The organism is Microcoleus sp. N9_B4, from assembly GCF_036701635.1.
Lineage (GTDB): Bacteria > Cyanobacteriota > Cyanobacteriia > Cyanobacteriales > Microcoleaceae > Microcoleus.
Window position 1 is genome coordinate 57,672 of sequence record NZ_JAUBRC010000025.1, and the last position, 47,638, is coordinate 105,309.

Here is a 47,638-nt window from a genome sequence, read left to right on the forward strand (position 1 = left end):
ACAAACATTTCCCGATGATTTTGTTTTTGAAGGTTCTACGACTGAAGTGCGGCGGCAGATTGGCAATGCAGTGCCGCCGGAGGGAATTGCGGCTGTTGTTGAGGCTTTAATTCCGCTATTTAAGGGGGATTATCCGAAAGTTGATTTATATGAAATGAGTAAAAAGTTACAGGGTATGTCTATTCAAGAACGATTAAAATGGGCTGAATAAGAGGTGTCCGAGCAGAGTTGGCAGTTAATTTCAAATGTGGCGGTATATCTGAAGTTTAACATTAGCTGGCTCTGGGTTTAGGATTAAATAAAATAAATCAGGAGGGAATGTCAATGATAAAATTTGATCTAGGTCACTACACCGATTTTAAATTGCCCAGCAACTCAACTATTCCAGAGCAATTACAGCAAACACTTCAGACGGTTTGGGACAGAAAATATGACGATTTATACGAACGAGGTGGAAAGTGCAATGTAGAAGAAGCTTTTGTAGAAGTAATGACAGCCTTTGGAATGCCTAATGATGCAATATCCCATCAGCGATATGTCTACATGGCTTATGGAATAGCATTAGCAGCTAAACCGACGATTAAGCATTACTTTCCTGAAGAACACAAGGCTGATATAGTTCAAGCAATTGTATCTTGTTGGCTGAAGGATGGTTGTGAAATTCCCGAAACTTGGGCAGATACCTTGTTTCCTAATATCAACAAAATTGGAAAATATCAAGCTACTGACGAAGCTTATAATATCTTCTATGGCTTGCTGCAAACACTCAATACCAAAACAGCCTATAATGCCATCTTAGATATTCTGTATGATGCCATTACCGGCGATGCTATTTCTGGTTTTGCTGTGGCCAAACGAGATATGTTTAATTGGTGGTTAATTGAGGTGGTTCCTGCTGCCTATTGTTTAAAGTTGCCATCTACTTTATATTCGGGAAAATGGGAATTTCCGCCGCTGAGTCAGTGCGCTTAAGTGAGGACAAAAGTAATTGGTACAGCTTAATTAGTTAATAATCATGGGAATCCAGTTATTGACAATTACGATCGCACTCATTCATACTATAAGTAGGCGTTGTAGGAGCTAACTTTAATGTCGGAGCTATTCGCAAGAATCACGGTTAATCCTAGACAGTGTGGCGGTCGCCCTTGCATTCGTGGCATGAGAATTCGGGTATCAGACGTACTGGACTTATTTGTGGCTGGTTTGAGTGCGGAACAAATACTAGAAGAAATGCCCGATCTTGAAGCAGACGATCTGAGAGCATCTCTTTTGTATGCTTCGCGCAAACTCAATCATCCGGTATTGGTTGCATGACAATAATTTGGGGTAGATACAGAATCCATCAAAATTACATCCGCGTTAATCAGCGTTAATCAGCAGTTCAAAAAATCTCAACTATTAAATTAGTTAATAATCAATCTAAAATAATCTATCAGGCACCATCAAACCCTTCAAAATTCTCCCCTTTTCCTCCTCCCTCAACCCCTTACACTGCACCAAAACCCCAAACCCCCCCAAACCCATCGGATCGATCAGTTGATGCAAAGCCTCCCGACGCCGTAAAAACGTTGCCACATCCAATACTTCTGCATCATTTGTAGACAAAGAAGCAATGCGATCGCCCAAACCCAACGCCATCAAAAACAAAGCCTGCTGAGTAAACCCTACCACATCCAAACCGCACAATTCACCCTGCCTTTCCAACGCCGTAAAATTAACATGAGCCGTTAAATCCTGCCGCCCCACATTAATATAAGGATTGCTGTGATATCGGTGACGATAATAACACTGTAGCGTCCCCTCCCTGCGCCTCGGATTGTAATAGCGGTGCGCCGGATGGCCGTAATCAATAGTTAACAAATATCCCCGCTGCAACTTTTGAGCAACTGTACTCATCCAGTCCAAAGCCGCCAAATTCACCTCACTGCGATAACCATCCCCATAAACACTCGCCGACAAATCGATGCTTACAAACTCCAAATATTCGGCAATTTTAGGGGTGGAAACTTCGCCAACTACCTCAACAAATTTTATCTCTTCTTGTTCATTTTTTGGGGTATCTGCGACAACGTAAATCTCCCTAACTTGCCCTTCTTGCAGAATGAATTGATGCACGGGTAAAGCATCCACTAACTCGTTACAAAAGAAACAACCGACAATTGAATTATTAACTATATCATCCCAATTGCACCACTTAACACACTTGATATCGGTTAACATTTGCCGCTGTTCCGCTTGGAGTACAGGGGAAACTTCAACAATAATGTATTCTAAAATATGAAATAAATCGGGATGTTGGAGTTGCAGATATTGCAGCACATTTTCGGCAAAATTTCCCCGCCCAGCGCCCATTTCTACGATCGCGAAATTGAAAGGGCGATCGAGCAATTCCCACATTTCCACAAACTGATCCGCCAAAACCTCCGCAAAATCAGCACCCCAATGAGACGACGTGATAAAATCGCCTTGTTTGCCGATCGACTGGCGATCGCTATTATAATAACCGTGCTGCGGATGATATAATGCCAAATCCATATATTCAGCAAAAGTAATACGCTGCTGGGGACTGGCGGCAATTCTTTCGCAGATTAAAGCGCAGAGTTCCGGGTTACTATCGTTAATATCTGATTGCTGGGATGTCATAATTTTATGAGGCACTTAATCAAGCTGAACAAAATCATTCGAGTAGTGCTATAAACTCTTCCCTTGTGAGTTCTGCATCCCGCAGTATCTTGCGGAGTAAACCTCTACCTATGGTTTTGCCAGCATGGACAGGAATCGTTACTACCCGTCCATCTGCATGGATCATTCGCACATGACTGCCCTTTTGTCGAATCGTCTGAAAGCCTGCATTTTCTAAGGCGCTAATAACTGTATTTCCTGTTAAAGCTGGTAGTTTGGGCATTAAATCATTACCCTTTGAATACCTACAAATTCAGGTAATTTTTCATTACCCTCTTCTTCTAAACAAAGTGCAATAACTTCTTTAATATTGGCAATCAACTCATCAATAGTCTCTCCTTGGCTATAACAGGCTTTTAGCTGTGGGACTTCCCCGACATAATAGCCATCTTCATCTCGTTCAATAATGACGTAGAACTCTTGCTTGCTGACATTCATTCTGCAACCTCTTTGTTCTTTAAATTTTACTATATCATTATTAACAGTCAGGGCTTTAGTCATACTCGTTTAATAACTAAAGCCCTTACTGCTAACAGCGGGTCTACCTGTCAACCGAGCCCATAATAATGTCGATACTCCCCAAAATTGCCACCAAATCCGCAATCTTCACGCCGCGCACAATGTGAGGCAAAATCTGCAAGTTATTGAAATCCGCAGCCCGAATCTTCCAGCGCCAAGGAAACACGCTGTCGTCTCCGATAATATAAATCCCCAACTCACCCTTGCCGCTTTCAACGCGGACATAATGTTCGCCCTTGGGAATCTTAAAAGTCGGCGCTACTTTTTTGCCAATAAACTGATAGTCAAAACCATTCCATTCCGATTTTGGCCCGCTTTCTAAGCGCTTGGCTTCCAAATTCTCGTAAGGGCCGCCGGGGAGTCCTTTCAAGGCTTGATAGATAATCTTAACCGACTCGCGCATCTCCCGAATCCGTACTAAATACCGGGCTAAACAATCGCCAGCAGCTTCGGTACAGACTTCCCAGTCGAAGTCGTCATAACATTCGTAATGGTCAACTTTCCGCAAATCCCAATTTACGCCGGAACCGCGCAACATGGGGCCCGAAAGTCCCCAGTTAATCGCTTCGTTGCGAGAAATAGTACCCAGCCCCTCAATCCGGCGGCGGAAGATTGGATTGTTGGTAATTAAACGTTCGTACTCGTCAATTTTTGGAAGGAAGTAATCGCAGAAATCTTGGCACTTATCTACCCAACCGTAAGGCAAATCGGCGGCAACTCCGCCAATGCGGAAATAGTTATTATTAACCATGCGATAACCTGTGGCTGCTTCCCACAAGTCGAGAATTGGTTCGCGATCGCGCATAGTATAGAAAAAAGGAGTTTGCGCGCCCACGTCCGCCAAAAACGGCCCTACCCACATCAAGTGGTTAGCAATTCGGTTCAACTCCAGCATAATTACCCGAATATAACTAGCCCGTCTGGGGACAGCAATATTTGCCAACTTTTCCGGTGCATTCACTGTCACCGCTTCGTTAAACATCCCCGCAGCGTAGTCCCAGCGGCTCACGTAGGGCACGTACATCACGTTGGTGCGGTTTTCGGCAATTTTTTCCATCCCCCGGTGCAGATAGCCCAAAACTGGCTCGCAGTCCACCACATCTTCCCCGTCCAGGGTGACAATTAACCGGAGTACCCCGTGCATTGAAGGGTGGTGCGGCCCCATGTTGAGCACCATCGGTTCGGTTCTAGTCTCAATTCTTGACATAATTAAATGAATTAATGATTACTGACTATTGTTGATTTTTGTTTCGCTGTTATAGATTATGAAGGATATCGAGCTCTCTGAGAAGGAGACCCTTGGATCAGATGTCAGTATTGACACCTATCACGTTCCAGTTTTGGGTCAAGAATTAATTGCGGGTTTGGCTGTGCGTGCAGGCGGACACTATTTGGACGCGACGCTTGGGGGCGGCGGACACACGAGTTTGATTTTAGCGGCGGCGCCAGATGTTACAGTGGTGGCGATCGACCGCGATGAACAAGCCATCCGTTTTTGCCAAGCCCGATTTGCCAACTCGCCCGTTGAGTTTTGGCACGGCAACTTTGCTGAATATCAGTCCCCAGAGGCCGAATTTGATGGTATCATAGCAGACTTGGGCGTCAGCTCTGCTCAGTTCGATACACCGGAACGAGGATTTAGTTTTCGCCACCCAGCTCAACTAGATATGCGTATGAACCAGCAGCAATCTTTGACGGCAGAAGAGATTATCAACCACTGGGAAGAAGTTAAACTAGCAGATATTATTTACAGGTACGGCGAGGAGCGACTGTCGCGGCGCATCGCAAGGCGGATTGTGCAAGGGCGCCCTTTTCAAACTACAACAGAACTTGCAGGGGCGATCGCCTCCAGCTTCCCCCCCAAGCAGCGCAACGGCAGAATCCATCCGGCCACCCGTACTTTCCAAGCTTTAAGGATAGCTGTCAACTCCGAACTCGCTTCTTTAGAAACTTTCCTCAACCAAGCCCCAAGGTGGTTAAAACCCGGTGGGAGAATCGGAATCATTACATTTCACAGTCTGGAAGACCGACCAGTCAAGCACCAACTCAGAGGAACACCCAATTTGCAGGTACTGACAAAAAAGCCGATCGTGCCACAATCCGAAGAAGTCGCTAGAAATCCCCGCTCTCGTTCTGCTAAGCTCAGACTGGCAGAAAGAATAACTTGATTCGGCAGTAGTAATATGCTTGCTGCAAAAAGTTCAGAGATTAGGGAGACTTGCTTGCAGCAATCAAGTACGATTCGGCAAAGATGTAGGGAATAGCGCCAACAACCCACCACTAACCCTCCGGGTACAGTGCGGCTTGAAATACAGTCGGTGTTGACCAGACTTAGGTAGCAATACCTCCGTTAGTAGTAAGTGTTAAAATTCACACCGAGGACAGTGCCCAGCTAGTTAAGAACTCTGCAATCAGAGCATTAATTAGCCGTTTTGAATGCTGGTGTGTTTAGAAAAGTACCGACTGCTAACCAGGTCATTGCTCATATCGCAGCCTGAAAGCTGACTCGGGAATTTTCCCTATTGAAGCGGCCTACCGAGGCGGGTTACAGTATCGAAAGCCTCTCATCTGTGCGAACAGATGGTGCGAAAGGAATGCTCACCTTGAGGTAAAACGGGTTTCTTTAACTCAACTTGACGTAACTGATATGTTGCATATATCCAGCCCCCCTTTTCCTCCCGCCACCTTGCTGATTACAGCTATGGTGGGGGTTTTCAAGGGGGAAGAAAGATGAGTCGGGGAGATGGAAGCAAGCTGAAATTGATGGTAGTCGATGACGAACCCGACAACTTGGATTTATTGTACCGGACGTTTCGACGCGACTTTCAAGTTTACAAAGCAGATAGCGCCCTCAGCGCCCTGGAAGTTCTAGACGAACAGGGCGAGATGGCGGTGATTATATCTGACCAGCGGATGCCAGAAATGAATGGCACCGAGTTTTTGGGGAAAACAGTCGAGCGATTTCCCGATACGATTCGGATTCTGTTAACGGGATACACCGATGTTGAAGATTTGGTTGAGGCCATCAACTCAGGTCAAGTTTTCAAATACATCACCAAACCGTGGAATCCAGAAGAACTCAAATTGGTGATCAATCAAGCCTCAGACACTTACAAATACTACAAGCAGCGCAGCGTTGCATTGCGCCGCGCTTTACGCAAGGAATCTCTGTTCAATGAGGTAATGAGCGTGATTCGCGGGTCGCTAGATTACTCTAGTATGGTACAAACTATTGTTCAAACCGTAGGTCAAACTTTTGAGGCCAACTATTGTATGCTGCGGCCGGTAGAAGCCGATCGACTATTACCGAGTACCTTCCCCTACCAAGCCCAAACCTCTGAAACCAGTAGCTTTTCTTTTGATGAAAATTTGCTGGTGCAAGCCGTAGCCAGCCGCCAAACTCAAGTGAACTCAAGCAGTGGGGAGAATGGTAACTCGGTTGAGATTGCCGTGCCCCTGACTTACCAGCAAGAATTGCTGGCGGTACTGGCTTTGTCCCAGATTGGTGGCACTAACCCTTGGTCGGCAGAAGAGATAGAGTTAATAGAAGGTGTAGCAGCTCAAGCTGCTCTGGCCCTGTCTCAAGCTAAGCTCTACCAGCGCACTCTGGATTTAGCCAAGCAGATGCAAAACGAGTTGGAGGTGGCTCGCCAAATCCAAACAAACTTGTTGCGCCAAAGTTGGCCGGATTTTGAAACTGTCAGGGTGCAAGCTTGCTGTTATCCCGCGCGGGAAGTTGGTGGCGACTTTTTTGAAGTCTACGTCCACTCCCAAGGGGATATTTGGATAGCGGTGGGAGATGTTTCGGGTAAGGGAGTTCCGGCTGCTCTATTTATGGCGAGCGCGATTTCGGTGATGCGTCGGGAACTTTCCCAAGAAGTTTCTCCAGAACCCGATCGAGTTATGCAGAACATGAATAGCAGTATGTCTGACGACCTGATCGGCAACAACCATTTTATTACAATGGTTGTAGCTCGTTACACTCCGTCAACGGGACACCTAGCTTTTGCTAATGCCGGTCACATTTACCCGATTGTTTGGTCTCACTCGGAGGTGAAAGCTCAAGCCGCTAGCGGTAAAACGCCAGTCGAGCCGAATTTCCTGAAAGCTCGTGGCATTCCTTTGGGGATACTACCAGTTTGGAGGGGCAAAGCAGGTACGATCGAATTAAAGTCAGGAGATGTATTTCTGCTGACGAGTGACGGAATTACTGAAGCTAGCGTGACTACTGAAGCGGTCGCAGGGGGTGTACCAACCCGTTCTATGCTACAACAAGAAGGGCTTTGGCAACTTTTGATTCAGGAACCTGGTTCTTTCAACTTGGACAATTTGTTGGCTCACATCCGAGCTGACAATCCCGTTCAGGAAGACGACCAAACCATACTCTCTCTGGAGGTTCTTTGAATCTGTCAGCGACTCCCGACGCGTAGTCGGGGGTGAGAGCCGAAAAAACTTAAGCTCTGCTTGTTGACGGCCCATAGATTAGTCCTGCAAAGGACGGCGCGATCGTCAACAGTAAAAAAACACAGTAAAAAACCTAGCCGGCGATGGCGCAGCTAGTTTCCTGAATCGCTTTCCTGGGGGATTAAATACCTGTAAAGGGTTAAGGTAGAAGGCATTCGTCAGAAAAAACCAACGCTTAAAAGCAAAGGATTGAAACACAGATTTTTTATACCTCGCTGCTTGCAGTCTCGGTATAATTATCAATTGTTAATGGGTTTTAAGCCCCTAACAAAAGTTTTCAACGATACTCTTAACTTCTGCCTTCTACCGACTGACGAATGCCTGATTTTTAAACAGAAAAGGCTAGTATCCCCCGATTAGCGACAAGTATTGAGGCCGAATCCATTCGGCGCGTCGTGTTTCATACCTGGTGTGAAGACACAGGGGTTTTCAAACTTACGGGATTTTTTTATGAATACTGAGCTTCATGTGCCAAGCGACTTGCGGTTTTTAACAATTGTTGAAAATTGGTTGCTGAGCAGTTTGGAAGTAGAGCTAGGAGAGCACGTCGATTGGCCGCGTCAGTCGAATCGTTTGCGCTTGGTGTTAGCAGAAGCCTATTCTAACGTGATCCGCCATGCTCACAAAGATCAACCCAATTTGCCCGTGTTAATTCGCTTGAATTTAAAAAATAGGGATATTGGTTTAGAAATTTGGGATTACGGTAAAGGTTACGAAATGGATACTTACAATCCCCCGAGGCCGGAAGCTAAACAGGAAAGCGGCTACGGCTGGCTGATTATGAGCAGACTTATGGATCGGGTGGACTACACTTTGCAAATAGACGGTCGCAACTGTCTAAAGTTGGAAGCGAGTTTGCCGGAAAAATCTTAATTAGTCGTTAGTCATTAGTCAGGAGTGATTAATGATTGACAATGCACTTTTTGACTCGCTTTGGCTGTCTGTCGCACGGTGCGGTGACAGCCACTTTTTTGTGCAGTAGCGTCAGCCCAAGGCGAGACTGTAAGATTGTAGGGGTAAAGTCCCGATCGCACAAATACCGCAGAAACGGGATTTTTATACCGTGAGTGGCACTTTACCAAAGATTTGGATAGAAAACCCGGTTTCTACCTCATTCTGGCGATAAAGAGCCGATTAACCTGGCGATCGCACGACTTTAGCTATTACGTGCGATCGACAGGTCATATCATGTCCGATCGAGTGGCCGCGATTAAAAGGGCGAGTTTTTGAGATTGTCAATTATTGGCAGATATTTTTCGTGAACCCGCCCCTACCGTATTAGGGGTAATCGATCGGACATAAGGTCAAACCAAAATAGACAATTTAAATTTGAAACAGATTATCAAACATCAAATTTCTTATGTGACCGCATATTTAGCAATTCTTGGGGAGAAGCTAACAGTTTGACCGTGACAGAAAGAATTTGTTGGTCAGAATTGAGCAAGAACAGCCATGCGACATTAACACCAAATGCGGAAGTTTGCACCCGGCCGCTGACCTGAACTTCTACTTTGCCATCTTCTAAAATTTGGCTGACACCTTTCTGGGGTTCTAGCTGCATTCCTCGCGCTTCTTTTTTGAGATAAGTGGCGATCGAAATCTTGCCGATAATTGGATCTTCAAACGGCGCGTGCAGAACCCCATCATCGGCAAATAAATTAGCCGTTGCTTCAAAATCGCCCGCGTTTAAAGTTTCAAAATATCGCAGTACAGTTGGATTTGTAATGCCGACAATCGTTATAGGGCTAGTTAAAATACGTGGAGTTGTTGCGGTCATAAAACAAATGATTTCAGAGGAATAAGTATACTGTAATCATTCTCTTTGTCGTAGCAAATCCCTCAAAAGATATAAGTATATCGAGTAAAATAATTCTCCTAAAAAAGGAGGAACCGGAGAGCGTCGATCGCAGCTTTCAGAGCGATCGACCAAAATCAAGACTACTTTCAAAAAATGCAAGTGTAGCCAAGCTGCAAACCCTGATACTATCAGTCATTTCCCATCCTTCAATTCTTGAATCTAAAATTTAAAATCTAAAATCTAAAATGATAGAAACCCAGACACCTGAAGGCATCTGGGTTTCTGGCCAAGTCTGTTTGACAGACCGAACCCGAATATTCTATTTACGCATCAAATTGAGCAATTCTTTAGGAGATGCCAACAAGTCGATCGCCACAAAGAAAATTTGACCTTGGGGATCGAGCAAAAACCGCCACGCAATGTTCATGCCCACATTCGCGCCGAACCAGGGAGTTTCGACTTTGCCCGTGACTTTCACTTGGCGGTAGCCATCTTCTGCGGGTTCAGATACGCCTTGCTGTGGCATCATTTTCAGTCCGATGCACTCTTCCCGCATATAGTTGAGGATAGCTTCGCGACCAACGATCGGCTTTTGGAAAGGCGGTTGCAGGGCACCTTCTTCAGCAAATAAACCGACGGCTGGGGTGAAGTCGAAGGCGTTCATGTAGTCGATGTAGCTGAGCACTGTCTGCTCGCTGATACCCTCAATTTGGGTTTTCACCCGCTCTTCTGGAGCAGTGGGAGTGCTGCGGGGGGCTGAGCGTTTGGCGTACTCTTGGTTAAAAGCAGGGTCATAGCCCATGTTAACTACGGTATTCCGAAGTACGGTAATTTGCTGACCCGGATCGAGTTTTTTGATGGTTTCGAGAACTGTGGTAGCTTCGGGAGACATTTGATAGCCAGCGGGGATAGGAGCGACAACGCCCTGTTGCATCAACTGTCCCAACTCGTACCAGAAACCGAGTTTGGTATTGACGCGCAAAGAAGTGTAAATCCGACCTATGGTGGTGTCGGCGTTGCTGGCGAGGTCAAACATGGTTTTGCTTTGAGCAGCAGGCGACATTTGCTTGATTTCGCTCAGAATGCCTTCGACAAGCGCCATGCTGGCTACTCCTGGGGCGGCGGCGGTGATGGAAACACCCATTTCGGTGTAGGCATACCAGAGCAGTGCCAGTTGGTCTTCAACGCTGAGTTTGTAGAACGCTTCCGTGGTAGCCGGAACAACGCTAGCAATCTCGGTGTTGGAAAAAATAGATTGAGCTGATTGAATACTAACTGCCATATGTATGCTGTGGGATTCGCTGTCGGTTTTACTTGCGTACTTGAATTAGCGAATCGAATTCTCCCTAAATTAAATTATGTAACATTTTTGACATTTTGGAGTTCAAACTTATAAATATAAAGATTGCCAAAGTATTATCAATACTGGCCCAAAATTACTCTTAAAGTTACTAGACTTATGGCACAAATTGTGCATTGGTTTCTTACGTGATGAAAAAATCAATTAATAGCGATCGCATTAAGCAAAAAGCCCTTGAGTTGGGATTTCACAAAGTGGGGATAGCCTCAAAAGACGCGGATTTTGATCTAGAAAAACAAAGATTGCAGGCTTGGCTGGACAAGGGTTATCAGGCGGATATGGCATGGATGGCAAACCCGAAACGGCAGGATATTCAATTGGTGATGCCAGAGGTGCAGTCATTAATATGTGTCGCCATAAACTACTACACGCCCCACCAACGCCCCGAAAATCCCCTGTGCGAGGGGGGGGTCGAGGCAGGGGTCGAATATGCTAAAATCTCTCGCTACGGTTGGGGGCGGGATTACCACAGAATTTTGCACAAAAAACTGAAGGTTTTGGCAAATTGGGTACGATCGCAAGGCGAGGGAATTGAAGCGCGGTATTATGCTGATACTGGGCCGGTTCAGGATAAAATGTGGGCGCAGCGTGCCGGGATTGGCTGGATTGCCAAAAATGGTAATGTAATTTCGCGCGAATACGGTTCTTGGGTGTTTTTGGGCGAAATCTTGACTAATTTGGAGTTAGCATCGGATGAGTCTCATACGGAACATTGCGGTACTTGTACTCGCTGCATTGAGGCGTGTCCGACGGGAGCAATTACTGAGCCTTTTGTGGTGAATGCCGATCGATGTATAGCCTATCACACGATCGAGAATCGAGCCGAAAAATTGCCCGACGAAATTGCATCTAATTTACAAGGTTGGGTAGCAGGGTGCGACATTTGTCAGGATGTTTGTCCTTGGAATCAGCGATTTGCTAAACCAACTGATGTGGCAGAGTTTGAGCCTTATCCTGAAAATATAGCGCCGACACTTGCAGAATTAGCCGACATTTCCGACGAGGAATGGAACCGCAGATTTACCGCTTCGGCGCTGCGGCGCATTAAACCCGAAATGCTGCGGCGAAATGCGAAAGCCAATCAAATTAACCCTTAAAAGTTGAGATGTTCGCGCTCAGGGTGCTTAGGGGCACATTACCCTATAGATAATAACTCTAGGGTGTGTAAGGATGGTCAAGACCCAATACATTATGCAGTAAGTCATTCCCCCATCTAAAATCTAAAATCTAAAATCTAAAATGGTATGAGCCCCCGTTCCTTATTTGCTATTGTCTAATGACCAAAGTAATTATTTTTGATTTTGACGGTACTTTAGCAGATACAATCGATATTCTTCTAAGCATCAGCAACCGTTTGTCAGTAGAATTAGGCTTTAAGTCGGCGACTAAAGAGCAAATCGCTCAACTGAGCAATTTAACTTCTTGGCAACTCCTTCAGTATTCGGGAATTTCTATCTTCAAATTCCCGCTGTTGATTAGAATGTTGAAAGCAGAGTTACGCAGCGAAATTCCCAACATTCAGTTATTTCCGGGGATTAAAGACGTTTTACTCGATTTAAAAACACTGGGATTTCAACTGGGCATTATCACATCTAATTCCCGAGAAAACGTCTTGGGTTCGCTGGAAAAAAACGGTTTGCAAGACACTTTTACGTTTATTTACTCTGGTTCAACTTTTGGCAAACATAAAGTTATTAATAGATGGCTAAAAACAGAACATATAAATGCTAAAGAAGTCGTTTATGTGGGAGATGAAATTAGAGATATAGAAGCTGCTAGAAAAACCGGAATTAAGGTAATTGCTGTAGCTTGGGGTTTTAATTCTCAGCAGGCTTTGGCTGCACACCATCCCGATTTTTTGATTCAACGCCCCCAGGAATTGATAGAAATTATGAGTAATTTGCGGGAAGTGTAAACTGAAATTGCAAAAAGTAAGACTCGTCGATTGAAATCTATTCTAGACAAACTCTCGTTCCACCCGAGAGGGACTAAAGAATAAAAGGGGTATTAAAGCCTGATTTGTTATCAGCCATAGTCCCTTGTATCATCTCTGCGAATACATTATGTTAATCTCCTTCGCCCCGTTTCAGTGCTGCTAAAACTGCTTGCTGGCTAACTGCTTGGTAGATTTTGCTAAAATGCTGCTTGAGTGCGTCAGATGCAGGGGAGGATTTGCTAGCGGTTCCTTTTCCGTCGGTGGCGAGGGGAATTGGGCCTAAGATATCTAAGACTGTTTCGCTGCTGGGCGGCGGTACAATCACTACTAAAGATGATTCTAGCTGCTGATTGTATTCCCAAAAGCGATCGACCTTCGGCAATTTAGCATTCGCAGTAGGGGAATTTTCACCCTTGTTTAGCTGGGTATTTTCCTCTCCTTCCGTACCCCGTCTTTGACGAAGTGCTGTCAAGATTTGCTCTTTGGTTCTCCCCCGCAGTTGAAACAGTACGAAAGGGTCTTCGCCGAAGCGATCGCCCAATAAGTAGTATACAGCACTGATGTGTTTGCAAGGGTTTTGCGGGTCAGGACAGCTACAGCGCGATCGAATATCAGATAAACTTAACGGAAATAGCGTTTTGCCCGCTGCTGCAAATACATCTTCAATATTGTGTGGCATTTCTCCTGCTAAGAGCTTAGCTGAAAAAACTGCTCTTTGCGACATATTTTCAATCACACAATCCCAATCTTCATCAGTCAATGTATCGAGTCCCAAAGAAACTTGATAGGGTTTTGGATCAGTGCCTTGAACTATGGCAATTACTTCTTGATTGGGAAATTTAATGCTGAGAACTTTACCTTCGCGCGCGTACTGCCAGCCGCGTTCTAACCGCTTTTTGAAGCGGTAGGTATTGATTAAATCTAACCACTGTTGTGTCCACCATTCTCTGTCAATCATAAGCGGAAGGAAGAAGGAAGAAGGAAGAAGGAAGAAGGAAGGAAGAAGGAAGAAGGAAGAAGGAAGTTCGGCAACGGATTCTGTAACGGATGTAACGGATGTCAGGAAGAAGGCTTTAGTTATCTAGGAGAGTCAAAAACCTGGTTTTATACGGAAAAACTGGACTATAACCTTTAATCCTGTTAGAAAACCCGGTTTCTGTGGTCAGAGTGCGTAATTCCTCTGATTTTTGAGAACTAAGGTCCTCACCAGAAACAGAATAAAATTAAGCACATTATTCTTCTTCGTTTTCTATAATAGCATTGCGATCGAGAATTAGTAAATTGCGAAGTTGGTCTGTATCTAGCTCGGTGAGCCAGTTTTCGCCGGCGCTGACCACTTGTTCCGCTAGAGCTTTCTTACTTTCGATCATATCGTGTATTTTCTCCTCTAACGTACCAGTGCAGACAAATTTGTGAACTTGCACATTGCGGGTTTGACCGATGCGAAATACGCGGTCAGTTGCTTGATTTTCTACTGCGGGATTCCACCATCTGTCATAGTGGAAAACGTGGGTTGCTCTGGTTAAGTTCAAACCAGTACCACCAGCTTTTAAGGATAAAATCATAATCGGCGGGCCTTGGGGATCGTGCTGGAAGCGATCGATCATTTCTTCCCGCTGCTGTTGCCTAATTCCGCCGTACAAAAACAAAACTTCTCGCCGTAAATGCTTTTCTAGATGCGGTTTCAGGAGTTTTCCCCATTCGGCAAATTGAGTAAAAATTAAAGCCCGATCGCCCTCAGCGATCACCTCTTCTAACATTTCCACCAACCGCTGCAATTTCCCCGATTCCTGGCTCTTAATCTCCAATTCTTTCGGCTTAGCTTCTGCTTTCACAAGAGCCGGATGGTTGCAAAGTTGCTTGAGTTTTACCAGCAAAGCCAGAATCATTCCCCGGCGCTGAATGCCTTCTGCTGAGTCTAATTCAGCTATTGACTCTTCGACTATTTTCTGATATAATACCGCCTGTTGAGTCGCCAGCCCGCAAAATACAGTCATCTCCTGTTTTTCGGGCAAATCTTGGATGATTTCTTTGTCAGTTTTCAGGCGGCGGAGGATGAAAGGCCGAACGAGCGATCGCAAAGTCTGCAAAGATTCCCTATCTCCGTATTTCTCGATCGGAATTGCAAATCGGCGCTGAAAGAAATTGCGCGGCCCCAAATAACCAGGATTGAGAAACTCCAAAATTGACCACAATTCTTGCAGTCTATTTTCCACCGGAGTTCCCGTCAGCGCAATTCTAAAAGATGCCTCGATTTGCCGCACGGCTTGCGACTGCTTCGCCTCGGAATTTTTAATATTTTGCGCTTCATCTAAAACCAATCCTTGCCACTTAATGCCTTGAATTTCCTTAGCATCACGGAACACTAGCGCATAACTGGTAATTATTAAATCCTTTCGTTTAATTTCAGCCGCAAATGCTTTGCCTTTAGCGCGTTTGTCTCCGTGGTGAACTAATACTTTCAGCGTCGGGCCAAATTTCTTGACTTCGCGTTCCCAGTTGCCCAATACCGATGTCGGACAAACCAGTAATGTTGGCGCTTCTAGAGAATTTTGTTCTTGTAAATGCAGGAGAAAAGTAATTAGCTGAATAGTATTGTGGCACAAGATATTATTGGCAACAAAATTGTGATACTTGCTCACCTCAAAATCATAAACCCACCCGCTGTACTCAAAATCCTCAATTTCCTCTATCCGAGAATAAAAAACTTCTTGGTCTAGAAAAAGTTGTAAGCTTTCTCTGATTGTATCTAGCTGTTGTGTGTCTAAATTTGCATAAGCTTCTAGAGTCTGATTCGTCCACTTTGAAGGCTTTAGCTGACGGTATTCTTGTTCGGCAGACCCATTTAAAATATTTTCCATCCCAGCGACTACCCTTGCCAGACTCCTGTGGGAAAACTCCTGAGAACCGTTGATGTAAACGGGGTTGTGCATTCCAAAATGGCGCAATGGTAATTTTGTAATTTCTACTGCACGAGCGACGATATCGGAAGCAGGAATTCCCTCAACATTGGTGTTGCAAGCCGATTCGCAAATCTGCTCTAATTTACGCTGTTTTTCGGGAGAACCGAAGCCAATTTCCTGCAAAAATATGCGCGCTGAGTTACCGCCGAAAGTGCCAATATAATAGGTGCGAAAAATCCCGCTGCCATTGGTGGCGCATTTCTGTCTGGTGGCGATTCGCAGCCAAATTCCAAAGCGCCGCAGCAGTGTAGAAAGTTGTTGGATGATTAAAGGCGAAGCGGTGCTAATTTCGATATTTCGCGTGTTAAGGAAGACAGAACCTTCAGCATCAAAGTAGTTTTTGAGGAAAAGCCGTATGCTGTCAAGATTGGCTTGCATGATAAATTGCGGGAAGCTTTTCTCGGCTGACAGCTTTCCCCACTCGTAGCCTTTAGTCTCAAGAAAGCTTTGGTACGATCGACTACACACAGCTAAATATGCTGCTCTTTGCTTACCGGGAGTACGAACAGCAGGATTATTTATTTCTATCCCATACTTTTTGCTTAAACGGTGAAGTGTGAAACGCAATTCTTCAAGAACTGCCACATCTTTCTGCGTTATTGTGAGGATTGCCCGATCGCGCTGCTCATATCCCTCAGCAATCTGCCAAGCCAGAAACTTGACCAAATCGGGATCTTCCGGCTTTCCTTCCCAATACAATTTAGCAGGAACGCAAACATAATCTCCAACCTTGAACTCATTTGTCCAGCCATCGCGTCCTAACAATTTGTGGCGGCGGGTAATTGTGATGCTGCTACCATCTTGTAGTTTGATGGTTCGCAACTTTTCTTGCACTTGCTGACGGTAAAGCCGTCGAACAGTCGCCTGTACAATTTTGCCTGTTTCCTGATTTATGGAATTTACCAGTAATTGCTCGTTAGGTTCAGACCAAAACCCCTCACCGTCGAATTCTGTTTTTCCGGCATAAGCTTCCCATATTTTTTCAGCTTTTTGTAAAAAGCCATTGACAAAAAGCAAAGAATGTGGTATAATGCACTTGCCCAATCCCATATCGTCCGCGAGACAAGCACCCAAACCCCAGCGTTCTAAGAATGCTAACCAGCCTGCTCCTAGGGCTTGATAAGGCCGCAATTGTCCTCGGAAACTAGCTGGAGTTGCGATCGCACTTACCGCTTGATTATCGCTCAAAGTATTCAACAATTCCTGAAGTTGACCCGTAGCCTCAAAATTCACCACAGGCAATTTCTCAATCATCTGAGAATCGCCCGACGCTAAACGCAAAGCATCCTCCAAAGAAAGAGTCATTTGCTCTTTGCGACTAGCAAAAAAAGTTTGAGCAGCCCTCACATCCGGCGCGCGCAACTCCACCCACTCACCGTTAATTTCCACCAAAGGCGAATTCAACGCGATCAATCTGTCAAACTCTGCCTTAGAAATGCGCTGTCCGCCGATCGTCAATTCCCACTTAAAATTTAGCAGACTTTGCAATCCCAACCCCCCCTTGCCCCCCCTTACTAAGGGGGGGTTAGTTTCTCCAGCGCCCCCCCTTACTAAGGGGGGGTTGGGGGGGGTTGTTTCCGCTTGAATGCTCAAACCCAAACGACTCGCCCAACCATCCGCCTTTGTCAAACTCGGCGGCAAAACTACGCCCAACCCACTATCAGCAAACCGCCAAGCTACAGACTTAATAAACTCGTAAGCTTGCAGCGGATTTAATTGGCAAGATTGAGGCCGCTGTGCTTGCAAACTCGGTTCAATTAACGGATAAAGTTTCGAGGCTAAACCCAAGCCGCTGAGCAAAGTTTCTTGAGGCAATTCTATTGTCCGCCCCGCGTAAGCCAAACGCTCGACAGAGTTGTTCCAAACAGTTGTCGCGTCTACCAAAAATTCGGTTTCATCTGCTGCTTGCAAGCAATAATTTAAATTCCAGTTGGCTTTACCGGGCGCTGGTGGTATGAGTTGAAAGCAAGTGCGAAATTGACTTTGTTGAGATAATTGGTTTTGCAGCGGTGCAGTCCAAGCACTCAGCTTGGTTGCCAAGTTTTCTAATGCTGCTTTTTCTACTTGAACTCTCCCAGATTCCTGCTGCAAAGCTTGCAGCCAGTCGCGCACAGGAGAAACTGCTTTGATGTCTAAAGTAGAGCTACCAGCAGATCGCACTTGACTATCTACAATACTACTCAAAAAGCCTAATACCAATTCCTCCGCCCCCATCGGCAAATCCACCGCTAAAGGCAATTGACTGGATTCTTCTTCTTTTTCCCCTCTTCCTTCTTCTTTTTCCCCTCTTCCCTCTTCCTTCTTCCCTCTTCCTTCTTCCTTCTTCCTTCTTCCTTCTTCCTTCGATTGATATGTTCGGCAAGCCGTCGGCATTTGCTTGACAAAAGTGGCGAGGCGGAGTGTATCTGTAGAACTATCTAACAACGGTTGCCATTTGGCAATAGCAGAACCGTCGGACTGTTTCTCCAATCCAGGCAAAAACTTGCATCTTGCCAACAAATCCAAACTCCACCTAGCAATATGAGACCAAAAACGCAAATCTGAGCCGACAAAAGAGTCCGGTTCCGTGCTGTTAAGCGGTAGTGATTGCAAGAAAACAAAAGCGGCTTGAGGGTTGAGACAAAAACCCTCGACTTGCCAGGGATAAAGGTAAATATCCTCGGTTTTAGCGGGTTCATCAAGTGCTGCTGCTGAGTGCTGTGGCATCAGAGTTGCGTTCGATTCTGAGATGTGGGTGGGAAGTGCGATCGCCCGAATTTCCTTTTGAATTGAGGAGTTGGGTTCGCTAATTTCTTCCTTGGGAGTTTTGGTCGATCGCCGAGTTTTTTTGCTTTTTTCCGGTGGGGTTTCTGCGGTTTCCGGTAATTGCCAATCCAGTTTTCCCGACTGTTGCAAGGAATTTAGAAAAGTCTTAAATTCAGCTTCGGTCATTGCTAAGGGATGCGGTAAATTTATCCCCGATTCCCTGGTTTCAATTGCACCAATTTTTCGCCAAGTTTCTCCCCAAATAAATAAGCAATTTTTTTCATTATCTATAAGCCAACTGCCGTGTAAAATTGCCATATTTTTTACCCTGATATTTGTATTTAAGTGCGAGGTTGACTACAGCATTTATATGGGATTTGTGAAAATTTTATTTAAAACAAACCGAGGAAATTTTGAGCCAGATAGGAATTAGGTAGAACCGGTATAGCCTTTCTCAGTAACATGAGGTGCACGCTTGATAAGCGGGCATAGGGCATAGGGCATAGGGCATAGGGCATACCTCACCAAGATTGAGAACTGCTATATATTTAGGTACTTATGGCACACCTTACCGCTTATTCCCTGACCTAGATAACTAAATCCCTCTTCCCTCTTCCCTCTTCCTTCTTCCTTCTTCCTTCTTCCTTCTTCCTTCTTCCTTCTTCCTTCTTCCTTCAACGTCCCAATTCCCAAACGAAAATTCATAGTACCATCTATTTCAGGCGTTTAGCGGACGATCGACCGAAGCATCGACCCCAGACAGCAAAAAATAATTTTCGAGTATAAATGCTTACAAGCGAGACGCAGACAGTCGATCGCGAGGCGATTATCCCTGTCTTTTGGCGTCGGACTCTCAAACATCCTGTGGTAATGTTACGATCCCGACAGAGAAAGAATGTGGTAGATAAGGAAGCAGTGCTACATGGTAGAGATAGACAAGTCAATATCCTTCGATGGACGGGATATTAGACTGAAGATTGGTTTACTAGCGCCTCAAGCAGGCGGTGCAGTTTTGATTCAGTCGGGTGACACGGCGGTTTTGGTGACAGCGACTCGATCGCAGGGGAGAGAAGGAATTGATTTCCTGCCCCTGTTGGTGGATTACGAAGAGAGACTCTACGCTGGCGGTAAAATTCCCGGTGGATTTTTACGCAGGGAAGGGCGTCCCCCAGAAAAAGTGACTTTGACAGGCCGTTTGATCGATCGACCGCTGCGTCCGCTATTTCCAAGCTGGCTGCGAGATGACATCCAAGTTGTAGCCACAACTGTTTCGATGGACGAACAAGTGCCACCGGACGTTTTGGCTGTGACGGGGGCTTCGGTGGCGATACTGCTGGCGAAGATGCCGTTTTATGGGCCGATGGCGGCAGTGCGAGTCGGTTTGGTAGGGGACGATTTCATCATCAACCCCACCTACAGCGAAATCAAAGAAGGCGAGTTGGATCTCGTGGTAGCCGGTTCTCCTGATGGAGTAATCATGGTGGAAGCCAGCGCTAACCAATTGCCGGAACAGGATATCATCGAGGCGATCGACTTCGGCTATGAAGCAGCCTGTGACTTGATTCAAGCCCAGCGCGAAATTATGGCGGAATTGGGCATCGATTTGGTGGTAGAGGAACGGCCCTCCCTAGACTCCGCCCTGGAAAACTTTATTCGCGATCGCGCCCAAGAACCCATCCGCATCATTTTGTCAAGATTTGAAAAAGACAAAACAATACGGAATGCAGCTTTGGACGAAGTTAAGGCAAATGAAGTCGAATCTGCGATCGCCGAACTTGCCGAAGACGATCCGGTAAAACTAGCCGCCACCGCCAACACCAAGGCGATCGGCAACGTTTTCAAAGACGTTACCAAAAAAATGATGCGGAAGCAGATCCTCGAAGATGGCGTCCGTGTAGACGGCCGCAAGCTAGACGAGGTGCGACCCGTTTCTTGTCGCGTAGGCGTCCTGCCGTCGCGAGTACACGGCTGTGCGTTGTTTAATCGGGGCTTGACTCAAGTGTTGTCCGCAGCTACCCTGGGAACCCCAGGCGACGCCCAAGACTTAGGAGACGACTTGCACCCGCAGCAAGACAAACGCTACCTCCACCACTACAATTTCCCGCCGTTTTCGGTAGGAGAAACCAAGCCGATGCGATCGCCCGGACGCCGAGAAATCGGTCACGGAGCCCTCGCAGAACGCGCTTTGCTGCCCGTTTTGCCATCCAAAGAAGATTTCCCCTACGTGATTCGCGTAGTTTCAGAAATCCTTTCTTCCGACGGTTCGACCTCAATGGGTTCAGTTTGCGCCTCAACGCTAGCATTAATGGATGCAGGCGTTCCCCTTTCCCAACCCGTCAGCGGCGCGGCAATGGGCTTAATTAAAGAAGGCGATGAAGTCCGAATTTTGACTGACATTCAGGCAATTGAAGACTTTTTAGGCGACATGGACTTCAAAGTAGCCGGTACCGACACCGGGATTACTGCTTTGCAGATGGACATGAAAATCAAAGGTTTGCCCTTAGATGTGATTGCCACCGCCATCCGCCAAGCCAAACCGGCCAGACTGCACATTTTAGAAAGAATGCTGGCAACCATCGACACTCCCCGCAAGGAAATGTCGCCGTTTGCACCACGTTTGCTAACCCTGAAAATCGATCCAGAATTTATCGGTTTGGTAATTGGACCAGGTGGCAAAACGATCAAAGCCATCACCGAAGAAACCGGTGTCAAAATTGACATCGAAGACGACGGAACCGTGACAATTGCTGGCAACGACAGCGAAAAAGCTCAAAGGGCTTACAACATTGTCCAAGGCATGACGCGCAAGTTGAATGCAGGAGACGTGTATGTCGGCCGCGTAACTCGAATTATTCCGATCGGCGCTTTTGTGGAAATTTTGCCCGGAAAAGAAGGAATGATTCACATTTCCCAGTTAGCGGACTACCGCGTTGGTAAAGTGGAAGACGAGTTAGCTGTGAACGATGAAGTGATTGTCAAAGTGCGAGAAATTGACAACAAAGGTCGAATTAATTTGACCCGCTTGAATATTCATCCCGACGAAGCGGTAGCCGCCCGCGAAGCGCTGAATAAATAGTTTACGGTTGGTAATTGGTAATTACTTATAGAGTAATTGCTAATTGCTAATTGGTAACTGGTGATTAGTAATTGCTAATTGCTAATTGAGATTAAATCTGATTGTTTCAGATGGATTTGGGAGTAGGTGCGCGACAGCGACAGATCGACAAGAGTGCGATCGGCTGTGGAAGTTAATACAGTCGCGCACTTTACCCTCTGCGGCTGAAACCGCAACTACACAATCGATCGCAACTGTGATTCAAGAGTGACAATCTTGGATGTCCCCGTTATAGCCGCAGGATATCTTCTATGACAGGGGCAGTTCTATTTGAAACAAAGAACCTTTCCCAACCTCGCTACTTACCGTTAGGTGTCCGCCGTGAGCTTCCACAATTTGCTGGGCGATCGCCAATCCCAATCCAGAGCCGCCTTTCTTCCGTGTTCGTTCCTCATCAACTCGGTAAAATCGATCAAAAATGTGTGGCAAATCTGCCTCTGGAATGCCGATTCCCCTATCTTCTATTTGAATTAAAATGCGATGAGATTGATTCAATAACCGCAGCCACACTGTTCCTTCAGGTAAGGTATATTTGCAGGCATTGGTGAGTAGATTAGTGATAGCTTGTTTTAATAAATCAGAATTGCCTTTGATCATAACTCTCTCTTCAGGCAGTTCTAAATGAAGGCTTAAATGCTGGGCAACACCCTGTATTGATGAAGTGGCGATCGTATTTTTCAACAGGTCATTTAAGTGAATCGATTGAAGCGAGTTTGGGTCTAACTGTCCTGCCTGTCGTGCTAAAAACAAGAGATCAGTCACCAACCGATTCATCGACTTAGCCGTTTCAGCAATCTTTTCCAATCGAGAGTGCTTAGGCTTGCCGGCATCGACTGGGCTGAGTAAGCCAACCTGGGCATTGCTGAGTATTGTGGCAAGCGGTGCCCTTAGTTCGTGGGAAGCATCAGATGTAAATCTTTGCATTTGGGCATAGGCATTTTGAATGGGTTGCATTGCCAAACCGCCTAAAAACCAACCTACTAGACTAATCGCGCCCAGAGTCAAGGGCAGTGTTACTACCATCACAATCAGTAACTCTCTCAGTGTTTCCTGAGCATCCGTCAATGGGATGGCAATCTGGAGGTAGCCAATCGTCCGTCCTTTCTGGTGAACCGGAAGGGTTAATTGTCGCAGCCACTCGGGGGGAGATTGAATGGTTTGAAACGCCGCGATCGCCTGAATCCGATCCGAGGGCTGCGCCCCATAAAACTGTTGCAGTTGTCCAGTCGCTGAATACCACCGGGCGTAAACAACTTCACTGTCAGACGGGGGAGAATAATTACCAAGAATCGGAACGTTACTCAGATCGATGTGTTCTTTTCCCTGCCGCAAACCATACTCAATATTGGCAGCCATGACTCTGGCTTTTTTGTAGAGTAGTCGATCGATCTGTTCTAAGCTGTTAACCGAGCGCTGGTAGTAAATGATCCCTGCAAAAATGATGAGAATAGCCCCCATCGAGAGCGTAAACCAGTGGGCAAGATTGCGGCGGCTGCGATTAAACATCTGGATTCAAGCGATATCCCATACCATATACGGTTTCTAGCCAACTGACAGCACCTATCATCTGCAATCGCTGCCGCAGACGACGCACCAGGACAGTAATCGCATTACTCTCCGGTTCGCTGCCCCACTCCCACAAGGCTTGTTCAATTTGGCTGCGGGAGAGTACCTGACGAGGATGGCGCATCAGATACTCTAGAAATAGAAATTCGCGAGTCGATAAATGCAGACTTTGCTCCCTCCGTTCCATAGTCAGCGTTGATAGATGTAGAGTCAGATCTTCAACCTGTAAAGTATCCCCTTTCCAAAGCGGCGATCGTCGTCCCAATGCCCGCACCCGTGCCAACAGTTCAAACACATCGGCAGGTTTGATGAGATAATCATCTGCTCCAGCGTCTAAACCGCTAATTTTGTCAACAATCGCATCTTTGGCGGTCAACAGCAACACTGGGGCCGTTTTTCCCAGACGGCGGTATTGCTGGCATAAGCTTAAGCCACTGACTTCAGGTAATAACCAATCCAGGATCAACAGATCGTAGTCCCGCTTCGATAAAATCCACTGGGCCGTCGCCCCATCTTCTACACCATCCACAATATGTCCTGCCTCAGAGAGAGCTGCTTGAAGTGGCTCCAGTTGATCTACATCGTCTTCTACCAGGAGAATTCGCATCCGTCTAACCATTGTTCAGCAAATTGTATGTATGGTAGAGAAGAAATTTAGGAAAAGCCTCCATCACAGGTAAGATTTATGCCAATCTGCAGCTCACTAAAATGTTGGTAGTTTCTCCAGATTATTTCGAGCAATCTAAATCTAAAATCCAACATTTCAATGGCTTTACCTCGCTTCCTACCACTTCTACACCGCGTTGCCTGGGAATTCTGGTTACCTCTGCCTTTGGTAGCAGTCTTATTCTGGACTACAGGTAACTTCATCGCGGCTCAAACTCTAAGCCGTCCTTATAACTCTGTCAACAAACTCCCGGCAGATAGACAGTTAAATCGGAGATTACCAGTAACAATCTTGAGCATAAATGCAGAAATCGATCGCAGCCTGGGCGTTACCACTATTTTTGTCAACACCAGTGACTCAACTTTAAAGAAGCTGGAATACGAGTTTCCAGTAACCCAAACCAGTCAGGCCGAAGCAGCGATCGCCCAAGAATTAGCAATGCCGGTTGAAAATGTCCGCAAATTGATCAGCTACCGACTTAATAACTAAGCGGTCGATCGAAAAATTGCTGCACCATTGGCGAGTGGGAAATAGAGCGACTGCCGCCGATCGCAAGCATGGATTTAGTGCCTGCGATGAGAAGGACTAGAAATTGTGTCTTCTCTAAGATCGATAGGCTCAATTCGAGTTTGAAGCCAGGCAAAGAGAACAGCAACTCCCAACAAAATGAGCGTTGTGCCTGCTACCAGTTGCAACATGATAATGTAAACATCACAATCTTTTATGGGCGATTTTGGCACATAAATAGACTGCTTAGTATTTTTCTACTCCGAAACCTACATTTGCGAATTTGACCGTCTTTCTTAAATCCCTGTTTGGCTGCTTTGACGGCCCCCCAAGCATCTTTGATAGCGATTGATTTAATCGGGAAAGGTACAGGCCTTGCCCATTCTGGCAAACTGTTGAGTATTCCGGTTTTGATTGTCATCCAATTAGAATTACCCATTCAACTCATAAAACAACAGGTAAAGAAATCGATCGAGCGATCGTGATTCTCTACCTGTTTTCAAGTTGAAGCCGAAAAGTGATCAGAAGGTGACAGGTTCAAAAACTGACTCAGCGAGTAATGCGAAGAATCTTGTCCTGTTCTGGTGGGCAACTGCCGCGACCATCACAATTACTGGTGGTCACATACAATTCCCCATCGGGGCCCATAATCGCTTCTCTGAGCCGTCCCTGCTGCCCCTGCAAATACACTTCATGCTGCTGCACCTGACCCGATCGAGGATCGATGACGATTCGCTGCAATTGCTCTGCCCGCAGTCCTGCAACTATGAGGTTGCCTTTCCATTCAGGAATCGCATTGCCTGTGTAGATGGTGGCTCCTCCGGGGGGTAATGCCTGCCGCCACACGATCGCAGGAGTTACCAATCCTTGCTGTGATTCACAACGGTAGATAGTGGGCCAGCCCAAATTATCACCTGCCTTGGCAACACTGACTTTATCGTGTCCCGATCGCCCTAACTCGCCACTGGGGCCATGATCGCTGACCCACAGAGTCGATACATTCACCCAATCAAACCCTTGAGTATTGCGAATCCCCAGGATATAAACAGGATTTCCGGGGAAGGGATTATCAGCGGGCACCTGGCCATCAGGGGTGACGCGCAAAATCTTGCCTGCCAGACTTTTGACATTCTGAGAAAGGTTTGGATCTCTGGCGTCTCCGGTGCCAATATAAAGCATCCCATCGGGACCAAACCGAATGCGTCCGCCGTTGTGGAATTGAGCAACGGGAATATTGTCAACAATGGTGCGATCGCGGGTTGCACTCACCCCATCTTGGGACAACTGCCAGCGATCCACCCGATTCACTGGAGTGCCATTTTGGTTGGCCGTGAAATATACATAAAAGAATCGGTTATTGGCAAAATCGGGATGAGCGGCAATGCCCAGTAATCCACCTTCACCGCGATCGCTGACATTGATGGTGGCGATCGCTTGGGGGCGCAGCTTGCCATTTTGCACTAGCCGCACCCGTCCCGATCGTTCAGAAACAAGCAGATCGCGGTTTGGTAAGAAGGCAATCCCCCAGGGAACATCCAGCCCTGTCACCACTTCCTCCACTCGTACACTCACCTGCCCCTGCGGACCAAACCCGTCTTCCACCAATTTGCAACTGGCTGGCTGGGCAGTTTGATTAGTTTGTGCCTGTTGCGTTTCACTACTGATTTGAACAGAAGCCGGTGTTTCGCGCACCTGCGCCTGGGGAGAAGTGCAGCCAACTAGACCCATGATGCTGAACATTAGTCCACTTTTAAGAATGTTTGTTCGTTTCATGCCTTTTTACCTACTAATTACTTTTGAGCTACGCTCCAATTGCCATCAATTTTTGTGAATCAAAGAAAACAGCTAACACCGCTTATCCACCTGTTCAAATCACTTTTTCTTGTAGACACGATCGATCGTCATTTAATCACTTTTGAGCCTAAAATTTGCCGACAATACCAAGCCCCGATCTAGCAATCGAGTGCTTCTAACCATTCAACAACATGATGGCTATTGTGCAAGATCGTGTAGATTTGGTCATCTTGCAAAAGGCTGAGTCTCGTGTATGGATTATCTGTGCGGTTGTCTGATTGGCGATCGAAGCGCTTATGTATTGATTTCAGGAGTGACGCGGATTTGGTAGATGCTACCTCAACTGCAAGCAATGGTTCGTTCTGGTTTGATTATCTGCAAACAATCGAAGCATGGGAACCTGTTCTGAGTAATTAATTGGAAAAATGTGGGAATTGTCACCTTTGAGTCACATTTGCTGTTGACGCTAAGAGTAGACCTTGATTGTCAACCCTTTCCTAAATAGATTTTTGAGGATGAACAGTTCACGTTTCCAGCAACTCTTTTTAATTTCTGATATCGCAGGAATTTTAATTCTTCTGAGTGGGCGTCGGATTTTTGGGCAAAACGGAAATTGGTTTACGCCTGGGTGTCGTTACAAATTCTACTTGTTGAGAAGCTAAAACTGTGAATAGATTAGAGAACACTGCACTGGTAGAACGTAACGAACCCCAAACAGGGACTCCAAAACCCTCTATTAGTCTAATTGATGCGATCGCCTTGATTGTCGGGCTAGTAATCGGCGCAGGAATTTTTGAAACCCCTGCTCTGGTCGCTGCTAATACCGGAACGGTTGGTGGTGTCATAGGAGTCTGGCTGATGGGCGGTGTTGTGTCATTGCTGGGGGCACTTTGCTACGCCGAATTGGCAACGACATATCCCCATGTCGGCGGCAACTACTACTACCTGAAACGGGCATTTGGGCAACCGATCGCAGTTTTATTTGCCTGGGCACGCATGACCGTGATTCAGACTGGATCGATCGCGCTGCTGGCATTTGTGTTTGGCGACTATGCCTCTGAGCTATTTCGACTAGGTGGCTACTCGCCTGCAATTTACGCAGCAGTCGCGATCGTCCTGCTCACAATGCTGAACATCATTGGACTGCGCCAGAGTAAAGGCCTCCAGAACTGGCTAGCGGTGATACTCGTTTTAGGCTTACTGCTGGTCATCGTAGTTGGTCTGGCATCCTCCCCTCCTCCCGTCGGGCCCCCTCCCTCCGATGCCTCTCCTACCTCTTCCTGGGGCTTAGCGCTGGTCTTCGTGCTGCTGTCCTATGGTGGTTGGAATGAAGCCGCTTACATTTCTGCCGAAATTCACCACCCTCAGCGCAATATTGTGCGATCGTTCCTCTGGAGCATTGGCATCATTACAGGACTTTATGTGCTGATTAATCTGGCATATCTGCGGGGATTGGGTATCGCAGGCATGGCCGACTCTCAAGCCGTTGCATCAGATTTACTGCGGCGAGTGCTGGGTGAACCAGGAGCCGCGTTTGTGAGTTTACTGGTTGTGACCGCCACGCTGGGGTCGATCAACGCCAGCATCTTTACGGGGGCACGCAGCAGCTTTGCTCTGGGGCAGGATATGTCTGCGTTTCGTTGGTTGGGACGCTGGCACCCGCATCCGAGTTCACCAACAACCGCTTATTTATTGCAAGGTGCGATCGCCCTGACGCTGATTGGGCTGGGAACCTTCACCCGCAAAGGATTTGAAACAATGGTGGACTACACTGCGCCCATCTTCTGGTTTTTCTTTTTGATCAGCACCCTGTCCTTGATTGTTTTACGCATTCGAGAACCCGATCGACTTCGCCCGTTTAGCGTACCGCTTTACCCGATCATTCCCATAGTGTTCTGCGCTATTTGTGGCTATTTGCTCTATTCCAGTCTGGTCTATACAGGCATCGGCGCGATCGTAGGGGTCATCGTTGTTCTACTGGGTATTCCCTTTGCCCGTCATACTACATAGCAACTTTTTTTGGAGATTTACGATCGTGCAACTCAAAACCATTAGGCAATCACTCTTTGTTGGCGTTAGCATTCTCAGTTTTGCTGCGATCGGTTGTACCGAACAACGTAACTTTGAGACAGTGGCTCCAACTCCGGCTGCCACCTCCCAAACTAATTCTGTTTCCGATCTGGCTCAAGCGACTCCTAGCCCCACAACAGAAGCTCCCACCCGTCAACCCGATGTCGTTTACGTTCCAACCCCTGTACCGGTTGTGAATGAAATGCTGCGGCTCGCAAACGTGCAAGCCAATGACGTGGTTTACGACTTGGGTAGTGGCGACGGTAGGATTGTGATTGCAGCCGCTCAAAAGGTTGGCGCGCGGGGCATTGGTATTGACATCAACCCAGAACGCATTCGAGAAGCTAACGAGAACGCCAAAAAGGCTGGCGTGACCGATCGTGTCGAGTTTCGTCAGCAAGATTTATTCCAAACAGACTTCAGTGAGGCAACAGTTGTCACGCTTTACCTACTGCCAGAACTTAACGTAAAACTGCGCCCCAAATTACTCAGTGAATTAAAACCAGGTACGCGCATTGTGTCCCATGAATTCGATATGGGCGACTGGAAACCTGAGCAGGTAGTAAAAGTGGGCGAGAGAACAGTCTACTACTGGGTTGTACCTGAAACTCCTCCTGCTAATTTGAAGAAGTAGTGAGACTATTGCAGCTTAAGGAGTCAGACTCTAGATACTTGGCACGTCGAAAGATCGACGTGCCAGGTCAGCACTCTAACTCACGTTAAATAACCGCAATACAGTCAATCTCTACTAACACATCTTTCGGCAACCGCGAAACTTCCACACAAGCGCGCGCCGGTGCAGTTTCCGCATCAAAATATTTCGCATAAACCGCATTCACAGCGGCAAAATCATTCATATCTTTGAGGAAAACCGTAGTTTTTACGACATCCAACCAAGTAGCGCCGGCTTCTGTGAGAATGGCTTCGAGATTTGCCATAACTTGTTCGGTTTGTTTTGCCACGTCGTCGGTGTAGACAATATCGTTTAGTCTAATGTCGATCGCAATTTGGCCAGCTACAAACAGCATAGTGCCCGTAGCGGCGATCGCTTGATTATAAGGGCCCACAGGTGCGGGTGCTTTGTCAGTACGAATAATTTTGCGCGTCATAGATGTCACTTTTTTGGATAATTTTTCGGAGGTTTCAGGCTGGTAGATTTTTCCGTCAGAGGTTTCAGGCTGGTAGATTTCTCCATCGGGCATTATAGCACCAGTGAAGTCGGCATTGTTAATATTCCAACCATAGGTTTGAACATCAGTCAAGTCTGCTTTCTTAAGGTTGGCTCCCTCCAAACTTGCTAACATCAAATTTGCTTGTTTAAGACTAGATTTTTCTAGATTTGTCCTTTCTAGACAGGCTTTTTTCAAATTTGTCCCTGTGAGGTCTGCTGCACTAATGTCAGCCTCAGTTAGATTCACACCTGATAAGTTAAATGCAGACAGATTGACACCTCGGAGTTTGGCTCTCTGAAAATTGACACCTTGGAGGTTAGCACCCGCTAATTTCACTTGAATCAATTCTGCTCCTGTCAAGTTTGCCATCGTCAAATTTGAATCGCTCAGATTTGCTCTATTTAAATTTGCGTTCTTCAAGGAGGCTTTAGTTAACGATACGGAGCTTAATTGGGCATCACTCAGGTTTGCATTGTCCAGCTTAGTATTACTCAAATTTGCCCCATTGAGGTTTGCCATACTCAAGTCAGCACCGCTGAGGTCTGCAAAACTGAAGTTGACACTATTACCTACCACCCCGATTAAGTTTGTTCCTACCAGGGATGCTCTACTGAAGTCTGCTCCATAGAGGCTTGCTTTGTTCAGAGTTGCCTCATTCAACTCAGCTCCCGTCAAATTTGCACCGCGTAGGTCTATTCCACTCAAGTCTGCACCTTTGAGGTCTATCCCGCTTAACTGTGCTTTTGTAAAGCTTCGTTCGCCTGCGGCGTATTTTTCTAAAAGTTCTTTAGCATCCATAAATAACCTCGATCGCCCTTCCGCTACACCCCACATTCCCAGCCTACCACCAAAACCGAAAGCGCGAGCTAAATCTGCATCAATCCGTGTCAATCCATTTTCATCTGCGGTTAACAAATTCCCTTTTTTGCAACCGCAGATAGAGGCAGATAAACACAGATTTACGCAGATGAATTAGAGATTATCTGCGTGAATCCGCGTCTATCTGCCTCTATCTGCGGTTAAGAAATTACCTTTTTCAACCGCAGATAAATGCCGATTTACACATTACACACCAACCGGAGCACCAACAACCTCACCTTTCAACATCCGAGAAGCAGCATCAAGCAATTGCTCCTCCAAATAAGGCTTAGTGAAATAGCCTTTCGCGCCTAAACTGTAAGCCATTTGGCGGTGTCTGTCAGCACCGCGAGAAGTTAGCATCGCGATCGGCAATTCACACAAAACCGCATCCTTCTGCATCCGAGAAAGTAGTTCCAAACCGTCCATTCTCGGCATTTCAATATCGCAGAAAACGATATCGCAAGGCAGACCAGATTTCATCTTTTCCCAAGCTTCCTTACCGTCGCGAGCTTCTTCCACACGATAGCCAGACTTCTCGAAAGTAATCGACAAGAGCGATCGCACCGTAATCGAGTCATCCACAATCAGTACAGTCGGCTCAGTCTTCTCGATTTCCGCCTCCGCAGCAGCCCGATCGCCCTCATCCCAAAGCGTACCGCCAGTATCCTTCCGCAGCCTTCCAGTAGCCAAATCGATCAGTTCCAGAACGTCTGCAATTGCCACGATCCGACCGTCTCCGAGCACCGTGGCCCCAGCAATCCCGATCGGCTTCGGCACCGGCCCCTCCAACGGCTTGATCACAATTTCCTGTTCCGTCGAAACCTGATCCACCTGCACCGCCAAGAAATTGCCAGCAGAGCGCAGCACGATCACCGAAATCATGTCATCGTCTGTATTAAACCCGTAAACACTGCCCCGACCCAAATGGCGGCTGTAAGCCAGCAAATCCCGCAGCGGCCGGAACGGCAAGCTTTGACCCCGCCACTCAATGCAAGGCAAACCATCCGCCCCCGTCGTCACCTGATCGCGAGGCACATCGATCATATCCTCGACCCCATCCATCGGGAAAGCAATGCGAGCGCGATCGCTAATGCAAGTCAGAGCCTTAGAAATACTCAACACTAGAGGTAAACGGATGGTAAACACAGTCCCTTTGCCGATGGTTGAATCGATCGACACAGTGCCCCGAATCTCCTGCAAGGAAGTCTGCACCACATTCATACCGACCCCGCGGCCTGCATACTCCGTCGCCTGTTCCTGAGTGCTGAAACCCGGCATAAACAGCAAATCGTAAACTTCCGAGCGAGACATCCTCTGAGCCTGAGCCGCCGTCAGCATACCCTGCTTAATCGCCTTCGCCTTCACCCTTTGCGGGTCAATTCCCGCCCCGTCGTCAGAAACCGAAACCACCGTTTGGTTCCCTTGGTGGAAAGCGCGAATCGTAATCCTGCCGACTGCAGGCTTCCCAGCCGCCAGACGCACCTCCGGCGCTTCGATCCCGTGAGTAATCGCATTGTTCACCAAATGAGTCATCGGGTCATACAGTTGATCCACAATCATCTTGTCGATCAAAATATCCTTACCCTCAACCTGCAATTGAGCCTGCTTGCCGCACTTAATCGCGATTTCCCGCACCGCCCGGAACAGCCTGTCCGTCGTCTCCGCAAACGGCTTCATCCGGGCGCGAGTTAAACCTTCTTGCAGTTGAGTAGTGACTTGTCGCAGTTGGCGAGTCACCTGATCGGCCTCATCCACCAAAAACTCAATGTCCGCCGCCGACTCCCGCACCCGCACGATCAGCTCAATAATCTCCTGAGCCAAACTGTGGAAAGGAGTAAACCTGTCCATTTCCTCTGGTCTCCAGGCACTTTCCCTGGTGTGGGCCGAATCCTCAGAGCGCCAGGCCGATCGATGTCCTTGGCGGTTTGCCAGCAAAGCAATCTCCAAAAGACTCCGCTCGTAGAAATCCTGAGTCCGCTGGCTCACATCGCTCAGCAGCGTTACCTGGTGCAGCAAATTGTCCAAAAACTGCCGCATCCGTTCTTGGTCTTGCTCCAAACTGTTGCGGTTTACCACCAGTTCCCCCATCAAATTGCTGAGGTTGTCCAGTTGCTTGACCGGCACCCGCATCGTCTGGTCGCCGAACCCGCCCGCGCGCATATTGCGCCTGGGTCTGTTGATCGCCGACGGCCCCATATTGCCTTCCCCTTGGCGGCCGCTGTCCTTGGAATCTTCCAGCAGTTTTTCCAAATCGCCAAATTCGTCGTCGCTCTCCTCGGCGGCAGCGCGCGGAGCTTTACTGGCAGTTGTCGCCGGTAGCCCGTGAATTTCCGGCATAGTTGCGCTCTCGCTGAGGAGATCTTCGAGATCCGAGAAAACTTCTGTATTTACCGGACTCTGATTTGTACTCGCAGAAGCTGCTATAACAGCTCCAGCACCCCCTGCAATTAACAGCGCTTCTAAATCGTCAAAATTGCCTTCGTCGTCCTCAGCGCCTGATTCGCCATCGGCAAAAAAGTCTGCCAGCGACCCCTCTTCCAACTCCGAGGAATCGGCCTGGGCCGACTCGTCCTCAGCGTCCCAAAAGCCCGTCGTCAGTTCCGAAGTCACCAGAACCTCAGCATCGATCGAATCCAACAAATCATCAAAACCCTCTAACTCTTCGTTGTTGAGAGTAGCGCCGGTTTCCATTGCTGAGAGCAAGTCAGAATCGCCATCAAACATACCATCGAGAGATTCAGCAGGCAGTGCTTCTAAATCCACACTCGAAAAATCCGTTTCTAGGGCATCAAACAAATCATCTTCGCCCTCAGAATCCCCGGCGATATCTGTTTCGGCTCGATCGAAGAAATCCGCACCCGCCTCGTCGAACAAACCATCGGGAAGTTCGGCCGACAATTCTTCCTCATCATGAGCCGCGCCCTCATCTGGCGCCATTACAGCATCGGGCTGCAGCACCATGCCTTCCCCAAACATATCCTCCAAGAAATCGAAAGTTACACCCTCATCAGACTCGACATTATTTGAAATTTCCGACTCAGGACGATCGTCGGACAAAGCCTCCTGTTCAACCGCTGCCGAATTTGCCAAGCCTTGGTCGGAAACAGCCGCACCATTGTTCTCAAACAAACTCCCCAACTCGCCCCGATCAACTCCCACATCGGCACTCAGCAATTCTGAATCCCTATCATTGGGCCAACCCCCACGGGCTTGCCCCGAAGCTTGCCCGTCATACTCAGTACCGGTAGGTACAGAACCGAAAAGCTCAGCCAAATCAGCAGCTTCTTGGGAAGTAGCCACTCCTTGCCGATCCCGCACAGTCTGTTCATCCTCAGAAATCGAACCCGAGGTCATATCCCCAAACAGCGCATCTAAATCCGTATCCTCCACTTCCAGGTTGAGCGATTGCACAGACTCGTCTTCCAGGCCGAAAGCATCTTCTAGCCAGTTTTCATCCGCAGAGATATCTAAATCAGAATTTGATGTCATGTTAAGAACGTTGCCCATTTCCTCATTTTGTGCGATGCCTGCAGCTTGATCTCGATCGCCCCCGTTCTCCCCACCTTCGTCTTCTGAAGAAAGGAAATTAGAAGTCATCCCCAACAGTTCGCTCACATCCGAGTCCTCGCCAAGCTCAGAGAGGAACTCGAAATCATCTATTTCAGAGAGAGCAAGCGCTTCTGCACCCGCTGAATCATTATTGCCGCCCCCTGCTGCAGGCTCCTGCGATCCTGCGTCGAAAGCCTCAGACTTGAGGGAATACTCCGAAGAGACTGCCGGCACACCCGTTGCCTCATCCGAATCGCCTAAATCGCCGAACAAGTTATCGAAATCATCATCCTCCGTAACACCAGCAGAAGTTTGGGCAGCCACTTCGTCCAAAAGCGTACCGAGAGCATCTTCGTCCGCTTGTCTCCTGGCTGGGGCCACCGTGTCGTCTCGCCGCTCCAAACCGCCCCTACCGTTACCCGTTTTAAGCTGTTTGCGAGTTAACCGCTGGCTCGAACCCGCCTTTTTCTGACCGGCAGCTACTGCCGAGCCCTCTGCCTCCTCTCCAAAGAGCAAATCCTCCCCAAACAAACTCGTCAGGTCGTCAATCGGAGGCTTCGTGTTCGTTTCGGAACTTTCGGCATCGTATTCGTCAAACAACAAATCAGTAAAATCGCCGGAATTGTCATCATCGTCTGACCCCAGCATTCCCGCCGCCGATATCCCAGAAGACTGTGCATAGTCGAGGTCTTCTTCTTCTTCCCAAGCGCCGTCGAGATCCGGGGACTCGCCGTCAAACAAGTCAGCTAAAGTGTTGAGTTCTGCCGCGCCCACTTCCGGGCCGGTGCGGGTCGAACCTCTAAAAGCACCCGTCTCTATATCCGATTCTGCGAAGGCGGAATCCTCGTCGAACTGGGACAATCGAATGCCATTGTCATCGTTGCTGTCGCCACTGTCGAGTTGGTCGAACAGCTCGTCTATACTCAGCCCAGAAATAGTCGGCAGCAACTTGTTCAATCCATCCGGGGCATCGCCCGATCCCACCAGATCCCAGGCCTCATCCTCAACAGAAACAACATTTGTCCCGGATGTACTCGGTTGAGCGAAGGCCAGCAAATCTTCAAAATCCGTTTCTGGAACCAGAACAGCAGGCTGCAGCGCCAGAAGTTTTGCGCTTGGTGCGATCGACGATTCTAGACCAGAAATTACGAGTTCTTGCGCTTGTTTGATGTCTTTGATCACCGTTGGGGCTAAGGTACGGTAGGTATTGTCTGGGTTGGCGATCGCCTTGGATACAGCTTGGATCAATTCTATCCAGCAGGGCAGTTCAAATTCTTCCCCCGCCCTGAGCAAGTTCCGACAAATGTTCTTGAGTTGCCGCCTGCTTTCTAGCCCCTCCGGCTGTTTGAACTCTTGCAGGAGTTCCCGCATCCTCGCCGGCACGTCCGAGTCAAATACTAGCTGCAGCGCGCTGTCTTCTGTTGCTCTGGCATCAGGTGCGTAAACTGACCGCGAATCCGGAATACTCCTTGATGAGGCAAAAGCCCCGACTCCCATCCCCGCCATAACTGGTTCGGGTACTGGCATCGCGTAGCTCTCGTCTGCATGGTGTTCTCCGTGTCCAACGAGTCCTCCCAAGTGCCCGTTAAGTTCTTCAAATACTGGTTCTAATTCTCGAACCATCTGTTCTCCCAATTCCTCTGTCAGTCCAAAAGGCCCCGACAGTTGCTCTAACAGCCCTTGCAATGTGTCAAAAATTCGCAGGAAAAGGGATTCTAGCTGTTGGTCTACTTTAACGCTGCACTCTTTTAATACTTTAAAACTATCTTCTAGTCTGTGAGCTGTTTGCTGAATGCTAGTCAGCCCCAGCATTGCTGCTCCTCCTTTGACAGAGTGAGCGGCCCTAAATACTTCGTTGACCAGTTCTGGGTCTTCGATCGTGGTTTGCAGATTCAGCAAGCCTTGTTCGATCGTATTGAGGTGGTCTTTTGCCTCCTCAATAAAGTAGCCCATTATCCTCTGTTGTTGCTCCGGCAGCATAGTTTTATTCCTGATTTTAAGCGTTATTGTATTGGGTCTATGTTAGTAGTTCTAGAGAAGCTCTCTGTATATCTCGCCCCTTGCCAAGAGAATAATCTGACTGCGAGATATCGCAAATGTCCTGGCTATTTTTCTTTTCGATATGCCCTCACTTAAAAGATAGCGAATCTCGCGCACCTGTTCGGGTTGGAGTTTGCGGTGGATAGATATCTTGCCGGGAACGAAAGGAAAGCGATTTTTTTCTATAGCATCGCGGGAGTTATCGGCGGGGGTTCCTTCCCACAAATGGTCAGGATTGACACAACCGCGATCGTCGCAACTGTGGCACGCAAAATAACCGGGTTTAACAGACCGTCCCAGTTTGTGTTCCAGTACAAGTCTGTGGGGATAGAAACTTTGATTTTTTCCGTTAATTCTGATAGTTTTAACAGAGTAACCATCACTTCGCTTAGCCAAGGTGCAAATCATGCAGCCATTCGGCTGTATTTCAGCGCGAATGCCGGGAATTATTTCTCGACCTCGCACTTTTTTTTGAGGTTGAGGAGCCGATGTACTTCCTACATCTTTAATCCGTCCTTTTTTAAACCTGTCTTGAGAATTTTCCAGTCGAGAACCTTCCCATAAATGGTTAGGATTAATGCAGTTGCGAACATCGCAAGTATGGCAAGCAAAGTATTCCGATCTAATCGGACGACCTAAGATATTTTCTAATACTAAACGGTGAACATTCAGCGTTTTCCATTCACCGTTAATTTTAAGTCTTTTGTTGGCATAGCCCCTGCTGTTTTTTGATAGGGTACAGATAATACAGCCCGTCGGCTGTATTTCACCAAAGATGCCAGGAATTACTTCTACTATGTTGTCGTCCATCTGTGCAACTCCTACTTCCTTTAGGTGTTGGATTAGCAGCCCCGCAGCGGTTTCAAGACTGCGAGGTTGCTTTTTGTATGCCATTATTGCCACACTAACGTGCTTGTAAATCAGCAAGCAAAAAAAGAATTAGACAATTGATTACTGCCTTTCTGCTGTTTCTACTCGGAATCTTTCCACCGATGTCAAAAGGTCGCGAGCAACGCCCACCAAATTTTGCAAAGCACCCGAAACTCGCTGCGCTTCTTGGGACGTTTCCTGAGCGGTTAACTCCACGGCCTGCATCACACTGGCGACCGCGCGAGCTGTTTCGTTTTGCTCTACTGTGTCGGCAGTAATCGATCGCACTAACACGTCAATTCGGTTAGTTACTTGAATGATATCTTCAAGCGATCGCTTCGCCTGTTCTGCCAATCTTGTCCCCTCAATAACTTGCTGCGTCCCTTCTTCCATCGCCGTCATTACCGCGCCGGTTTCGCTTTGAATTTGCATCACGATCTGTTCGATTTCTTTCAAAGACTTAGCCGATCGATCTGCCAATTGTCGCACCTCATCTGCCACGATCGCAAAACCCCTGCCCGCTTCCCCAGCTCTCGCCGCCTCAATACTGGCGTTGAGGGCCAATAAATTCGTCCGGGAGGCGATCGTCGCAATTAAAGCCACAATCTTAGAAATTTCTTGAGAAGCTTCCGCCAACCTCTTGACTTTTCTCGTGGTTTCTGCTACCGTTTCTCGAATTTCCAAAATCCCGGCCACCGTCCGCTCCACAGCCTCGCCCCCTTTCAGAGCCGTTGCCGCCGCGCCCCGGGCCACTTCTTCCGCCTCTCTAGCGCTCTCTGCGACCCGCTGAATCGCATCGGTGAGGACTTGTACAGAATTCAGCGTTGCTGCCAGTTCCTCAGCTTGCCGCAGCGCGTCGGAAGACAAATCGCCCGCAAACTTAGCACTATCTGTCGCGCCTTTGCTGACCTCCCGAGCCGCCTGCTTCACCTGATGGACGATTTCGCGCAGATTTTGAATTGTCAAGTTAAACGAGTCAGCAACAGCACCCAAAACGTCTGCGGTCACTTCCGCAGTCACCGTCAAGTCACCCCGGGCCGCTCCTTCCACGTCGTCTAGCAAGCGAATCACTTGGCGCTGCAAGTCTTCTTTTGCCTGTTCCTGCTCGTCCGACTTGCGCCTGGTATCGCTAATCGTGGTTTGGATGACCTTCGCCATGTGGTTGAATTTAGCAGCCATTTTGCCAAATTCATCTTCCGAGTAAACCGTAGCGCGAGCGTCCAAAGCTCCTTGAGATACAGCATCGAACTGAGCTTGCAAATTGTCCGACGACTTGCGTACCTGCTTGGCGATCAACTGGCCGATGCCCCAAGAAGTTAAAAAGCTCGTAAAGCCTGCTGCTGCGGTCATTACCCAGCCTGTTTGGCGCAGGTAAACGATCGCCTCCGGTTTGTCTTGCCGCAGAGCTTGATAGGAGGCAATGTTGGTGACGAAAGCCACAGCTACCAGAGAAACCAGTCCCGCCCCGATTGCCGTGTACAACTGTTTTGTAAACAAAGGGGCATTTTCCAAGAAAGCCAGTCCCCCCTGTTCTACTGTTACCGAAGTATCGAGGGCTTCTGTTTCGCTGGGAGAAAAAGTTGGCACTGACGTATCAGCCGGGCCGTTGATGCTAAATATCTCGTCATCCCGAATTGCTGAGCCATCGCTGTTGTCAAAGTCCAGGCTGCTGCCGGTCGTTCCCATCATGCCGCTGGTCGAGTTGCCGAAATTGGTGTTACCTCTAGTCAAGATCGAACTGGTGGCATCTTCTGAGATATCAAAGTCCGGCAAATTGCCCAAATCGTCAAATTCGTCAAATTCGTCTAAAAAGTCGCTGTGTTCTTGAGCGTTCCCAGTTTTTGACGACCAGGCACTGCTGTTATTGTCGGACGACCCAAAAGCTGTCGCTTGTTCGTTTTCGTCGAAAGAGAAAGAATCGCTAAAAGCGTCGTCTTCAAAAGCATCTAACTCAAAGTTGTCTCTAGAGCTAAATGCCGGGGGTTCCGAGTCGCTGTAACCGTTGCTGTTGGCGGAAGCTCGATCGACTGAATTAAATTGTCCCCGACTCGACCTTTGACTTTGAGAGTTGGGGACAGCACCTCCCATCAACAGCGTTTCGTCTTCCGCCAGCGAATAGTTTGACGAGTAGTCCGACCCGTTATTCGGCTGTTTGTTTTGAGGTCGAGAAGACCCGAAACCCGACGACGAGGGCATCGCCTCGGCAAAGGGGTCTTCCTCTTCGGCCCCAGGTGCGTTATGACCGTAATTTTGACCACTCTGGGGCGGGGATTGGTAGTCGTAGTCGGAGTTATCGTCGAATTCGTCTGGCAAATCGAGCGCAGCAAAAGGTTCGCCAAAATTGTCCGAGGGCGCGATGGGGGAGTCTAGTTGGTTCGAGTCGAAGGAATTCCCGATGTCTGAAGAGGCAAAACTTTGACCGTTGAGCATCTGAGTCGGAGCTTCTGAAAACGAATCTCCTGAGTAAGGTGCGCTTGAACCAGACACTTTGCTGCTAGACACGTCAGCAGCATCAAACCCTCCATCATCTAAGGCAAAAGGGTCTGCAAAGTCCGAGTCGGCAAACTCGTCTATGCCGTCTAGCGAGCCGGAGTTCTCAGCATAAGCTGCCATTCCGCCGCTGTCGCCACCAAAGGGGTTAGAATGTGAGGCTAAATCTGGGACTGAGCCTGCGCCATCGTCGTCTTCTGGTTCCCACCCCAAGCCACTCATGCCCAAGTCGGCCAAGTCCTCGTTTTCCATGTCGTCTGGGGATTGACTTCTATAGGAAAGGGATGGGGAATTTCCTTGGAAAAGTCCCAAATCCGGGTCTTCTAACCCTTCATCAAGAGATAAGTCTGGATAGAATTCTAATTCAGTTTCAGCAGACAAAGCCTCGAAATTTTCCGTTTGTAGTTCTCCAGATAAAAATTGGTCTGTGTAGGTAATTCCGCTGTGAGCGTGTTCCACCAAACTCTGGTCATCACTCAGGCCTAGCACAACCGTGTACTGTTCCCGCGCCACCTCATACTGTTGCAGTCCGTAGCAGTAAATGTGTCCGCACAGCAGGCGAGCGCTGGGGTCTTCGGGAAAATCTTCTACTAATTGATAAACTAGGGCTGCGGCTTCTGAATAATTGCCATCCATGTAGGCCGCTTCTGCCCGTTGGTAGTCCTGCTGAAAGTTGGTACTTGTTGCCATTTGCCGCCCTCTTTGGATTTTAGATTTTAGATTTGAGATTTTTGATTTTTATCTTGAATTGAATGTTTAGATGCGCGCCTCAAGTCGTGTGACTGTTGATGGTTAGACCCCAATCGAAAATCGCAAATCGCAAATCTAAAATCGATTTCACGCTGCCCACCGCGCCGAGCGCAGAATTTTCACTTGATCTAGCAGTCGGAGCACTTTCTGAGCTGGTGCACCTAACATCCATTCTCCCCTCAGAAATGGAATCATGCCGTCTGGTGCATTGTTCTGAGAGTGCAGTTGCTCTACGTCGAGCCAGTCCATCCCCACAATTCGATCGACTGCCAGCCCCAAAATCGTGTCTTGGTCTTCCACAGCCACGATCGGGATTTCGGGTCTATCTGTGTTCAGAGGTGTTTGGTCTCCCAGAAATTGGCCGAGGTCTGCCACCCAAATCACTCGTCCTCTCATATTTAGCGTACCTAAAAGCAAAGAGGAAACGTTGGGGATCGGTGTCATGCGGTCTGGGGAGGGGGATAGTACCTCTCTAATCCCTGTCGCTGGCAGGGCGAACTCGTTCCCCGAAGGAACGTAGAACCGCAGGTGCAGCTCGCCTTCGGGAGTTTCTAGTTCTTGGAATTCAGGAGCCGGATCTACGCCTAGTCCTGGTAATATAAAGTCTGGGCTACCGCTAATCATAATTCTGACACCTGCATTTCTAGCAAAATTGTTGAGGTTTCCCGCCAAGAAGAACTCGATCGAAACTTCGATGGTCGAAACTTGACACAGCCAAGCTTGACACAGCCAAGGGGTGAATGGCGCGACTGCCGGAGGTGCTTGGCAATACATTTGCTCCGTCAATAATTGACTGCCACCAATAAATTCGCGCGACCTTTGCTGACAAATTAGCTCAAATCGACTACGAACAATTAATGTGAAACCCCTAAAGCTTCACTTGGTACTCCCACCGCCCTCTCCATTGGTAAAACTCGGGGTAATTTCTGCGATGAATGCTAAACCGATACTCGGATTAGCGAGGAGTTGTTGACATGGCTGGTGTCGCGACAATCATGAACGGAGTCACTTAAGACTGAGAATTGGACTCTCTGACTTTGTACAGAAATACCTAGCAATAAGTATCTCTGTGCATCAGTTTTTCGGGGCGGCTGCAAGTGGAGAACAAGTATATTATATTTGCACTTTGAGCGTGTTAGACCCACTTGGGTCTAGAAATTGAACAGAGTTTTACCGACGCCCTTATGCCAGCGCGCGGATTAATACATTCTAGTTTATGGTGCGATCGCCAATAGTACCCCCAGCTTTCTCTTTGTGGCGGCCGAGACTTGATCTAACCGCAGGTACAAAAAAGCTCCCATCATGGCATCGGTGCGAAAGTTATTTTTCTTCTAATTGGTCTTCTAGCGATCGATCTAATAATCTTTCCGAGAGATTGAGCCGAGGGTAGCCCGGGCCCACATATTTTTCTACCAGCATCAATAACTCGCTTTCACCAAAAGGTTTGGTGTAAAAGTCTGTAGCTCCGGCCATGCGGGCTTTAACGCGATCGATAAATCCGTCGATGCCCGTCAGCATCACGATCGGCGTCTGCCGGAAAGCGCTAGAACTACGCAGCATAGCGCAAATTTCGTAGCCGTCGAGTTCCGGCATGGCGATATCACACAGAATTAAATCGGGTTTGAGTGGAAACACCAAACTCAGGGCTTGGAGGGGATTGCCGATCGTAGTAGCTTCGTAACCGTGTTCATTTAAAATTGACTCAACTGTTTTGCGAATAGTATTGTCGTCGTCAATACAGACAACTCTCGGAACCTTGGTTTCTGGGGACGACCATTCTTTTTTATTGTTGGCCGGGGCAACAGAGGGTTCGTAAAATACTTGCACCAATCCCTGCTGCACGAAGGGGTAAATCGCCTTAGCGACAGTCAGCACGTCTCGGTTGAGGTACCGCGCCATTTGGCGGATCGAAGTGTGGCCGTCGGCCCAGCGTCTGAGAGTATTAAAGGTATTGACAGGCAGCGCTACTCGCAGCTCGGAGGGGTCTGAAATCACCGGGCATTGGTTGGGCGACTGAATGTGAGGGTGAAACTGCTTCCACTGCTGCACCTGTTTGACAATCTTGGCCAGCAGCGAGCTAATTTCTAAGCTGGTCAGTTGAGGAGCCAAAGCTGGGCCCATTTCAAAAGTGAAGGAACCCTGGTGAAGACTGAGCAAGTCAAATAGGGTTTCGTGGATCATGCTCTGGATGATGTTGCGCCCTTGAGCTGGGGTGAGGATGTGGTTTTCTAGCAGGGCCCATAGGTAGCCGTATTCTGGGGCATTGGTAGATGCCATATAGGGAACTTGGATTTTGTCGAGGGCGGTATCTGCTTTGTAGCGGCGCAGGTAGTCGCGCAAGCGAAACAAACTGCCCGCACTCTGGGTAGCGTAAATAATCTGACCGTTGAAGCAGAAGACATACCAGGATTGTCCTGCAAGGGAGCGCAGGGTAGGTTGAGTACCCGTGCTGCTGCCGGTGGAGGTGTAGGCCTCTACGAACAGTTCTCCGGTTCGCTGACCTAACTCAATCAATTGCAGGATGCTGCGGATGTCTATTTCACTCAAATTTCCCTGCATGCAGCTAAAGTGTCCTCCTTAAAACCGTTGGCGTCTGAGCTCGGAAAGACTGTGTGCTGGCGAAAAGATTGACTTTAGTTTCCGTCAATAATTTACGCGCTGATGCCGATCTCACAATTGGGAATTGACGAAAGGGCGATACTTGTTGCCGCTCCTCGGCCGCGCTACCAGTCCACAAGCTGAAACCGCGAAACTCGCGGCATTCTCTAAGTGTAGAGTTTCACCTTAGTATTCCCAAGTATTCCCACTGTTGCCTAAACTCGTAGAATCCACATTGCACGATTGCACGGGTTCTTCGAGTGTGCCACGCTGGCATTCCCGACTGGTTCAAGTCTTCGCTCGCCAAAGTTTTGAAGTTTTTGGCTGAGTATGCCGTCAGTTTCTCCAGCACATCTTGGCGTAGGTCAACTTCAAAATACCGAGGATTCTCTGGTTTTACCGCTGCTACCAGCAGCAAGTGCCGATCGAGCCCCGATGGGAACTTGAGGCTAGTCTGTTGGGTTGGATGAGTTGCGATCGAGGTTTTTTTTGGGTTTGCCACAGCCCTAAAATCAGGTGCAGTCAAAATGAACCTTTGTTGGCAATTGTCAGGAAAACCCTCAGTGCCGATCGACCTTTTTGCTCGCCCGCGGCGAGCATCATAGGCTCGCGTCATTACCCTATTCTAAGGCAGCGCGGTTCAAATCCCTACTCCGCCGGAGCAAGGCACCAGCTTGGGGCCAGCAAAGGCTTTGTTCACGATCGACCCATAACTAAAGCGTTGTAAAATCTATAGAAACTTTTGGATCGAAACGGCAGAGGCAAGCCCAGGGCTAAGGACATGGGGATTTAGACTTGGGGATCAGTCGGTAGGGACTTTTAAGTCTCGTGAAACGATTGTGTTGCTAAAACCAGGGTGGTATAATTGGCACAGAGCAATTCGCCAGAGTAAGAATAATTTTCAACCCATTGAAATATCCTAGAGGGCGAGCAACCCCGCTAACGCACTAATCCGATTCATTCGGAATAGTTAAAGGGCAAATCATTGCAGCATAGGTCACGTTAAACCTTAAAAATATGAAGAACTCAGCAAGTCGGCGCTCCGGGAGAAGTAAATTTCTTTGAGTGAGTAGAGGGATATTTGAATATCCCTTTGTCGTCTTGAAGGTGGGTAAGAATCCCCCGGATTTATCCGTGGGGAGGTTCAAGGACTGACCTTTTTCAGGTTTGGTCTATGGCAGTCTCCGCAGTGAGAGCTAGTCTTTAATCAAGCGGCATTGGTACTGCTCTCTCATTCCTCCAGACAACTGGCGGCGGCCGTACTTTCTGGAAGTTCTCCCGTGAGAACGTGCTATGCGTGAGTGCTGAAGAAAAGTTAGAAAAAAATGCTATCCCCCGATTGGGCAAACGACACCAAAAAGTAAGACTTAATTGGCAAAAAGTTATCCTTACTTGTCTATACTTATTTACTTTAGGTAAGTTGACTAAAGATCACACGCAGTGTTATGTTTAGTCAAGAACCTTTGGCTTAAGGGGGATAGCCTACTTATGTTGGAATTAGCCGTCTACCCAACAGCGTAGGAAGTAAACACCACTTATCTTTTAGGCCTTTAAGTAACTTAAAGTAAGTTGGGATAGGTTTTACGAAGCAGAGGACTATTAGTGTGCTGTATCTAGCGGAAGTACAAAAACAGAGAAGCGGCTTTGGTCTCGGTGGCGGTAAGGCTGAACTGAAACTGCTAGCTTGTCAGCGGGGCGAACATAACTGGAGCGCTGTACCAGGCGATGACGCGATCCCAGTTGAGGAAGCTAATAAGTTTAACGACGGCACGCTGGTGCTGGTTGAGTTGAGTGCTAGCAAGCAAGTGCAGCGGATTCAGGAGGCGGCCCGCCAGTTGGTGAGCATTCTGCAAAATTTCTCGCGATTGCAGGACAAGTTTAAGGATAAGGAAGAGGAAATTGAACAGTGGAAGGCTTCTCTGACGTTTTCGAGTCAGGAACTCAATCGCCGGGAAATGGAAATGCAAGCCCGCGAAGAGCAGTTGGCTCAAATGGAAGAGGAGTTGGAGCGGCTGGAGGCTCAGCGCTCAGAAATTGAAAATACTCGAGATGAAGCTAACCGACTGCGAGAAGAAGTCGATCGCAGTCGCGTGGAAATTGAGACGGCTTGGGAACAGTTGCGGGGTGAGCAGCAACGGGTGGCCCAGCAGCAGTCTGAGGTTCCGCAGGGGGCAGTGGTTGATGAGCAGCAGACCCAGAGGATTCAGGAGTTGATGCAGAAGCTGGGAGGGGCAATTGCTTCGGCTCAAGGGGTGCGGGAACAACTGAATCAGTCTCTTGGTGCCGTGGGCGCTCAACAGGCAATTCTGGATCAGCACTGGCAGCAGTTGGAGCAAAAAAACAGCATAGCTCAACAGCAACAAGAAGAGGTCGATCGACAAAATCAGAGCCTCCAAAACCGCTGGCAAGAGTGGTACCAATCTCAAGAAGCTTTGGCGCAAGCTCGGGCGGAGCTTAAAGGCCTGCAAAGTACCCTCAGCGCTAAGCAGGAGCAGGCTCAGTCGGTGTCTTTGCAGGTGCGGGCTGTTGAGGAGCTTTACCAGCAAGTTTCCAGGCTCGCATCTGCTTCGGGTACTGCGGGTACGGAGCAAAAAGTAGATGTGTCAGCTTTGGAGAAGATGTCTGTTGATGAGTTACAGGGGCTGGTGCAACACCTGCAACAGGATTTGGAAAAGGTGTTCCGGTTTGTTAACGATCAAGAGGAGGAGTTGACTCTGCAGCGGGAGACAATCGAGGAGCTGCAAGAGAAAATTCAAGCTGCTAGCGAGTACGATCGCATGGCTTTGGAAAATGAAATGGCAGATGAACTCGAAAGTTATCAGATGTTAAACGAAACTCTGGTGGGACAGCGCCTCCGGTTGCAGGAACGGGAAGATGTTTTAAAGCAGCATCAGGCGGTGCTGTGGCGACGCCTGGGTACTGCTAATGCTTCCAAACAAGAGCGAGGAGATATTGATTTGGGGCCGATTGTCGCACAGCTCGATACTCAGCGGCAGCAGCAAAGCCAAGAATTGCAAAGACTGGAAAACGAAATTCAGCAGGTGCGAGAAGCCGTATCCCAAATTGAGGCAAATGTCAACCGCCAAAATGGGGAAAGTGAGGCGAAACGCTACGAACTCAAGCAGTTAGAGCAGAATTTGTTCAACCAGAAAGGTGCAGTGGCGCAACTATGGGGCAGAGTGAATGTTTATCAAGAAATGTTGCAGCCGGTGCAGGACAATTTGAATGCGCTACGCCAAAAGCTCGAAGCGGTGGCGGGGGAACTCGATCGGGTGCAGGAGACGGGAGACGAGCAAGATCGGGTAGTTTCCGAGTTGCGGCAAGTCCTTTCGGGTTTGCTCTCAGCTTAAAATTTAATATCTAAAATTATCGAAGGGTGTTCGACTCGACCGATCGCTCCTCCAGGAAATGGATCGGTTTGCGATCGGTTGGGCGCTACTATTAAGCTCGTTAGTTTTTCTACGCTTTCAAAGCTGGGCGCCGAGGGCAATATTTGTTGCAGTATTTGCCGCATTGCCCGTCGCTGCAAGGCCAGGGGTGCTTCGCGCAAAATCGAGCGATTTAACTTGACGGGAAGTTGAAAATTCACCTGCGGGCTGTCTGCAATTGGAGACATTGCTCGCTGTAGCAAGTCGCTGGCTGCAAGTTCGAGATATTCTACATCGGCGCGGAGGAGTTCGGCTGTTTGAGCTAGGGCTTGTTGGGCTTTTGGGTTGAAATGAGTTTCCAAATAAGGCAATAATTCCGATCGAATCCGGTTGCGATTATATTGCAAGTCTTGATTTGTGTAATCTTCCCAAATGGGTAGTTTTTGCTCTAGACAAAATTGACCTGTTTGCGATCGAGTTATTTCGAGCAAGGGACGAACTAAATAGATTTTAGATTTTAGATTTTGGATTTTCGATTGGGAATTTTCATCCTGATTTTCCAATCTCAAATCGGCAGATATTTGGGAGTTGGGATTTTCGCCGGAATTCCCCAATCTAAAATCGGCGAGGGGCCGTGTCCAGGTGAGGGCAGAAAGTCCGTCGGCGCCACTGCCGCGAATCAGGTTGTAGAGGAGTGTTTCGGCGCGATCGCTGGCTGTGTGGCCTGTAACAATGTAGGGGTAGTTGTGGGCGATCGCAATTTCGGTTAAAGCTTGATATCGCCACTGTCTGGCCGCTGCTTCTGTTTTGGGGATGTCCGAGGCTGTTTCCAAATAGTAGGATATTCCCCAGTTTTTAGCTAATTGTTCTACATGATTGGCCGAGGCTTCCGAGTCAGAACGCCAACGATGATCGCAGTGAACAATCGCTAGGTTCCACCCCCATTTTGGCTGCAAATCTAACAGTAATTTAATTAAACACAGAGAATCTTGTCCGCCAGATACTGCTACTAACAATCGCTGATTTGATGGCAATATTTGTCGGTACAGCAGCGTCCTGTGCACTTGAGCGTGCAAGTGCGTCCAATTGGAAGATTCAGCCATGAGAGAAGTTTTTCACTAAGCAACAATCAGGAAGTTAGAAAACGAGCAGTGTACGGGATTTAATGGATGGATTTTGAGCAAAGAAGGGGAACCCTCCCCCTCTCCCAATCTCTCAGTCTTGGCCTTCCTAGCTCCACATTCCTATACTTTGGGGGTCGCGGTCTGGATACCTCGAAATAGGAAAATGATTACTTATTTCTGTTGAGTCACATTGCTTTAATGGCTCATCTATATCAGTTTGATTTGAGCTATCTACGGCGTAGTTTTGCACGGTGTCTGATCTTTCGGCAGCGGCAGGAAGGGCTTTTTGCTCTTTGATTTCAGGTTCCAGCGGAATGAACTCCAGACGCATTCTAAGTTTTCCTTTAGTCCAGTCTTTGCCAGCACTTAATAGCTCGCAATCCAGGCCGTCTGAAAATAATTTTTCGTCTACCAATTTTGACTGCATAATTGCCATAAATTCGCTGACTTTGAATGTACATTGATACATCAAAGCGCTGGTAGGGGCAGACACAACATCGTCTTGTTGGGGGAATATTGGCGATTCGTCCATATTAATTGTCCTTATTTTAATGAAGGAAGAAGGAAGAAGGAAGAAGGAAGAAGGAAGAAGGAAGAAGGAAGAAGGAAGAAGGAAGAAGGAAGAAGGAA

The 47,638-nt window shown here is 47.9% G+C and carries 37 protein-coding genes (1 of these 37 running past the window's edge); 15 read left to right on the plus strand and 22 right to left on the minus strand.

Features of this window, described 5'->3' with window-relative positions:
* The 3 genes from QUA43_RS17760 to QUA43_RS17770 all read left to right on the plus strand — a co-directional run.
* Positions 1-211 carry the 3' portion of a DNA cytosine methyltransferase gene (locus tag QUA43_RS17760; RefSeq protein WP_333375615.1) on the plus strand. 890 nt of this gene lie to the left of the window's left edge, so 211 of the gene's 1,101 nt are visible here — the last part of the coding sequence; its start codon lies off the left edge, out of view; the stop codon is at positions 209-211.
* A 113-nt stretch (positions 212-324) separates the two neighbouring features.
* Positions 325-972: a hypothetical protein gene (locus QUA43_RS17765; protein WP_333375617.1), complete on the plus strand. Its 648-nt coding sequence runs from the start codon at positions 325-327 to the stop codon at positions 970-972.
* A gap of 117 nt (positions 973-1,089) precedes the next feature.
* Positions 1,090-1,314 carry a DUF433 domain-containing protein gene (locus QUA43_RS17770; protein WP_333196244.1) on the plus strand — a complete coding sequence of 75 codons (225 nt, stop codon included), beginning with the start codon at positions 1,090-1,092 and terminating at the stop codon, positions 1,312-1,314.
* A gap of 105 nt (positions 1,315-1,419) precedes the next feature.
* Here QUA43_RS17770 and QUA43_RS17775 read toward each other — a convergent pair whose 3' ends face one another.
* Genes QUA43_RS17775 through QUA43_RS17790 form a run of 4 tightly spaced genes read right to left on the minus strand, consistent with a single transcriptional unit; the run spans position 1,420 to position 4,408 of the window.
* Complete coding sequence (locus tag QUA43_RS17775; RefSeq protein ID WP_333375618.1) at positions 1,420-2,643, minus strand: class I SAM-dependent methyltransferase; 1,224 nt, start codon at positions 2,641-2,643, stop codon at positions 1,420-1,422.
* 34 nt (positions 2,644-2,677) lie between these two features.
* The gene (locus QUA43_RS17780; protein WP_333240184.1) at positions 2,678-2,905 is read right to left on the minus strand and encodes a type II toxin-antitoxin system HicA family toxin; all 228 of its coding nucleotides are present in this window, start codon (positions 2,903-2,905) and stop codon (positions 2,678-2,680) included.
* A complete protein-coding gene (locus QUA43_RS17785) occupies positions 2,905-3,183 on the minus strand; it encodes a type II toxin-antitoxin system HicB family antitoxin (protein WP_228049875.1) in 279 nt (92 codons plus the stop codon). The genes QUA43_RS17780 and QUA43_RS17785 overlap by 1 nt, the downstream gene beginning before the upstream one ends.
* A gap of 40 nt (positions 3,184-3,223) precedes the next feature.
* A complete protein-coding gene (locus QUA43_RS17790) occupies positions 3,224-4,408 on the minus strand; it encodes an NAD(P)H-quinone oxidoreductase subunit H (RefSeq protein ID WP_333083091.1) in 1,185 nt (394 codons plus the stop codon).
* A gap of 58 nt (positions 4,409-4,466) precedes the next feature.
* Here QUA43_RS17790 and rsmH point away from each other — a divergent pair, with 58 nt between their 5' ends.
* From rsmH to QUA43_RS17805, 3 genes are all read left to right on the plus strand, one after another.
* Positions 4,467-5,369 carry a 16S rRNA (cytosine(1402)-N(4))-methyltransferase RsmH gene (gene rsmH, locus QUA43_RS17795; protein ID WP_333375620.1) on the plus strand — a complete coding sequence of 301 codons (903 nt, stop codon included), beginning with the start codon at positions 4,467-4,469 and terminating at the stop codon, positions 5,367-5,369.
* Positions 5,370-5,931: 562 nt separating this feature from the next.
* Positions 5,932-7,605 carry a SpoIIE family protein phosphatase gene (locus tag QUA43_RS17800; RefSeq protein ID WP_333375621.1) on the plus strand — a complete coding sequence of 558 codons (1,674 nt, stop codon included), beginning with the start codon at positions 5,932-5,934 and terminating at the stop codon, positions 7,603-7,605.
* A gap of 510 nt (positions 7,606-8,115) precedes the next feature.
* On the plus strand, positions 8,116-8,538 hold the full coding sequence (locus QUA43_RS17805; RefSeq protein WP_006633914.1) for an ATP-binding protein: 423 nt from the start codon (positions 8,116-8,118) through the stop codon (positions 8,536-8,538).
* A gap of 14 nt (positions 8,539-8,552) precedes the next feature.
* On the opposite strand, the gene QUA43_RS17810 is transcribed toward QUA43_RS17805, so the two are convergent.
* The 3 genes from QUA43_RS17810 to QUA43_RS17820 all read right to left on the minus strand — a co-directional run bounded on the left by QUA43_RS17810 (position 8,553) and on the right by QUA43_RS17820 (position 10,745).
* Positions 8,553-8,747 carry a hypothetical protein gene (locus QUA43_RS17810; protein ID WP_333375622.1) on the minus strand — a complete coding sequence of 65 codons (195 nt, stop codon included), beginning with the start codon at positions 8,745-8,747 and terminating at the stop codon, positions 8,553-8,555.
* 260 nt (positions 8,748-9,007) lie between these two features.
* Positions 9,008-9,442 (minus strand): nuclear transport factor 2 family protein, encoded by a 435-nt coding sequence (locus QUA43_RS17815; RefSeq protein ID WP_333375624.1) that lies wholly within the window; start codon positions 9,440-9,442, stop codon positions 9,008-9,010.
* A gap of 340 nt (positions 9,443-9,782) precedes the next feature.
* Positions 9,783-10,745: an orange carotenoid protein N-terminal domain-containing protein gene (locus tag QUA43_RS17820; RefSeq protein ID WP_333375626.1), complete on the minus strand. Its 963-nt coding sequence runs from the start codon at positions 10,743-10,745 to the stop codon at positions 9,783-9,785.
* A gap of 209 nt (positions 10,746-10,954) precedes the next feature.
* Here QUA43_RS17820 and queG point away from each other — a divergent pair, with 209 nt between their 5' ends.
* Positions 10,955-11,920 carry a tRNA epoxyqueuosine(34) reductase QueG gene (gene queG / locus QUA43_RS17825; protein WP_333375627.1) on the plus strand — a complete coding sequence of 322 codons (966 nt, stop codon included), beginning with the start codon at positions 10,955-10,957 and terminating at the stop codon, positions 11,918-11,920.
* Positions 11,921-12,099: 179 nt separating this feature from the next.
* On the plus strand, positions 12,100-12,738 hold the full coding sequence (locus tag QUA43_RS17830) for an HAD-IA family hydrolase (RefSeq protein WP_333375628.1): 639 nt from the start codon (positions 12,100-12,102) through the stop codon (positions 12,736-12,738).
* 151 nt (positions 12,739-12,889) lie between these two features.
* Here the strand turns inward: QUA43_RS17830 and QUA43_RS17835 are convergent, their stop codons facing one another.
* Positions 12,890-13,717 (minus strand): SWIM zinc finger family protein, encoded by an 828-nt coding sequence (locus QUA43_RS17835; RefSeq protein WP_333375630.1) that lies wholly within the window; start codon positions 13,715-13,717, stop codon positions 12,890-12,892.
* Here QUA43_RS17835 and QUA43_RS17840 point away from each other — a divergent pair.
* Positions 13,691-13,894, plus strand: a complete 204-nt coding sequence (locus QUA43_RS17840) for a hypothetical protein (RefSeq protein WP_333375632.1) — start codon at positions 13,691-13,693, stop codon at positions 13,892-13,894. The two genes, QUA43_RS17835 and QUA43_RS17840, sit on opposite strands and share 27 nt — an antisense overlap.
* A gap of 97 nt (positions 13,895-13,991) precedes the next feature.
* On the opposite strand, the gene QUA43_RS17845 is transcribed toward QUA43_RS17840, so the two are convergent.
* Entirely contained in the window at positions 13,992-18,785 is a 4,794-nt protein-coding gene (locus QUA43_RS17845) for an SNF2-related protein (RefSeq protein WP_333375633.1), read from the minus strand.
* A gap of 222 nt (positions 18,786-19,007) precedes the next feature.
* Positions 19,008-19,172: a hypothetical protein gene (locus tag QUA43_RS17850; RefSeq protein WP_333375635.1), complete on the minus strand. Its 165-nt coding sequence runs from the start codon at positions 19,170-19,172 to the stop codon at positions 19,008-19,010.
* Between the two features lie 217 nt (positions 19,173-19,389).
* Here QUA43_RS17850 and QUA43_RS17855 point away from each other — a divergent pair, with 217 nt between their 5' ends.
* A complete protein-coding gene (locus tag QUA43_RS17855) occupies positions 19,390-21,543 on the plus strand; it encodes a polyribonucleotide nucleotidyltransferase (protein ID WP_333375637.1) in 2,154 nt (717 codons plus the stop codon).
* Positions 21,544-21,831: 288 nt separating this feature from the next.
* Here QUA43_RS17855 and QUA43_RS17860 read toward each other — a convergent pair whose 3' ends face one another.
* On the minus strand, positions 21,832-23,088 hold the full coding sequence (locus tag QUA43_RS17860) for a HAMP domain-containing sensor histidine kinase (RefSeq protein WP_333375638.1): 1,257 nt from the start codon (positions 23,086-23,088) through the stop codon (positions 21,832-21,834).
* Complete coding sequence (gene rppA, locus QUA43_RS17865) at positions 23,081-23,755, minus strand: two-component system response regulator RppA (protein ID WP_333375639.1); 675 nt, start codon at positions 23,753-23,755, stop codon at positions 23,081-23,083. Before rppA ends, QUA43_RS17860 begins: the two co-directional genes overlap by 8 nt.
* Positions 23,756-23,914: 159 nt before the next feature.
* On the opposite strand from rppA, the gene QUA43_RS17870 reads away from it, so the two are divergent.
* Positions 23,915-24,304, plus strand: coding sequence for a hypothetical protein (locus tag QUA43_RS17870; RefSeq protein ID WP_333375641.1), 390 nt, complete (start codon positions 23,915-23,917; stop codon positions 24,302-24,304).
* 326 nt (positions 24,305-24,630) lie between these two features.
* Positions 24,631-24,807 carry a hypothetical protein gene (locus tag QUA43_RS17875; protein WP_333375643.1) on the plus strand — a complete coding sequence of 59 codons (177 nt, stop codon included), beginning with the start codon at positions 24,631-24,633 and terminating at the stop codon, positions 24,805-24,807.
* Between the two features lie 64 nt (positions 24,808-24,871).
* Here QUA43_RS17875 and QUA43_RS17880 read toward each other — a convergent pair whose 3' ends face one another.
* Positions 24,872-26,095, minus strand: coding sequence for a PQQ-dependent sugar dehydrogenase (locus tag QUA43_RS17880; RefSeq protein WP_333375644.1), 1,224 nt, complete (start codon positions 26,093-26,095; stop codon positions 24,872-24,874).
* A 687-nt stretch (positions 26,096-26,782) separates the two neighbouring features.
* Between QUA43_RS17880 and QUA43_RS17885 the strand changes: the two genes are divergently transcribed.
* Entirely contained in the window at positions 26,783-28,126 is a 1,344-nt protein-coding gene (locus QUA43_RS17885) for an amino acid permease (RefSeq protein ID WP_333375645.1), read from the plus strand.
* A gap of 25 nt (positions 28,127-28,151) precedes the next feature.
* The gene (locus tag QUA43_RS17890; RefSeq protein ID WP_333375647.1) at positions 28,152-28,820 is read left to right on the plus strand and encodes a class I SAM-dependent methyltransferase; all 669 of its coding nucleotides are present in this window, start codon (positions 28,152-28,154) and stop codon (positions 28,818-28,820) included.
* An 85-nt stretch (positions 28,821-28,905) separates the two neighbouring features.
* Here QUA43_RS17890 and QUA43_RS17895 read toward each other — a convergent pair whose 3' ends face one another.
* The 7 genes from QUA43_RS17895 to QUA43_RS17925 form a co-directional block, all read right to left on the minus strand.
* Entirely contained in the window at positions 28,906-30,273 is a 1,368-nt protein-coding gene (locus QUA43_RS17895; RefSeq protein WP_333375648.1) for a Rid family detoxifying hydrolase, read from the minus strand.
* A gap of 150 nt (positions 30,274-30,423) precedes the next feature.
* Complete coding sequence (locus tag QUA43_RS17900) at positions 30,424-35,748, minus strand: response regulator (protein ID WP_333375650.1); 5,325 nt, start codon at positions 35,746-35,748, stop codon at positions 30,424-30,426.
* Positions 35,749-35,799: 51 nt separating this feature from the next.
* Entirely contained in the window at positions 35,800-36,702 is a 903-nt protein-coding gene (locus tag QUA43_RS17905) for an HNH endonuclease (protein WP_333375652.1), read from the minus strand.
* Between the two features lie 57 nt (positions 36,703-36,759).
* Positions 36,760-39,858 (minus strand): methyl-accepting chemotaxis protein, encoded by a 3,099-nt coding sequence (locus tag QUA43_RS17910; protein ID WP_333375654.1) that lies wholly within the window; start codon positions 39,856-39,858, stop codon positions 36,760-36,762.
* A 147-nt stretch (positions 39,859-40,005) separates the two neighbouring features.
* Complete coding sequence (locus tag QUA43_RS17915; RefSeq protein WP_039887356.1) at positions 40,006-40,539, minus strand: chemotaxis protein CheW; 534 nt, start codon at positions 40,537-40,539, stop codon at positions 40,006-40,008.
* Between the two features lie 699 nt (positions 40,540-41,238).
* Positions 41,239-42,477, minus strand: coding sequence for a response regulator (locus QUA43_RS17920; protein WP_333375656.1), 1,239 nt, complete (start codon positions 42,475-42,477; stop codon positions 41,239-41,241).
* Between the two features lie 220 nt (positions 42,478-42,697).
* A complete protein-coding gene (locus QUA43_RS17925; RefSeq protein ID WP_333375657.1) occupies positions 42,698-43,132 on the minus strand; it encodes a hypothetical protein in 435 nt (144 codons plus the stop codon).
* A 988-nt stretch (positions 43,133-44,120) separates the two neighbouring features.
* Between QUA43_RS17925 and hmpF the strand changes: the two genes are divergently transcribed.
* On the plus strand, positions 44,121-45,866 hold the full coding sequence (gene hmpF, locus QUA43_RS17930) for a pilus motility taxis protein HmpF (protein ID WP_333375659.1): 1,746 nt from the start codon (positions 44,121-44,123) through the stop codon (positions 45,864-45,866).
* On the opposite strand, the gene tilS is transcribed toward hmpF, so the two are convergent.
* Together tilS and QUA43_RS17940 are read right to left on the minus strand one after the other, a co-directional pair.
* Positions 45,863-46,987: a tRNA lysidine(34) synthetase TilS gene (gene tilS, locus QUA43_RS17935; RefSeq protein WP_333375660.1), complete on the minus strand. Its 1,125-nt coding sequence runs from the start codon at positions 46,985-46,987 to the stop codon at positions 45,863-45,865. The two genes, hmpF and tilS, sit on opposite strands and share 4 nt — an antisense overlap.
* Positions 46,988-47,114: 127 nt before the next feature.
* Positions 47,115-47,444 carry a KGK domain-containing protein gene (locus QUA43_RS17940; protein ID WP_333375662.1) on the minus strand — a complete coding sequence of 110 codons (330 nt, stop codon included), beginning with the start codon at positions 47,442-47,444 and terminating at the stop codon, positions 47,115-47,117.
* Positions 47,445-47,638: the final 194 nt, after the last annotated feature.

Excerpts from the sequence above, each read along its gene's own strand:
- QUA43_RS17900 (WP_333375650.1), bottom strand. The coding sequence starts at position 35,748 with ATGCTGCCGGAGCAACAACAGAGGATAATGGGCTACTTTATTGAGGAG.
- QUA43_RS17850 (WP_333375635.1), bottom strand. The coding sequence starts at position 19,172 with ATGAATTTTCGTTTGGGAATTGGGACGTTGAAGGAAGAAGGAAGAAGG.
- tilS (WP_333375660.1), bottom strand. The coding sequence starts at position 46,987 with ATGGCTGAATCTTCCAATTGGACGCACTTGCACGCTCAAGTGCACAGG.
- QUA43_RS17805 (WP_006633914.1), top strand. The coding sequence starts at position 8,116 with ATGAATACTGAGCTTCATGTGCCAAGCGACTTGCGGTTTTTAACAATT.
- QUA43_RS17835 (WP_333375630.1), bottom strand. The coding sequence starts at position 13,717 with ATGATTGACAGAGAATGGTGGACACAACAGTGGTTAGATTTAATCAAT.
- QUA43_RS17765 (WP_333375617.1), top strand. The coding sequence starts at position 325 with ATGATAAAATTTGATCTAGGTCACTACACCGATTTTAAATTGCCCAGC.
- QUA43_RS17780 (WP_333240184.1), bottom strand. The coding sequence starts at position 2,905 with ATGCCCAAACTACCAGCTTTAACAGGAAATACAGTTATTAGCGCCTTA.
- QUA43_RS17815 (WP_333375624.1), bottom strand. The coding sequence starts at position 9,442 with ATGACCGCAACAACTCCACGTATTTTAACTAGCCCTATAACGATTGTC.
- QUA43_RS17905 (WP_333375652.1), bottom strand. The coding sequence starts at position 36,702 with ATGGCATACAAAAAGCAACCTCGCAGTCTTGAAACCGCTGCGGGGCTG.
- QUA43_RS17880 (WP_333375644.1), bottom strand. The coding sequence starts at position 26,095 with ATGAAACGAACAAACATTCTTAAAAGTGGACTAATGTTCAGCATCATG.
- QUA43_RS17770 (WP_333196244.1), top strand. The coding sequence starts at position 1,090 with ATGTCGGAGCTATTCGCAAGAATCACGGTTAATCCTAGACAGTGTGGC.
- QUA43_RS17800 (WP_333375621.1), top strand. The coding sequence starts at position 5,932 with ATGAGTCGGGGAGATGGAAGCAAGCTGAAATTGATGGTAGTCGATGAC.
- QUA43_RS17870 (WP_333375641.1), top strand. The coding sequence starts at position 23,915 with ATGGCTTTACCTCGCTTCCTACCACTTCTACACCGCGTTGCCTGGGAA.
- QUA43_RS17860 (WP_333375638.1), bottom strand. The coding sequence starts at position 23,088 with ATGTTTAATCGCAGCCGCCGCAATCTTGCCCACTGGTTTACGCTCTCG.
- QUA43_RS17855 (WP_333375637.1), top strand. The coding sequence starts at position 19,390 with ATGGTAGAGATAGACAAGTCAATATCCTTCGATGGACGGGATATTAGA.
- QUA43_RS17925 (WP_333375657.1), bottom strand. The coding sequence starts at position 43,132 with ATGACGCGAGCCTATGATGCTCGCCGCGGGCGAGCAAAAAGGTCGATC.
- QUA43_RS17920 (WP_333375656.1), bottom strand. The coding sequence starts at position 42,477 with ATGCAGGGAAATTTGAGTGAAATAGACATCCGCAGCATCCTGCAATTG.
- rsmH (WP_333375620.1), top strand. The coding sequence starts at position 4,467 with ATGAAGGATATCGAGCTCTCTGAGAAGGAGACCCTTGGATCAGATGTC.
- QUA43_RS17775 (WP_333375618.1), bottom strand. The coding sequence starts at position 2,643 with ATGACATCCCAGCAATCAGATATTAACGATAGTAACCCGGAACTCTGC.
- QUA43_RS17940 (WP_333375662.1), bottom strand. The coding sequence starts at position 47,444 with ATGGCAATTATGCAGTCAAAATTGGTAGACGAAAAATTATTTTCAGAC.
- QUA43_RS17820 (WP_333375626.1), bottom strand. The coding sequence starts at position 10,745 with ATGGCAGTTAGTATTCAATCAGCTCAATCTATTTTTTCCAACACCGAG.
- QUA43_RS17845 (WP_333375633.1), bottom strand. The coding sequence starts at position 18,785 with ATGGCAATTTTACACGGCAGTTGGCTTATAGATAATGAAAAAAATTGC.
- rppA (WP_333375639.1), bottom strand. The coding sequence starts at position 23,755 with ATGCGAATTCTCCTGGTAGAAGACGATGTAGATCAACTGGAGCCACTT.
- queG (WP_333375627.1), top strand. The coding sequence starts at position 10,955 with ATGAAAAAATCAATTAATAGCGATCGCATTAAGCAAAAAGCCCTTGAG.
- QUA43_RS17910 (WP_333375654.1), bottom strand. The coding sequence starts at position 39,858 with ATGGCAACAAGTACCAACTTTCAGCAGGACTACCAACGGGCAGAAGCG.
- QUA43_RS17785 (WP_228049875.1), bottom strand. The coding sequence starts at position 3,183 with ATGACTAAAGCCCTGACTGTTAATAATGATATAGTAAAATTTAAAGAA.
- QUA43_RS17830 (WP_333375628.1), top strand. The coding sequence starts at position 12,100 with ATGACCAAAGTAATTATTTTTGATTTTGACGGTACTTTAGCAGATACA.
- QUA43_RS17790 (WP_333083091.1), bottom strand. The coding sequence starts at position 4,408 with ATGTCAAGAATTGAGACTAGAACCGAACCGATGGTGCTCAACATGGGG.